Annotated in this window: 38 protein-coding genes (1 of these 38 running past the window's edge); 26 read left to right on the forward strand and 12 right to left on the reverse strand. The window is 67.3% G+C overall.

All coding sequences use genetic code 11. The annotated features are described in order from the left end of the window. The 4 genes from AO501_RS17245 to AO501_RS17260 all read right to left on the reverse strand — a co-directional run. Window positions 1–560 carry the 5' portion of an alpha/beta hydrolase gene (locus tag AO501_RS17245; protein ID WP_055578848.1) on the reverse strand. It extends 346 nt beyond the left edge of the window, so only the first 560 of its 906 coding nucleotides appear in the window; it begins with the start codon at window positions 558–560; the stop codon falls past the left edge of the window. Window positions 561–564: 4 nt separating this feature from the next. Beyond that, the gene (locus AO501_RS17250; RefSeq protein WP_055578849.1) at window positions 565–1920 is read right to left on the reverse strand and encodes an ABC1 kinase family protein; all 1356 of its coding nucleotides are present in this window, start codon (window positions 1918–1920) and stop codon (window positions 565–567) included. A gap of 96 nt (window positions 1921–2016) precedes the next feature. Further along, on the reverse strand, window positions 2017–2610 hold the full coding sequence (locus tag AO501_RS17255; RefSeq protein WP_055578850.1) for a DinB family protein: 594 nt from the start codon (window positions 2608–2610) through the stop codon (window positions 2017–2019). Window positions 2611–2612: 2 nt separating this feature from the next. Then, the gene (locus AO501_RS17260) at window positions 2613–3134 is read right to left on the reverse strand and encodes a DinB family protein (protein ID WP_055578851.1); all 522 of its coding nucleotides are present in this window, start codon (window positions 3132–3134) and stop codon (window positions 2613–2615) included. A 63-nt stretch (window positions 3135–3197) separates the two neighbouring features. Here AO501_RS17260 and AO501_RS17265 point away from each other — a divergent pair, with 63 nt between their 5' ends. The 6 genes from AO501_RS17265 to rplL all read left to right on the forward strand — a co-directional run bounded on the left by AO501_RS17265 (window position 3198) and on the right by rplL (window position 11194). Continuing rightward, the gene (locus tag AO501_RS17265; RefSeq protein ID WP_055578852.1) at window positions 3198–4157 is read left to right on the forward strand and encodes a helix-turn-helix transcriptional regulator; all 960 of its coding nucleotides are present in this window, start codon (window positions 3198–3200) and stop codon (window positions 4155–4157) included. A 9-nt stretch (window positions 4158–4166) separates the two neighbouring features. After that, on the forward strand, window positions 4167–8363 hold the full coding sequence (locus AO501_RS17270; protein ID WP_055578853.1) for an NEW3 domain-containing protein: 4197 nt from the start codon (window positions 4167–4169) through the stop codon (window positions 8361–8363). Further along, on the forward strand, window positions 8360–8977 hold the full coding sequence (locus tag AO501_RS17275) for a DUF7158 domain-containing protein (RefSeq protein ID WP_055578854.1): 618 nt from the start codon (window positions 8360–8362) through the stop codon (window positions 8975–8977). The genes AO501_RS17270 and AO501_RS17275 overlap by 4 nt, the downstream gene beginning before the upstream one ends. Beyond that, window positions 8977–9900, forward strand: coding sequence for an ROK family protein (locus AO501_RS17280; protein ID WP_055578855.1), 924 nt, complete (start codon window positions 8977–8979; stop codon window positions 9898–9900). Before AO501_RS17275 ends, AO501_RS17280 begins: the two co-directional genes overlap by 1 nt. A gap of 275 nt (window positions 9901–10175) precedes the next feature. Continuing rightward, on the forward strand, window positions 10176–10757 hold the full coding sequence (gene rplJ / locus AO501_RS17285) for a 50S ribosomal protein L10 (RefSeq protein ID WP_055578856.1): 582 nt from the start codon (window positions 10176–10178) through the stop codon (window positions 10755–10757). Window positions 10758–10801: 44 nt separating this feature from the next. After that, window positions 10802–11194: a 50S ribosomal protein L7/L12 gene (gene rplL, locus AO501_RS17290; protein ID WP_055578857.1), complete on the forward strand. Its 393-nt coding sequence runs from the start codon at window positions 10802–10804 to the stop codon at window positions 11192–11194. 57 nt (window positions 11195–11251) lie between these two features. Here the strand turns inward: rplL and AO501_RS17295 are convergent, their stop codons facing one another. After that, window positions 11252–11953 (reverse strand): TetR/AcrR family transcriptional regulator, encoded by a 702-nt coding sequence (locus AO501_RS17295; protein WP_055578908.1) that lies wholly within the window; start codon window positions 11951–11953, stop codon window positions 11252–11254. An 83-nt stretch (window positions 11954–12036) separates the two neighbouring features. Here AO501_RS17295 and AO501_RS17300 point away from each other — a divergent pair, with 83 nt between their 5' ends. From AO501_RS17300 to AO501_RS17315, 4 genes are all read left to right on the forward strand, one after another. After that, a complete protein-coding gene (locus tag AO501_RS17300) occupies window positions 12037–13554 on the forward strand; it encodes a carotenoid oxygenase family protein (RefSeq protein ID WP_055578858.1) in 1518 nt (505 codons plus the stop codon). A 130-nt stretch (window positions 13555–13684) separates the two neighbouring features. After that, a complete protein-coding gene (locus tag AO501_RS17305; RefSeq protein WP_055578859.1) occupies window positions 13685–14689 on the forward strand; it encodes an ABC transporter ATP-binding protein in 1005 nt (334 codons plus the stop codon). A gap of 571 nt (window positions 14690–15260) precedes the next feature. Further along, window positions 15261–18746 (forward strand): DNA-directed RNA polymerase subunit beta, encoded by a 3486-nt coding sequence (locus AO501_RS17310; protein WP_055578860.1) that lies wholly within the window; start codon window positions 15261–15263, stop codon window positions 18744–18746. Window positions 18747–18799: 53 nt separating this feature from the next. Beyond that, window positions 18800–22750 carry a DNA-directed RNA polymerase subunit beta' gene (locus tag AO501_RS17315; protein WP_055578861.1) on the forward strand — a complete coding sequence of 1317 codons (3951 nt, stop codon included), beginning with the start codon at window positions 18800–18802 and terminating at the stop codon, window positions 22748–22750. 71 nt (window positions 22751–22821) lie between these two features. Here AO501_RS17315 and AO501_RS17320 read toward each other — a convergent pair whose 3' ends face one another. Next, a complete protein-coding gene (locus AO501_RS17320; RefSeq protein WP_269435178.1) occupies window positions 22822–24780 on the reverse strand; it encodes a neutral ceramidase in 1959 nt (652 codons plus the stop codon). 53 nt (window positions 24781–24833) lie between these two features. Here AO501_RS17320 and AO501_RS17325 point away from each other — a divergent pair, with 53 nt between their 5' ends. From AO501_RS17325 to AO501_RS17345, 5 genes are read left to right on the forward strand one after another with little or no spacing between them, the layout of a single operon-like run. Next, window positions 24834–25589, forward strand: coding sequence for a deoxyribonuclease IV (locus AO501_RS17325; protein WP_055578862.1), 756 nt, complete (start codon window positions 24834–24836; stop codon window positions 25587–25589). 51 nt (window positions 25590–25640) lie between these two features. Continuing rightward, window positions 25641–27269 carry an acyl-CoA dehydrogenase family protein gene (locus AO501_RS17330; protein WP_055578863.1) on the forward strand — a complete coding sequence of 543 codons (1629 nt, stop codon included), beginning with the start codon at window positions 25641–25643 and terminating at the stop codon, window positions 27267–27269. Then, window positions 27266–28204, forward strand: a complete 939-nt coding sequence (locus tag AO501_RS17335) for a crotonase/enoyl-CoA hydratase family protein (protein WP_055578864.1) — start codon at window positions 27266–27268, stop codon at window positions 28202–28204. Before AO501_RS17330 ends, AO501_RS17335 begins: the two co-directional genes overlap by 4 nt. 15 nt (window positions 28205–28219) lie before the next feature. Continuing rightward, entirely contained in the window at window positions 28220–28942 is a 723-nt protein-coding gene (locus AO501_RS17340) for a PaaX family transcriptional regulator C-terminal domain-containing protein (protein ID WP_156452635.1), read from the forward strand. Further along, complete coding sequence (locus tag AO501_RS17345; RefSeq protein WP_055578866.1) at window positions 28939–29706, forward strand: crotonase/enoyl-CoA hydratase family protein; 768 nt, start codon at window positions 28939–28941, stop codon at window positions 29704–29706. Before AO501_RS17340 ends, AO501_RS17345 begins: the two co-directional genes overlap by 4 nt. Here AO501_RS17345 and AO501_RS17350 read toward each other — a convergent pair. Both AO501_RS17350 and AO501_RS17355 read right to left on the reverse strand, forming a co-directional pair. Further along, window positions 29703–30200, reverse strand: coding sequence for a DUF3060 domain-containing protein (locus tag AO501_RS17350; protein WP_055578867.1), 498 nt, complete (start codon window positions 30198–30200; stop codon window positions 29703–29705). The genes AO501_RS17345 and AO501_RS17350 overlap by 4 nt on opposite strands. A 46-nt stretch (window positions 30201–30246) precedes the next feature. After that, window positions 30247–30621: a DUF3060 domain-containing protein gene (locus AO501_RS17355; RefSeq protein ID WP_055578868.1), complete on the reverse strand. Its 375-nt coding sequence runs from the start codon at window positions 30619–30621 to the stop codon at window positions 30247–30249. Window positions 30622–30825: 204 nt separating this feature from the next. Between AO501_RS17355 and AO501_RS17360 the strand changes: the two genes are divergently transcribed. The 8 genes from AO501_RS17360 (at window position 30826) to AO501_RS17395 (ending at window position 39314) form a co-directional block, all read left to right on the forward strand. After that, on the forward strand, window positions 30826–31473 hold the full coding sequence (locus AO501_RS17360) for a TetR/AcrR family transcriptional regulator (RefSeq protein ID WP_055578869.1): 648 nt from the start codon (window positions 30826–30828) through the stop codon (window positions 31471–31473). A gap of 363 nt (window positions 31474–31836) precedes the next feature. Further along, a complete protein-coding gene (gene rpsL / locus AO501_RS17365) occupies window positions 31837–32211 on the forward strand; it encodes a 30S ribosomal protein S12 (RefSeq protein ID WP_055578870.1) in 375 nt (124 codons plus the stop codon). Beyond that, window positions 32211–32681 carry a 30S ribosomal protein S7 gene (gene rpsG, locus AO501_RS17370; protein WP_055578871.1) on the forward strand — a complete coding sequence of 157 codons (471 nt, stop codon included), beginning with the start codon at window positions 32211–32213 and terminating at the stop codon, window positions 32679–32681. The genes rpsL and rpsG overlap by 1 nt, the downstream gene beginning before the upstream one ends. A 99-nt stretch (window positions 32682–32780) precedes the next feature. Continuing rightward, window positions 32781–34886 carry an elongation factor G gene (gene fusA, locus AO501_RS17375; protein ID WP_055578872.1) on the forward strand — a complete coding sequence of 702 codons (2106 nt, stop codon included), beginning with the start codon at window positions 32781–32783 and terminating at the stop codon, window positions 34884–34886. A gap of 102 nt (window positions 34887–34988) precedes the next feature. Continuing rightward, on the forward strand, window positions 34989–36179 hold the full coding sequence (gene tuf, locus AO501_RS17380; protein ID WP_055578873.1) for an elongation factor Tu: 1191 nt from the start codon (window positions 34989–34991) through the stop codon (window positions 36177–36179). Window positions 36180–36336: 157 nt separating this feature from the next. Continuing rightward, window positions 36337–37137 carry an SHOCT domain-containing protein gene (locus AO501_RS17385; RefSeq protein ID WP_055578874.1) on the forward strand — a complete coding sequence of 267 codons (801 nt, stop codon included), beginning with the start codon at window positions 36337–36339 and terminating at the stop codon, window positions 37135–37137. A 157-nt stretch (window positions 37138–37294) separates the two neighbouring features. Then, window positions 37295–38113, forward strand: coding sequence for a mycofactocin-coupled SDR family oxidoreductase (locus tag AO501_RS17390; protein ID WP_082658688.1), 819 nt, complete (start codon window positions 37295–37297; stop codon window positions 38111–38113). A 25-nt stretch (window positions 38114–38138) separates the two neighbouring features. Beyond that, on the forward strand, window positions 38139–39314 hold the full coding sequence (locus AO501_RS17395; RefSeq protein ID WP_055578875.1) for an NAD(P)/FAD-dependent oxidoreductase: 1176 nt from the start codon (window positions 38139–38141) through the stop codon (window positions 39312–39314). Here AO501_RS17395 and AO501_RS17400 read toward each other — a convergent pair. From AO501_RS17400 to mftR, 4 genes are all read right to left on the reverse strand, one after another. Continuing rightward, window positions 39311–40567, reverse strand: coding sequence for a VOC family protein (locus tag AO501_RS17400; protein ID WP_055578876.1), 1257 nt, complete (start codon window positions 40565–40567; stop codon window positions 39311–39313). The two genes, AO501_RS17395 and AO501_RS17400, sit on opposite strands and share 4 nt — an antisense overlap. Beyond that, complete coding sequence (locus AO501_RS17405) at window positions 40564–41079, reverse strand: RNA polymerase sigma factor (RefSeq protein WP_055578877.1); 516 nt, start codon at window positions 41077–41079, stop codon at window positions 40564–40566. Before AO501_RS17405 ends, AO501_RS17400 begins: the two co-directional genes overlap by 4 nt. A 64-nt stretch (window positions 41080–41143) precedes the next feature. Further along, complete coding sequence (locus AO501_RS17410) at window positions 41144–42193, reverse strand: DUF2332 domain-containing protein (protein ID WP_055578878.1); 1050 nt, start codon at window positions 42191–42193, stop codon at window positions 41144–41146. Then, a complete protein-coding gene (gene mftR / locus AO501_RS17415; protein WP_156452624.1) occupies window positions 42190–42783 on the reverse strand; it encodes a mycofactocin system transcriptional regulator in 594 nt (197 codons plus the stop codon). The genes AO501_RS17410 and mftR overlap by 4 nt, the downstream gene beginning before the upstream one ends. Window positions 42784–42893: 110 nt before the next feature. Here mftR and mftA point away from each other — a divergent pair, with 110 nt between their 5' ends. The 3 genes from mftA to mftC all read left to right on the forward strand — a co-directional run. After that, entirely contained in the window at window positions 42894–42983 is a 90-nt protein-coding gene (mftA, locus tag AO501_RS17420; protein ID WP_036352637.1) for a mycofactocin precursor MftA, read from the forward strand. Further along, entirely contained in the window at window positions 42968–43291 is a 324-nt protein-coding gene (mftB, locus tag AO501_RS17425) for a mycofactocin biosynthesis chaperone MftB (protein ID WP_055578879.1), read from the forward strand. Before mftA ends, mftB begins: the two co-directional genes overlap by 16 nt. Beyond that, on the forward strand, window positions 43288–44042 hold a 755-nt coding region (gene mftC / locus AO501_RS17430), incomplete at its 3' end, for a mycofactocin radical SAM maturase (protein ID WP_063892881.1). The genes mftB and mftC, both read left to right, overlap by 4 nt.

The raw sequence follows: 44042 nt of genomic DNA on the forward strand, positions 1-44042 counted from the left end.
GAGACCCGGACGGAATTGTCGATGATCACCTCGCGCGGTGAACTCGGCGCCGGGCCCTTGATCAGTGACAGCAGCGCGCGCGGCGCCGGCGGCGGCAGGAAGCGGTGGTTATTGCTGGAGAAGATCACCGCCAGCGTCTGGGTGCGGTGCGCGTGCTGCGCGGCGAAGACCTGCGCGATCATGCCGCCCATCGATGCCCCGACGATGTGGGCCCCGTCGATGTCGAGGTGATCGAGCAGGGCCGCGGCGTCGTCGGCCATGTCTTCCAGCTTGTACGCCGAGCGGCTGGGCAAGCCGAGGAACGAGCGCGCCATCCGCGTCGCCAGGGGCTGAGGGTCCTGGTGCCGCTCAGTCTTGCTGGACAGCCCGACGTCCCGGTTGTCGTAGCGGATCACCCGCAGGCCCCGGCGCACGAGCTGCTCGCAGAACTCGGTCCGCCACAGCAGCATCTGGGCGCCCAGGCCCATGATGAGCAGCACCGGCGGATGATCGGGGTCACCCATGTCCTCGTAGTACAGCTTCAGATCACCCGATACCGCGGTGCCACTGCGAACTTCCACTTACCTACACCTCGTTGGTTTGCGGGTTGGATTGATGCTCGCGGCCGACCTCGACCATGAAATTGGCGAAGTACCCGGTGAGCTGCGGGTCCGACATCATCTGCCACTTGGGGGCCAGCAGTTTCATGTAGCGCTCGACGTAGAGGAACTGCTTGCCGATCAGCACCAGCTCCCGGGGCAGCTTGACGTCGTAGGCGTCGGCCAGCGCCGACAGCTGGCGGCCGATGTCGGCGTAGGACATGTCGCCGAGGGATTGCATGGTCAGCGGAGTCGCGAACTTCTCCAAGTCCTTGGCCGCCTCCGCCTCCGGCTTCATGGTGCCGACGGCGCCCATCAGCACCACGATCTTGCCTGCGGCGGCGTGGTCCTTCTTCACCAGTAGGGCGTACACCAGTTCGCGCAGCAGCCAACGGGTGCGCGGATCGATGCGGCCCATGATCCCGAAGTCGAAGAACACGATGCGGCCCTCGTCGTCGACATAGAGGTTGCCCGCGTGCAGGTCGCCGTGGAACAGCCCGTGTCGCAGCCCGCCTTCGAACACGCTGAACAGCAGCGCCTTGACGAGTTCGGTGCCGTCGAATCCCGCCTTGCGGATAGCGGCGACGTTGTCGATGCGGATGCCCTGGATCCGCTCCATCGTCAGGACCCGCTCACTGGTGAAGTTCCAGTGCACCTGCGGGACGCGGATGTTCTTGCCCAGCGGAGACGCATGCAGGTGGGAGACCCAGGCGTCCATCGACTGCGCTTCGAGCCGGAAGTCCAGCTCCTCGGCGAGGTTGTCGGAGAAGTCGGCGACCACGTCCTGCGCGGACAGCCGGCGGCCCAGCTTCGCCAGCTCGACGGCCTGAGCGAAGCGCTGCAGGATCTGCAGGTCGGCAGCCACCCGGCGGCGGATGCCCGGTCGCTGGATTTTGACGACGACGTCCTCGCCGGTCTTCAGCGTCGCGTAGTGCACCTGCGCGATCGATGCGGAGGCGAAGGGTGTCTCTTCGAACGTCGCGAACAGGTTGGCCGGCTCGTCGCCGAGTTCCTCGATGAAGAGTTTGTGCACCTCATCGGTGTCGGCGGCCGGCACCCGGTCCAGCAGGCCGCGGAATTCGCGGGACAGCGATTCGCCGAAGGCGCCGGGGCTGGACGCGATGATCTGTCCGAATTTCACGTACGTCGGGCCCAGGTCGGCGAAGGTCTGGGGAATTTCTTTGATGACCTTCTGCTGCCAGGGGCCCTTGCCGGGGAGGTTGGTGAGCACACGAGCGGCGGTGCGGGTGACCTGCCAACCGGTGACAGCTACCCGGGCCGCCTCGACCGGTAGCGGCACCCGGTCGAGCTTGGCCACATCGCGGTGTTTAGTGGAACTCATTTCTGCAGTGTGCCAAATCGGTGCAGTCGAATCACAATTTGCGTGAGCCGCCTCACCCGGCGCAAAAGCGCGGCGAACGGTGGATTGTGTGACGGCCTATCGGGGTTGCCAGGGCGTCAGCCAGGGTTCCGGCTGCCGATTCTCCTGGCCTGCGATCAATTCGTACATGGTGGCCCCGTCGATGCTTTCCCGCACGATGTCGGCATGCCCGGCATGACGGGCCAGTTTGTTGATCACGTGCAGGAAGACCCAGCGCACCGACCAGGCGTCGACGTCCTTGGGAAACCAGGGGGCATCGCGCGGAACCGGCACCGTGGCGTCGAGGTCGGCGCTCTCGGCCAGTCGTAGCGATTCGGCGTTCTGAGCGGCGAATGCGTCGAGGATCCCCGCAAGTGTTTCGTCGGGATGCATCACGAACTCGTCCGCGTGCTGCGCAGAGCGGTCCTCGAACGGTCGGGTGTCCTTCGGCGGAGCGTCCGGCGCGGCGGCCACCCTGGCCATCCATATCCGCTGCATACCGGTGACGTGCTTGATCAGGCCGCCGACCGACAGCGCACTGGCCGATGGAGCCGATCGGGCCTGTTCATCGGTGAGGCCGTAGGACACCGCGAGATAGGCGCTCTGGTGGTAGGCGAGAAATTCCCGCAGCGCATTGCGTTCGCCGGTGACCGGAGGGGCGAGGGCGGGAATGGTCAGTCCTTTCGGGTGTGCAGGTAAAGGTCACGCAGACAGGCGATTTCAGCGCCGTGATGGATCGCTTCCCGGTTGATGTGCAGGATCAGTTCGCTCAGCGCGTACTCAGCGTAGGGGCCTTCGGCCGGGCCGCACGGCCGGTTGAGGTCCGTGTCCGACAAGGCCCGCACCCCGGTGATCCACACCGAGTACTCCTCGTCGAGTTGCCGCAGCGCCGTCCCGGCGTCGGTGGCGTAGCGCCAACTCTGATAGTCGGCGGGCGCGCCGCCGAAGTGATGATGGTTGCGCATGGCGAACACTCCGACGATGACGTGAGCCAGCCGCCACGCGACGGTGGTGAACGGCGTCGGGCTGGGGCTGGGATACGCGAAGTCCACCGAACCGTCCGGATGCACGGTCCAGCAGTCGGGCACCGGCTGCCAGAAGTACTCATCGTCGGTCAACCCGTCCAGGCGGGGTCGCAGTTGTGCTTGCCAGTGCCAGTCGAGCTGGTCGGCCAATTGGGTCCGGAGATCTGCCACGTCTATGAGCCTGGCAGCAATACCGGACAGTTTCGGTCCTAAAAGTCGGGCAGACTTGCTGTCATGTCGGCGACGACGGGCCGGGTGCTGCAGCTGCTGGGTCTGCTGCAGTCGCGTCGGGTGTGGACTGGTGAAGAATTGGCCCGGCAGCTGTCGGTGACCGGCCGCAGTGTGCGGCGCGATGTCGAGCGTCTGCGGGACCTGGGTTATCCGGTGGAGGCGAGCAAGGGTTCCGGTGGAGGCTACCGGCTCGGCGCCGGCGCGGCGTTGCCGCCGTTGCTGCTCGATCCCGAGGAGGCGGTGGCCGTGGCGGTGTGTCTGCGGCTGGCGGCGGGGGGCAGTGTGGCCGGGGTCGGTGAATCTGCGTTGCGCGCGCTCAGCAAGCTGGATCAGGTGCTACCGGCCCGGCTGCGCTCGCAGGTGACCGCGCTGCACGAGGCGACCGTCACGTTGACGCCCGACGCGGTGGACTCCCCGGTAGAGCCGGACACGCTGATGACGCTGGCCAGGGCGTGCCGGGATCACGAGCATGTCACCACCGACTACACCGCTCGTGACGGCGCCCCCAGCCGGCGTCGCCTGGAGCCCTATCAACTGGTCACCACCGGCCGGCGGTGGTACCTGCTGGCCTACGACCGAGACCGGACCGACTGGCGCACGCTGCGCCTGGACCGGATGAGCGCGACGCGCGCGGCGGGCAGCACCTTCATCCCACGGCGCGCGCCGGATGCACGCGAATTCCTCCGCCACGCCATCAGCGCCGCGCCCTACCGCTACGTGGCCCGGGTGCGTTATCAGCTGCCGGCGTCCGTCGTCGCGCGCCACTTCCCGCCACAGTCGATGACCGTCGAAGCCGACGGAGACGAGGCCTGCGTCGTGACGGCGGGCGGCGACGATCCGCAGCGGATGGTGTTGCACTTCGCGATGGTGGGCGCCGAGTTCCAGGTCTTGGAGCCCCCTGAGGTGCAGGCGGCGGCAGGCGCGGTGGGCAATCGTCTTCGTCGCGCCGGAGCGGCACCGTAAGGTGCGGTCATGCAACTGGTTTCGGCGGCATCGACCGAGCTGTTCGTGGGCCCGCCGGACCAGCCGCAGCAGCTGGTTCGAGTGGGCGTCGCCGGGTGTGCTGAGCCGACCGCGCTGCGCATCGACGGTGACGGCCTGCGCGGCGAGGCCGTTGTCAGCGCCGGTCAAGAGATGGTCGAGGTCGCGGTCTCGGTGGACCGGCCGGCGATTGGGGAGCGGCTGCCCGCCCGGGTGAGCACCCCAGGAGGCGCCCTGACTTTCGACTTCGTGGTGGCCGAACCTGGCTGGACGATGTTCATGGTCAGCCACTTCCACTACGACCCCGTCTGGTGGAACACCCAGGCCGCTTACACCAGCGAATGGCATGAAGACCCGCCCGGGCGCGCCCGTCAGACCAATGGCTTCGAGTTGGTGCATGCCCATCTGGAGATGGCCCGGCGCGAACCTGAGTACAAATTCGTGCTCGCCGAAGTCGATTACCTCAAACCGTACTGGGACACCCGCCCCGAGGACCGCGCCGACCTGCGGCGGTTGCTGGCCCAGGGCCGGCTCGAAGTGATGGGTGGCACCTACAACGAGCCCAACACCAACCTCACCAGCCCTGAGACGACAATCCGCAACCTGTTGCACGGCATCGGTTTTCAGCGCGATGTGCTGGGCGCCGACCCGGCGACCGCCTGGCAGCTCGACGTCTTCGGGCACGACCCGCAATTTCCCGGGATGGCCGCCGACGCCGGCCTGACCTCAAGTTCCTGGGCCCGCGGGCCGCACCACCAGTGGGGCCCGGCTTCGGGTGGCTCCGAGGGTGGTGACGTGGACCGGATGCAGTTCTCCAGCGAGTTCGAGTGGATCTCGCCGTCCGGCCGGGGCCTGCTCACCCACTACATGCCCGCGCACTACTCGGCCGGCTGGTGGATGGACTCATCGACCACGCTCACCGAAGCCGAGGAAGCCACCTACACGCTGTTCGACCAGCTGAAAAAGGTGGCGTTGACCCGCAACGTGCTGCTGCCGGTCGGCACCGACTACACACCTCCGAACAAGTGGGTCACCGAGATCCACCGCGACTGGGCAGCGCGCTACACGTGGCCGCGGTTCGTGTGCGGGTTGCCGCGGGAGTTCTTCGCGGCGGTGCGGGCCGAACTGGCCGAACGCACGGCGGTCGCGTCGCCGCAAACCCGCGACATGAACCCGATCTATACCGGCAAGGACGTGTCGTACATCGACACCAAGCAGGCCAACCGCGCGGCCGAGAACGCGGTGCTGGACGCCGAGCGTTTCGCGGTTTTCGCCGGTGTCCTGACCGGGGCGCAGTACCCGCAGGCCGCCTTCGCCAAGGCGTGGGTGCAGCTGGCGTACGGGGCGCACCACGACGCCATCACCGGGTCGGAGTCCGACCAGGTGTATCTCGATCTGCTGACGGGCTGGCGGGACGCGTGGGAGTTGGGCGGCACCTGCCGCGATAATGCGCTGCGGCTGCTATCCGGTCTGGCGGCGGCCACGGACCACTCGGTGGTGGTGTGGAACCCCCTGACCTCGATGCGCGACGACGTGGTCACGGTCCGGCTGGACCCGCCGCTGGGCGCGGGCGTGCGGGTACTGGACTCCGACGGCGCGGAGGTGCCCGCCCATGTCGAACACGACGGAAGATCGGTGACCTGGCTGGCCCGCGACGTGCCCTCGCTGGGATGGCGGACCTATCGGCTGGTCCCATCCGACCACGCAACGGGCTGGCAACCGGTCGCCGGGACGCAGATCGCCAACGAGTTTTACCGGCTCACCGTCGACCCGCACCGCGGCGGCGCGGTGGCGTCGTTGATCCGTGCCGGCCGGGAGTTGATCGCCCCCGGCCGGGTGGGCAACGAGCTCGCGGTCTACGAGGAATACGCGTCGCACCCGACCCAGGGCGAGGGCCCCTGGCATCTGCTCCCGCACGGGCCGGTGGTGTGCAGCTCGGAATCTTCGGCAACCGTGCAGGCGTGCCGTGGACCACTCGGTGAGCGGCTGGTGGTTCGCGGCCGCATCGGCGACCTGCTGCGCTACACCCAGACCCTGACGTTGTGGCGCGGCACCGACCGCGTCGACTGCCGCACCACCATCGACGATTTCGTCGGGGAAGACCGGCTGGTGCGGCTGCGCTGGCCGTGCCCGGTACCTGGAGCCATGCCGGTCAGCGAGGTAGGCGACGCGGTCGTCGGGCGCGGTTTTGCCCTACTGCACTGTGCCACCGCGGCGGGCCTCCGCTCGGTGGACACCGGCGAGCACCTGTGGACATTGGACAACCCCGCTTACGGCTGGTTCGGGTTGTCCTCGGCGGCCCGGGTCCGCCTGGGCAGCGACACCCGGGCGATCTCGGTCGCCGAGGTCGTGGCGCCGTCGGAGTCGGCGGCCGGCCCGATGGCCCGCGACCTGATGGTCGCGCTGGTCCGCGCCGGGGTGACGGCCACCTGCAGCGGCGCCGACAAGCCGCGTTACGGCCACCTCGACGTCGACTCGAACCTGCCGGACGCCCGCATCGCGCTGGGCGGGCCCACCCGCAACGCGTTCACCAAAGCGGTGCTCGCCGGCGCCGACCCGGCCTACACCGCCGAACTCGAGCGGCAGTTGGCTCAGACGGGTCAGGCGCGGGTGTGGGTGCCGGCAGCGACGCAGCTGGCGGCCGTCTGGGTGCCCGACGCCGACCTGCGAGCCTGTGACGCGGTGCCGGTGCTGATCATCGACGGCAGGGGCGCCCGGAACCTCACCGCCGCGATCGCGACGCTCGCCACAGACCTCGGCGATGCGGAAGTCGTCGTCCAGCAGCAGGTTCCGTCGAACACGGACGATTTCGACGACTACACCGTCGCCCTGCTCAACCGCGGCGTGCCGAGCTTCGCCGTCGAGACGGACGGCACGCTGCATACGGCGCTGATGCGGTCGTGCACCGGATGGCCATCGGGAACCTGGATCGACGAGCCGCGCCGGACCGCACCGGACGGGTCCAACTTCCAGCTCCAGCACTGGACGCACGATTTCGACTATGCGCTCATCTGCGGCGAGGGTGACTGGCGGGAAAACAGACTCCCGGCCCGCAGCGCCCAGTTCTCCAATCCACTGCTCGCGGTCACCCCAGCAGAGCGGCACGGCCTGCTGCCGCCCGCCGGATCGCTGCTCAACGTCGAACCCGCCGACTCGGTGCAACTGGGCGCGTTGAAAGCCGCCGGCAACCCACTGGCGGCCGGGAGCGCGCAACCCGTCGCACCCGGTGACGTCGCGCTGCGACTCGTGGAATCCACCGGCGCGGCCGCGCGGGTCGTCGTCGGGTCGGACCTGGGCAGGCTGCGTGGGCTCGCGCAGGCGAACCTGCTGGAGGTACCCGAACGCCGCAAACGCCTCATCGATCTGCACGGGTATCAGGTGGCGACCGTGCTGGCGCGCCTCGACATCGCCGAACTCCGCAACGACCCGGCCCCGCTGGCCCCGGACGCCGAACCCGCGCAGCCCCTCTACGCACGGTATTGGCTGCACAACCGCGGTCCCGCGCCGCTGGGTGGGTTGCCGGTGGTGGCCCACCTGCATCCCCAGCAGGTCAGTGTCGATGCCGGCGCCGATCTGCGCGAGGTGACGTTGCGCCTGACTGTGGCCAGCGACTGCACCGACGCCGAACTCGATGGCGTGGTCGAGGTGGTGTACCCGGACGGCTGGTCGGTCGCCCCGGTTGAGTTGCCGTTCACGCTGGCCGCCGGAGCGCACCTGGAAACCGATGTCGTCCTGGGGATCCCGGGCCACGCCCCGGCCGGGCGATACCCGGTGCGCGCCCAGCTTCGGGTCACCGGCGCGGACGTGCCGGCTGCCTGGCGGCAGGTGGTCGAGGATGTCGCGTTCGTCGACATCGATGCACAGGCCGCCGATTTCGCCTACCTCGTCGAGGACCCCGCTGATGTCGTGGTGGGCGCCGGTGCCGTGGCCCGCCTGTCGGTGACGATCGGCAGCCGTGCGTATGCCGACCTGGCTCTCGAAGCACACCTGATCAGCCCCTGGGGAACGTGGGAGTGGATTGGCCCGGCAGCCCAGGGCGCCGAGCTGCCCGCCCAGGGCAGCGTCGAACTCGCCTTCGATGTCAGCCCGCCGGCCTGGCTGGACCCGGGGCAGTGGTGGGCGCTGATCCGGGTCGGCTGCGCGGGCCGACTCATCTATTCGCCGGCGGTGAAAGTGACGGTGACATGAATTCCGATTGCGCGGCGACCGTGGCCGGCGCCCCGGTGGCCGTCGCCGAGATCGACGCCCGCGAGGCGCGGTTGCGCGGCGGTCCGCAAGCGAACACCCTGCCGGCGCCGGACACCAGCGAGGGCCGCCAACTGCGACGCTGGCTGACGCAACTGATCGTCACCGAGCGCGTCGTTGCCGCTGAGGCGGCCGCCCGCGGCCTCGACGGCAGCGGCGCCCCGGCAGAGGACGACCTGCTGCCCGATGTGACCGCGAGGCTCGAGATCGGCAGCATCGCGGCGGCGGCCCTGGCCGACCCGCGGGCACGCGCACTGTTCGCCGACGTCACCGCCGCGGTCGAGATCAGCGCCGACGACGTCGCGGCCTACCACGCCCGCAACCCGCTGCGGTTCGCGCAATCGCCGGCAGGAAGCCATGGCTGGCGCGTACCGGCGGTCGCCCAACCGCCGCTGCACGAGGTTCGGTCGACCATTCGTCAGCATCTGCTGGCGGCGGCGCGCCGGCGTGCGTTCCGCGGGTGGCTGGACGCCCGCCGGGCCGCCCTGGTACAGCTGGCACCCGGCTACGAACACCCCGGCGACCCACGCCAGCCCGACAACACCCACCGACACTGATGCTCACCCTCTGCCTCGACATCGGCGGCACCAAGATCGCCGCCGGACTCGCCGACCCCGCGGCCCTCGCCGACCCCGGCCGCACGTTGGTCTACAACGCCACCTGCCCGACACCCGCCGGTGCCGGTGCCGAACAGGTCTGGGACGCGGTAGCCGCGATGGTCGCTGACGCGGTGCGTGCGGCCGGCGGAACGGTGGCGGCGGTGGGAATCGCTTCTGCCGGCCCCGTCGACCTCGCCACGGGCAGCGTGAGCCCGGTCAACATCAAGGCCTGGCGGCGGTTCCCGCTGCGCGACCGGGTGGCGGCCGCGGTGCCGGGCGTACCGGTCCGGTTGGGCGGCGACGGAGTCTGCATGGCGCTGGGTGAGCACTGGATCGGCGCCGGCCGCGGCGCCGGGTTTCTGCTCGGCATGGTCGTCTCGACCGGCGTCGGTGGCGGCCTGGTACTCGATGGGGTCCCCTACACCGGCCGCACCGGCAACGCCGGCCACGTCGGTCACGTGGTGGTCGAACCCGACGGGTTGCCGTGCGCGTGCGGGGGCCGCGGCTGCGTGGAGACGATCGCGTCGGGTCCCTCGATGACGCGCTGGGCGCGGGCCAACGGTTGGTCGGCGCCGCAGGGCGCCGGTGCACGGGAACTGTCCCAGGCGGCGGCGGGCGGAGATCCGGTGGCACTGCAGGCATTCGCGCGGGGCACCCGCGCGCTGGCCGCGATGATCGCCTCGGTGGGCGCCATCTGCGACCTGGATCTGGTGGTCATCGGCGGGGGAGTGGCCAAGTCCGGTGCTCTGCTGTTCGACCCCTTGCATGCCGCCCTGGCCGACTACGCCCGGCTGGATTTCCTGACCGGCCTCCGGGTGGTGCCGGCCGAACTCGGCGGCGACGCCGGTCTCGTCGGCGCGGCGCGCCTCGCCGGGCTGTAGGCGGCGATCGAAAGCCGTGCGGGTAGCAGCTTTCACTCCTGCCAAGGTGCCGTTTTGGCTGATCGCGCGGGCCCACGCTATTGTGGTGGCCGATCCACCAAAGACCGTCGGTCACCGAGCAATCGGTTGAAGGTCCGGGAACATCCCGGCGGCCCACGCAGGAGGACGAGGCAACCCAGCCGGCGCGAGCGCCGGCGCATTCCACGCCCCGGCCGCATCCTGCGCCGGGGCGTTCGTCGTTCCTCCGGTGGCCACCACACTTGTAGGAGGTATGCATGGCCAGGGCTGACAAGGCCACTGCCGTCGCAGACATCACCGAGCACTTCAAGGCATCGACGGCGACGGTCATCACCGAGTACCGCGGTCTGTCCGTGGCCAACCTGGCCGAGCTGCGCCGTTCGTTGGGGGAGTCGACCACCTATGCGGTGGCCAAGAACACCCTGATCAAGCGGGCGGCGTCCGAGGCCGGCATCGAGGGCCTCGACGAACTGTTCGCCGGCCCGACCGCGATCGCGTTCGTAACCGGTGAGCCGGTCGACGCGGCCAAGGCTCTGAAGACCTTCGCCAAAGAGCACAAGGCGCTGGTCATCAAGGGCGGCTACATGGACGGCCACGCGCTGACCGTTGCTGAAGTCGAGCGCATCGCAGACCTGGAGTCGCGCGAGGTGCTGCTGGCCAAGCTGGCTGGCGCAATGAAGGGCAACCTCGCCAAGGCTGCCGGGCTGTTCAACGCACCCGCGTCGCAGATGGCGCGCCTGCTGGCCGCCCTCCAGGAAAAGAAGGGCACCGAAGCCCCTGCCGCTTCACCGGAGCCCGCCGCCGAGGCCGCGGAGGCCACCCCCGAAGCCGCCGAATAACCCCACAAACCCGAGAAATTCAAGAAACTCAGGAGGAAAACACCATGGCAAAGATCTCCAGCGACGACCTGCTCGACGCTTTCAAGGAAATGACCCTGTTGGAGCTGTCGGACTTCGTCAAGAAGTTCGAGGAGACCTTCGAGGTCACCGCGGCCGCTCCGGTCGCCGTCGCCGCGGCCGGCGGTGGCGGTGGCGGCGCTCCGGCGGAGGCCGCCGAGGAGCAGTCGGAATTCGACGTGATCCTCGAGGGCGCCGGTGAGAAGAAGATCGGCGTCATCAAGGTGGTGCGCGAGATCGTCTCCGGCCTGGGCCTCAAGGAGGCCAAGGACCTGGTCGACAGCGCCCCCAAGCCGCTGCTCGAGAAGGTCTCCAAGGAGGCCGCCGACGAGGCCAAGGGCAAGCTCGAGGCCGCCGGCGCCAGCGTCACCGTCAAGTAGTTCTGCCGAGCAGTCCCCCGCAAGCGGGAGGTACCCCCAGCGAAAGCCCCCTTTTCCTCACGGTTCAGGGGGCTTTTGCGTCTGCTCAGCCTGTAGGGCCAGCTGCGACCGCTTGATCAGATCGGGTGAATCGCCCAGTGCGACAAGCAGGTTCGTCGTCATTCCGGCGAGCACCGGCAATACAGCCGAGCCGTCTTCGCCGTAGAACCCGGCCAGCTCCAGCATCACGAAACCGTGGATCAACGCCCAGAACTGGGCGGCCGTCGCCACCACCGCTGTGTCGTCCTCTGCGGTAGCTGCCGTGATCCGGCCGGCCAGCATCGACCGGTGTACGGCATGCACGACATGCGCAAAGCTGGAATCCTGCTGCTCGATCTCGTCAAGGGTGAGGGTCAGGACGTTGCCGGCCGGGGCGTTGATGCCGTGCGCGCTGGTGCTGCCGAACATCAACCGGTACATGTGCGGCCGTTCGATCGCATAACGCCGATAAGCGGCGCCGACGGCCATCAGGTCGGCCACCGGGTCGTCGGACTCCGGCACCGTCAGCGCCGCGCCGAACTGCCGCAGACCTTCCTCCGCGACCGCGGCGATGAGTTCACGCATGCCGCCGAAGTGGGTGTAGACGGCCATCGTCGACGTTCCCGCGGCGCCGGCCACTTTGCGGGTTTGCAGCGCATCGGGGCCGTGGTCGTTGAGCAGTTCCACGGCGGCGTGCAGCAAGTCGTCGCGGACGCTGCGCGGGGTCGGGTCGGGTGTCATCTCGCCAAACAATATTGCCATCTCCCGGTCCGAAGCGTACGGTCGCAATAACGCTGAAATAACAATGTTATAGGAGCTCAGACATGACGGTGACGCAGACGACCGAGATCCGGAACCCCTACCTCGAGGACTTCCTGGCACCGGTCAAATCCGAAGTCACCGCCACCGATCTGCGGGTCACCGGGCAGATCCCCGAGCACCTGGACGGCCGCTACCTGCGCAACGGGCCCAACCCCGCGGCGGAGGTGAACCCGGCCACCTATCACTGGTTCAGTGGCGACGGCATGGTCCACGGGGTGTCGCTGCAGGACGGGCATGCGCGCTGGTACCGCAACCGCTGGGTGCGCAGCGCATCGGTCGCGGCCAAGCTCGGCGAGCCCGCCCCGTCGCGGCTGGACCCGCGCGCTGGGCTGCTGGCCCTGGGCGCCAACACCAGCGTGCTGGCCCACGCCGGCCGCACCCTGGCGCTGGTGGAGGGCGGCGTGGCCAACTACGAGCTCACCGAGGAGCTCGACACCGTCGGGACGTGCGATTTCGACGGGACGCTGTACGGCGGCTACACCGCCCACCCGCACCGCGACCCGGACACCGGCGAACTGCACGCCGTCTCCTACTCCTTCGCCCGCGGGCGAACAGTTCAGTACTCGGTGATCGACGCCCAGGGCCGGGCCCGCCGCACCGTCGACATCCGGGTCGGTGGATCGCCGATGATGCATGACTTCTCCCTCACCGACAAATACGTGGTCATCTACGACCTGCCGGTCACGTTCGACCCGGGTCAGGTGCTGCCGGTCAAGATTCCGCGCTGGCTGGGTCTGCCGGCCCAACTGGTGATGCAGTCGCTGGTGGGGCGGGTGCGGGTGCCGAGTCCGATCGCGGCCCGGCTGAACAGCAACCCGAAGCCCACCGACCGCATGCCGTATGCGTGGAACCCGTCGTATCCCGCGCGCATCGGCGTGATGCCCCGGGAAGGCTCCGACCGCGACGTGCGGTGGTTCGACATCGAACCCTGCTACGTCTACCACCCGCTCAACGCCTACTCCGAAATCCGGAACGGCACCGAATTCCTGGTCCTCGACGTGGTGAGTTACGCGCGCATGTTCGATCGCGACCGCCGCGGTCCCGGGGACACCCAGCCCATGCTGGAGCGCTGGACCATCAACCTGGCCACCGGCTCGGTGTCCACCGACCGTCGTGACGACCGGCCCCAGGAGTTCCCCCGCATCAACGAGACGCTGACGGGCGCCCGGCACCGGTTCGGCTACGCCGTCGGTGTCGACGACGGCTATCTCGCCCAGGAGCAGGGCACGCCGATGGTGACCGCCCTCTACAAGCACGACTACGCCACCGGATCCAGTGAGGTGGCCCGGCTGGACCCCGAACTTGTGATCGGCGAGATGTCATTCGTGCCCAACCCCGCAAGCAACGGGAAAGACCCCGCAGAAGACCAAGGCGTCCTGATGGGGTACGGCTATCACCGCGGCCGCGACGAGGGCCAACTGCTGCTGGTGGATGCCCAGACCTTGGAGTCGGTGGCCACCGTCCACCTGCCCCAGCGGGTACCGATGGGGTTCCACGGCAATTGGGCTCCGGCCGGCTGACGCAGCTGGTCAGGGCGCCCGGCAGATTGTTATCTTTGCAACCCTGATATCCCGCACCAGGCGTGCGCTACAGTGACTCAAGCCACACGGGGCCTGGTGGCGAATTTGCGCGTTGACGGAAGGATTTCCCATGGGCGTCAGCATCGAGGTCAACGGACTCACGAAGTCCTTCGGATCCTCGAGGATCTGGGAAGACGTCACGCTCGAGATTCCTTCCGGGGAGGTCAGCGTTCTCCTGGGCCCGTCGGGTACCGGCAAGTCCGTGTTCCTGAAGTCCCTGATCGGTCTGCTGCGGCCGGAGCGGGGCTCGATCATCATCGACGGCACCGACATCATCGAGTGCTCGGCCAAAGAGCTGTACGAGATCCGCACCCTGTTCGGCGTGCTATTCCAGGACGGCGCGCTGTTCGGTTCGATGAACCTGTACGACAACACCGCGTTCCCCCTGCGCGAGCACACGAAGAAGAAGGAAAAAGAGATCCGCGACATCGTCATGGAGAAGCTGACGATGGTCGGTCTCGGTGGCGACGAGAAGAAGTTCCCCGGTGAGATCTCCGGTGGTATGCGCAAGCGTGCCGGCCTGGCCCGCGCCCTGGTGCTGGACCCGCAGATCATCCTCTGCGACGAGCCGGACTCCGGTCTGGACCCGGTCCGTACCGCATACCTCAGCCAGCTGATCATGGACATCAACGCCCAGATCGACGCGACGATCCTCATCGTGACGCACAACATCAACATCGCCCGTACCGTGCCGGACAACATGGGCATGCTCTTCCGCAAGCACCTGGTCATGTTCGGCCCCCGCGAAGTGTTGCTGACCAGCGACGAACCGGTGGTGCGGCAGTTCCTCAACGGCCGCCGCATCGGCCCGATCGGCATGTCCGAGGAGAAGGACGAGGCCACCATGGCCGAGGAGCAGGCCGCCCTGGACGCCGGTCAGCACGCCGGCGGTGTGGAGGAGATCGAGGGCGTGCCACCGCAGATCGTGGCCTCGCCCGGCATGCCCGAGCGCAAAGCCGTCGCCCGTCGCCAGGCCCGCGTGCGCGCGATGCTGCACACGCTGCCCAAGGACGCGCAGGCGGCCATCCTCGACGACCTCGAGGGCACCCACAAGTACCAGTCGCACGAGTACTGATCCCAGGGCTCCAAGCGCTCGGGGACCGGCTGCCCTGACTGATTGCCCTCGCCGCGATTTTTGTCGCCGTCCGGCGGTTCGGAAAGTTGCCGCACGCTGCTGCCTCCTGCTGTTCACCTGGTGGGCGGCCGCCGCGGAATTAACCACAACTTCCCACAACTTGCCGCGCGCAGCCCTTGACGACGAGGCCCAAACGGGTCAATCTGTTGGGCAGCATGTGTCGTATCTGTCCACGGGCAACTCGAGGTCGCCAGCCAGCGCCATCGGTCGTCACAAGTCCAAGGACGGCGTATGACTGCTAGTTGTTGTGGGTATTTGAGGAATGCGCGCGTCTGCGCTATTGTTGGACGTTGCGCTGGCTACTTCCTGCCCACCTCACAATCGCCTCTTGGCCGCTAAAGACACTGTGGTCTTAGCCTGAGCCCCAACCCGCGGCTCAGCTTCAGCTGCGTGCGTGAGATCCGGACAGTTCGTCCGCCAGCCGAACCGACACAATTATCTGCGGCGAACAGGCTTTGGTGGGCACCGGGTCGTACCGGCTTTCACTTCGAGTTCTCGTTAGTCGCACGAGGTGCTGGAAGGATGCATCTTGGCTGATTTCCGCCAGAGCTCAAACAACTCCGTACCTGGGGCGCCCAACCGCGTTTCTTTCGCCAAGCTCCGTGAACCTCTCGAGGTTCCGGGGCTGCTTGACGTTCAGACCGACTCTTTCGAGTGGCTGATCGGCTCGCAGGGTTGGCGGGAGCGCGCGCTGGAGCGCGGCGAGGTCAGCCCCAAGGGCGGCCTCGAAGAGGTGCTCGACGAGCTCTCACCGATCGAGGACTTCTCCGGCTCGATGTCGCTGTCGTTCTCCGACCCGCGCTTCGACGAGGTCAAGGCTCCCGTCGACGAGTGCAAAGACAAGGACATGACGTACGCGGCTCCGCTGTTCGTCACGGCCGAGTTCATCAACAACAACACCGGCGAGATCAAGAGCCAGACGGTGTTCATGGGTGACTTCCCGATGATGACCGAGAAGGGCACGTTCATCATCAACGGCACCGAGCGTGTCGTGGTCAGCCAGCTGGTCCGTTCGCCCGGTGTGTACTTCGACGAGACCATCGACAAGTCCACCGAGAAGCTGCTGCACAGCGTCAAGGTGATCCCCAGCCGTGGCGCCTGGCTGGAGTTCGACGTCGACAAGCGCGACACCGTCGGTGTGCGTATCGACCGCAAGCGCCGCCAGCCCGTTACCGTGCTGCTCAAGGCCCTCGGCTGGACCAACGAGCAGATCCACGAGCGGTTCGGCTTCTCCGAGATCATGATGGGGACGCTGGAGAAGGACAACACCGCGGGCACCGACGAGGCGCTGCTGGACATCTACCGCAAGCTGCGGCCGGGCGAACCGCCCACCAAGGAGTCCGCGCAGACCCTGTTGGAGAATCTGTTCTTCAAGGAGAAGCGCTACGACCTGGCACGTGTCGGCCGCTACAAGGTCAACAAGAAGCTCGGCCTGCACGTCGGCGATCCGATCACCAGCTCCACGCTGACCGAAGAAGACGTCGTCGCCACCATCGAGTACCTGGTCCGTCTGCACGAGGGTCAGCACACGATGACCGTTCCGGGCGGCACCGAGGTTCCGGTGGAGACCGACGACATCGACCACTTCGGCAACCGCCGGCTGCGCACCGTCGGCGAGCTGATCCAGAACCAGATCCGGGTCGGCATGTCCCGCATGGAGCGCGTCGTCCGCGAGCGGATGACCACTCAGGACGTCGAGGCGATCACGCCGCAGACCCTGATCAACATCCGGCCGGTCGTCGCCGCGATCAAGGAGTTCTTCGGCACCAGCCAGCTCTCGCAGTTCATGGACCAGAACAACCCGCTGTCGGGTCTGACCCACAAGCGTCGTCTCTCGGCGCTGGGGCCGGGTGGTCTGTCCCGTGAGCGCGCCGGTCTGGAGGTCCGTGACGTCCACCCGTCGCACTACGGCCGCATGTGCCCGATCGAGACCCCGGAAGGTCCGAACATCGGCCTGATCGGCTCGCTGTCGGTGTACGCGCGGGTCAACCCGTTCGGCTTCATCGAGACGCCGTACCGGGAGGTTGTGGACGGGGTCGTCACAGACGAGATCCACTACCTGACCGCCGACGAGGAGGACCGCCACGTGGTGGCGCAGGCCAACTCGCCGATCGACGAGAACGGCCGGTTTGTCGAGCCGCGCGTTCTGGTCCGCCGCAAGGCGGGCGAGGTGGAGTACGTGCCCTCGTCCGAGGTGGACTACATGGACGTCTCGCCGCGCCAGATGGTGTCGGTGGCCACCGCGATGATCCCGTTCCTCGAGCACGACGACGCCAACCGTGCCCTGATGGGCGCCAACATGCAGCGCCAGGCGGTTCCGCTGGTGCGTAGCGAGGCGCCGCTGGTGGGCACCGGCATGGAGCTGCGTGCGGCGATCGACGCCGGCGACGTCGTCGTGGCCGAAGAGGCCGGCGTCATCGAGGAGGTGTCGGCGGACTACATCACCGTCATGCACGACGTGGGCACCCGGCGCACCTACCGGATGCGCAAGTTCGCCCGTTCCAACCACGGCACCTGCGCCAACCAGTCGCCGATCGTGGACGCCGGCGACCGGGTGGAAGCCGGCCAGGTGATCGCCGACGGGCCCTGCACCGAGAACGGTGAGATGGCCCTGGGCAAGAACCTGCTGGTGGCGGTCATGCCGTGGGAGGGTCACAACTACGAGGACGCCATCATCCTGTCCAACCGCCTCGTCGAAGAGGACGTGCTGACCTCGATCCACATCGAGGAGCACGAAATCGACGCCCGCGACACCAAGCTGGGCGCCGAGGAGATCACCCGGGACATCCCGAACGTCTCCGACGAGGTGCTGGCGGACCTGGACGAGCGCGGCATCGTGCGCATCGGCGCCGAGGTCCGCGACGGCGACATCCTGGTCGGCAAGGTCACTCCCAAGGGTGAGACCGAGCTGACCCCGGAGGAGCGGCTGCTGCGCGCCATCTTCGGTGAGAAGGCCCGCGAGGTCCGCGACACCTCACTGAAGGTGCCGCACGGTGAGTCCGGCAAGGTCATCGGCATCCGGGTGTTCTCCCGCGAGGACGACGACGAACTGCCTGCCGGCGTCAATGAGCTGGTCCGGGTCTACGTCGCCCAGAAGCGCAAGATCTCCGACGGCGACAAGCTGGCCGGACGGCACGGCAACAAGGGCGTCATCGGCAAGATCCTGCCGGTGGAGGACATGCCGTTCATGCCGGACGGCACCCCGGTGGACATCATCCTGAACACCCACGGTGTGCCGCGACGGATGAACATCGGCCAGATCCTGGAGACCCACCTCGGGTGGGTGGCCAAGGCCGGCTGGAATATCGAAGGCGCCCCGGACTGGGCCGCGAACCTGCCGGAGGACCTCCGGCATGCACAGCCGAACCAGATCGTGTCGACCCCGGTGTTCGACGGCGCCAAGGAAGAGGAGCTGCAGGGCCTGCTGTCCTGCACGCTGCCCAACCGCGACGGCGACGTGATGGTCAACGGCGACGGCAAGGCCGTGCTGTTCGACGGTCGCAGCGGCGAACCGTTCCCGTACCCGGTGACGGTTGGCTACATGTACATCATGAAGCTGCACCACCTGGTGGACGACAAGATCCACGCCCGTTCCACGGGTCCGTACTCGATGATCACCCAGCAGCCGCTGGGCGGTAAGGCGCAGTTCGGTGGCCAGCGGTTCGGTGAGATGGAGTGCTGGGCGATGCAGGCCTACGGCGCGGCATACACGCTGCAGGAGCTGCTGACCATCAAGTCCGACGACACCGTCGGCCGGGTCAAGGTCTACGAGGCCATCGTCAAGGGCGAGAACATCCCCGAGCCGGGCATTCCGGAGTCGTTCAAGGTGCTGCTCAAGGAGCTGCAGTCGCTGTGCCTCAACGTTGAGGTGCTGTCGTCCGACGGTGCGGCGATCGAGCTGCGCGAGGGCGAGGACGAAGACCTCGAGCGGGCGGCGGCCAACCTGGGAATCAACTTGTCGCGCAACGAATCCGCGTCTGTCGAGGATCTTGCCTGATCTTCTTGAATCAGCTTTTCAGTCACTAAACCCGCAAGGGGAAAGGGAGTTACGTGTTAGACGTCAACTTCTTCGATGAACTCCGAATCGGCCTGGCGACGGCGGAGGACATCCGTCAGTGGTCCTACGGCGAGGTCAAGAAGCCGGAGACCATCAACTACCGCACGCTCAAGCCCGAGAAGGACGGCCTGTTCTGCGAGAAGATCTTCGGACCGACTCGCGACTGGGAGTGCTACTGCGGCAAGTACAAGCGCGTGCGCTTCAAGGGCATCATCTGTGAGCGCTGTGGCGTCGAGGTGACTCGCGCGAAGGTGCGCCGTGAGCGGATGGGCCACATCGAGCTGGCCGCCCCGGTCACGCACATCTGGTACTTCAAGGGCGTTCCGTCGCGTCTGGGGTACCTGCTGGACCTGGCTCCCAAGGACCTGGAAAAGATCATCTACTTCGCCGCCTACGTGATCACCGCGGTCGACGACGAGATGCGGCACAACGAGCTCTCCACGCTCGAGGCCGAAATGGTGGTGGAGCGCAAGGCCGTTGAGGATCAGCGCGATGCCGACCTGGAAGCCCGTGCCCAGAAGCTCGAGGCCGACCTGGCCGAGCTGGAGGCCGAAGGCGCCAAGGCCGACGCCAAGCGCAAGGTGCGCGACGGTGGTGAGCGCGAGATGCGTCAGTTGCGCGACCGCGCGCAGCGCGAGCTGGACCGGCTGGAGGACATCTGGAGCACCTTCACCAAGCTGGCTCCCAAGCAGCTGATTGTGGACGAGAACCTCTACCGCGAGCTGCAGGACCGCTACGGCGAGTACTTCACCGGCGCCATGGGCGCGGAGTCGATTCAGAAGTTGATCGAGAACTTCGACATCGACGCCGAGGCGGAGAACCTGCGTGAGGTCATCCGAAGTGGCAAGGGGCAGAAGAAGCTTCGTGCTCTCAAGCGACTCAAGGTGGTCGCCGCGTTCCAGCAGTCGGGCAACTCGCCGATGGGCATGGTGCTGGACGCCGTCCCGGTGATCCCGCCGGAACTGCGCCCGATGGTCCAGCTCGACGGTGGCCGCTTCGCCACCTCCGACCTGAACGACCTGTACCGCCGCGTGATCAACCGCAACAACCGGTTGAAGCGACTGATCGACCTCGGTGCGCCCGAGATCATCGTCAACAACGAGAAGCGCATGCTGCAGGAGTCGGTGGACGCGCTGTTCGACAACGGCCGCCGCGGCCGCCCGGTCACTGGACCGGGTAACCGCCCGCTGAAGTCGCTGTCCGACCTGCTCAAGGGTAAGCAGGGCCGGTTCCGTCAGAACCTGCTCGGCAAGCGCGTCGACTACTCGGGCCGTTCGGTCATCGTGGTCGGCCCGCAGCTCAAGCTGCACCAGTGCGGTCTGCCCAAGCTGATGGCACTCGAGCTGTTCAAGCCGTTCGTGATGAAGCGCCTGGTGGACCTCAACCACGCGCAGAACATCAAGAGCGCCAAGCGCATGGTGGAGCGTCAGCGTCCGCAGGTGTGGGACGTGCTCGAAGAGGTCATCGCCGAGCACCCGGTGCTGCTGAACCGGGCGCCGACCCTGCACCGGCTGGGCATTCAGGCCTTCGAGCCGATGCTGGTGGAAGGCAAGGCCATTCAGCTGCACCCGTTGGTGTGTGAGGCGTTCAACGCCGACTTCGACGGTGACCAGATGGCCGTGCACCTGCCGCTGAGCGCGGAGGCGCAGGCCGAGGCGCGCATCCTGATGCTGTCGTCGAACAACATCCTGTCGCCGGCCTCCGGCCGTCCGCTGGCCATGCCGCGTCTGGACATGGTGACCGGGCTTTTCTACCTGACCACCGAGGTCGCCGGCGACAAGGGCGAGTTCCAGGCTGCCGCGACCGACCAGTCGGAGACCGGCGTGTACTCCTCGCCGGCCGAGGCGATCATGGCCGCCGACCGCGGCGTGCTCTCGGTGCGGGCCAAGATCAAGGTGCGGCTGACGCAGTTGCGTCCGCCGGCCGAGCTCGAGGCCGAGCTGTTCGGCGCCAACGGCTGGCAGCCGGGCGATGCCTGGGTTGCCGAGACCACGCTGGGCCGTGTGCTGTTCAACGAGCTGCTGCCGCTGGGCTACCCGTTCGTGAACAAGCAGATGCACAAGAAGGTGCAGGCTGCGATCATCAACGACCTGGCCGAGCGCTACCCGATGATCGTGGTTGCGCAGACCGTGGACAAGCTGAAGGACGCCGGCTTCTACTGGGCAACCCGCAGCGGCGTCACGGTCTCGATGGCCGACGTGCTGGTTCCGCCGCGCAAGAAGGAGATTCTGGACGCCTACGAAGAGCGCGCGGAGAAGGTCGAGAAGCAGTTCCAGCGTGGTGCCCTGAACCACGACGAACGCAACGAGGCCCTGGTCGAGATCTGGAAGGAAGCCACCGACGAGGTCGGTCAGGCGCTGCGGGAGCACTACCCGAGCGACAACCCGATCATCACGATCGTGGAGTCGGGCGCCACCGGTAACTTCACCCAGACCCGAACGCTGGCCGGCATGAAGGGCTTGGTGACCAACCCGAAGGGTGAGTTCATCCCGCGTCCGATCAAGTCGTCGTTCCGCGAGGGCCTGACCGTGCTGGAGTACTTCATCAACACCCACGGGGCCCGAAAGGGTCTGGCGGACACCGCATTGCGTACCGCCGACTCGGGCTACCTGACCCGTCGTCTGGTGGACGTCAGCCAGGACGTGATCGTTCGCGAGCACGACTGCCAGACCGAGCGCGGCATCGTCGTCGAACTGGCCGAGCGTCAGCCCGACGGCAGCCTCATCCGTGACCCGTACATCGAAACCTCGGCGTACGCACGGACTTTGGGCGCCGACGCGGTCGATGAGGCAGGCAATGTCGTCGTCGCGCGCGGCGAGGACCTCGGCGACCCGTCGATCGAGGCCCTGCTGGCGGCCGGCATCACCCAGATCAAGGTGCGTTCGGTGCTGACCTGCACCACCGGCACCGGCGTCTGCGCCACCTGCTACGGACGGTCGATGGCTACCGGCAAGCTGGTCGACATCGGTGAGGCGGTCGGCATCGTGGCCGCCCAGTCCATCGGTGAGCCCGGCACGCAGTTGACCATGCGTACCTTCCACCAGGGTGGTGTGGGTGAGGACATCACCGGCGGTCTGCCGCGTGTCCAGGAGCTGTTCGAGGCCCGGATCCCGCGTGGCAAGGCGCCCATCGCCGATGTCACCGGCCGGGTGCGGCTGGAGGACGGCGAGCGCTTCTACAAGATCACCGTCGTTCCCGACGACGGTGGCGAGGAAGTGGTCTACGACAAGCTGTCCAAGCGTCAGCGCCTGCGGGTGTTCAAGCACGAGGACGGCTCCGAGCGGGTGCTCGCCGACGGCGACCACGTCGAGGTGGGCCAGCAGCTGATGGAAGGCTCCGCCGACCCGCACGAGGTGCTGCGTGTGCAGGGCCCGCGTGAGGTGCAGATCCACCTGGTCCGTGAGGTCCAGGAGGTCTACCGGGCGCAGGGTGTGTCGATCCACGACAAGCACATCGAGGTGATCGTCCGTCAGATGCTGCGCCGGGTCACCATCATCGACTCGGGCTCGACGGAGTTCCTGCCCGGTTCGCTGATCGACCGCGCGGAGTTCGAGGCGGAGAACCGCCGCGTCGTGGCCGAGGGTGGTGAGCCCGCCGCCGGACGTCCGGTGCTGATGGGTATCACGAAGGCATCGCTGGCCACCGACTCGTGGCTGAGTGCGGCGTCGTTCCAGGAGACCACGCGAGTGCTGACCGATGCGGCGATCAACTGCCGCAGCGACAAGCTCAACGGTCTGAAGGAGAACGTGATCATCGGAAAGCTGATCCCGGCGGGTACCGGTATCAACCGGTACCGGAACATCCAGGTGCAGCCGACCGAGGAGGCCCGGGCCGCCGCGTACACGATCCCGTCCTACGAGGACCAGTACTACAGCCCGGACTTCGGTCAGGCGACCGGTGCCGCGGTTCCGCTGGACGACTACGGATACAGCGACTACCGGTAGGTCAGCGCGAGCAGACGCAAAAGCCCCCGCACGCCCGGCGTGTCGGGGGCTTTTGCGTCTGCTCGCCAGAACTAGCGCACCGCGAACTCGTGCGTCGTCGCCTGGAACGGCTCCAGCCTGCCGTAGCTGTCGCGGGCCATCCCGTGATGGACGAGGCGGTAGTGCCCGGGCGCCGCATCGACCGGGATGTCCCACCGGATCCGCACGTGCGAGCCGCTGCGCCCGTCGCGCTGCCAGCGGAACGTCGTCGACCAGTCGCCGTCGTCGGCCACCCGCACCCAGCCGTCTCCGGCGAGGTGGACCACTTCGAGAAAGGTCCGGTTTCGGTGGACGTCGTTGTTGGGGTATGCGCTGACGAATACCGCTTCCACCGATTCGCCCGGGCGGTACGTCGTGCCCGGCTCGGCGACAAGTGAGCCGAAGGAACCGGTGTCGGCAGGTGCGGCGCGCAACCAGCTGCGAGGTCTGTGGGGCCGCGGTCGCTGCGTGGGGGTCACCGGGCGGCCGTCGCGCATGGCCTCGGCGAGTCCGGCGACGGTCTGCATGAGCGCCGGCAACTCCCATCGGCCGAACAGCGTGCTGCCGCCTTCGTAGCGCTGTTCCAGATACTCCTCGGGCGTGGTCACGTAATGGATGTAGGCGTTGCTGTACCCCACGCAGAGCACATCATCGAGGTCGGCGCCGACGATCGAAGCCACCGTCCGGCGTAGCCGCAGACCCGAGACGATCGTCGGCTCGCCTGGAATGCCGATCAGATAAAGTCGCCCGATCCGCAACAGCTGGACCGGAACGACCTCTTGAATGAAGGGCTGCAGCCGGTTCAGCAAGTGGGCCGGAAGCACCATCCCTTTCGGCTGCTGCGCCGCCCGCAACTTCCCGGCTAGCCGATAGATGCCGCGGGAAATGTTGTCCCAAAATGGATTTCGTCCCTGCCCCTGCTGGAAGCCCGGAAATCCCTCACCCTCGTCGGTGCCGGCGAACATCGCCGCGGCGATCATCGGCCGCCCGGTGCGGTGCGGCTGACCGTCCGGGGTGAACTGCCCGCGCACCTCGACGGCGCTGAGGTCGACGTAGGTGAGCCTGGAGTCGACGCCGGTGCCGATCGGCGTCCCCTTGTCGAGTTGCCCTACGGCATCCTCGAATTGGGACATGCCGATCTGTCGCGTGTTCGCCAGTTCGTCTTCTTCCCTCGAAGGGCCGTACTCGACGGGCCCGTCGACGTGCGGGCTGATGTCACCCGGGTTGGTCTGGGCGAACGCGGCGACGAAGTCCGGTTGGCCGGCAAGGTAGTCGGCGCCGCAATGGGTGCGCTCCCAGTGATATGCGGCGAAGCCCTTGTTGTCTCCGGAGATCAGCAGATTGCGGTTGGTCATGCTGGTGCCGTGGGTGGCGAAGAAATGGATTGCGCCCACGGTCTTTTCGCCGCGATCGATCTGCACCAGCGAGGTGTGCGGGTCGATGCGGTCGGGGAAGAACTCGCGGTCGGACACCGGGTTGCGGTCGAAGGCGGCGGGGGACCGATTGATGCTCGCGCCACGCAACTCACCGTGTGACAGTGCGACCTTCGCCGGCGCCAGATCGTCGTGGGCGAAGCGCACCGCTTCGACGATGCCGTCCACGATGGCGGTGAAGGTCGCCGGCCGGAACCCGCTCGTCGACAGGTTGTACAGCAGGTGTCCGCAGTAGCCGCCGGGCCCGGAGTGGGTGTGCGTCGTGGTGATCAAGGTGTTCTGCGCGGTGTAGGTGTCGCCGTATGACGCCGCCAACCGGCGCAACACCTCGTCGGTCACGTTCTGCATCGGCAACGGCAGGTCGGCCACCACCAGCAGCACCCGCGCGCCGTCGGCCGCCGCGTCGGCGAAGATGAACGCCCGCGACCGCAGTCGGAGGTGGATGCCCGCCGTGCGCTGTTCGGTCTTGCCGTAGCCGAGCATGCCGCATTCGGCGGCCTCGCCGGTGATGTCGGAGATGCCCCTCCCCACCGAAAGCCCCGCCGAAAGTCCCGCCGCAAGCGTTGCCTCGTCCGTCACGCTCAACACCTTATGCTCCGGGCCGCGTCCGACGGCCTCACTAGACTGGACAAGTGCTCATCGGTTCACATGTCCACCAGGACGATCCCCTTGCCGCCGCCGACGCAGACGGTGCCGACGTCGTGCAGTTCTTCCTCGGCAATCCGCAGAGCTGGAAGAAACCGAAACCACGCGATGACGCCGAGACGCTGAAAGCGGCCGCCATGCCGCTGTACGTGCACGCGCCGTATCTGATCAATGTCGCCTCCGCCAACAACCGGATCCGGATCCCGTCGCGCAAGATCCTGCAGGACACCTGCGACGCCGCCTCAGCGATCAACGCCACAGCCGTGATCGTGCACGGCGGCCATGCGGACGACGACGACATGGAGGCCGGCTTCCAACGCTGGGTCAAGGCGCTGGATTACCTCGAAACCGACATGCAGATCTATCTGGAGAACACCGCCGGCGGCGACCATGCGATGGCCCGTCACTTCGACACCATCGGCAGGCTGTGGGATCACATCGGCGACAAGGGAATCGGCTTCTGCCTGGACACCTGCCACGCCTGGGCGGCCGGTGAGGCGCTGATCGACGCCGTCGATCGCATCAGGGCACTGACCGGCCGCATCGACCTGGTGCACTGCAATGACTCCCGGGATGCGGCAGGCTCCGGCGCCGACCGGCACGCCAACTTCGGCACCGGGCAGATCGATCCCGATTTGCTGCTGGCCGTCGTCAAAGCCGCCGACGCGCCGGTGATCTGCGAGACCGCCGACGAGGGCCGCAAAAACGACATCGCTTTCCTGCGTGACAACATGGGTGCGTAACAGTCCGTTACACCTCTTGTGCAGTTGTAGGAGAAATGTAACATTGGCGGCATGCCAGATACGCACGTCGTCACCAACCAGGTTCCTCCCCTGGAGAATCACAGCCCGGCCACTTCTCCCGTGCTCATCGAGGCGCTGATCCGCGAGGGCGGCCAGTGGGGTCTGGACGAGGTGAACGAGCTGGGGGCCATCTCGGGTAGCCGCGAAGCGCAACGCTGGGGCGAGCTGGCCGACCGCAACCGGCCGGTGCTGCACACCCATGACCGGGTGGGGCACCGCGTCGACGAGGTGGAGTACGACCCGGCCTATCACGAGCTGATGCGCACCGCGGTCGCGCACGGCCTGCACGGCGCCCCGTGGGCGGACGACCGGCCGGGCGCGCACGTGGTGCGGGCCGCCAAGACATCGGTCTGGACGGTCGAAGCGGGCCATATCTGCCCGATCTCGATGACCTACGCGGTGGTGCCGGCGCTGCGCTTCAACCCCGAACTGGCCGCGGTGTACGAGCCGCTGCTCACCAGCCGCGAGTACGACCCGGAACTCAAGCTCGCCGCCACCAAAGCCGGTATCACCGCCGGCATGTCGATGACCGAGAAGCAGGGTGGCTCCGATGTGCGGGCGGGCACCACCCAGGCAACCCCCAACGGGGACGGCACCTACAGCCTGCGGGGCCACAAGTGGTTCACCTCGGCGCCCATGTGCGACATCTTCCTGGTGCTCGCCCAGGCACCGGGCGGATTGTCGTGCTTCATGCTGCCGCGCATCCTGCCGGACGGAACCCGCAACCGGATGTTCCTGCAACGGCTCAAGGACAAGCTCGGCAACCACGCCAACGCGTCCAGCGAAGTCGAGTATGACGACGCCACCGCTTGGCTGGTCGGCGAGGAGGGCCGTGGTGTCCCGACCATCATCGAGATGGTCAACCTCACGCGCCTGGACTGCACGCTCGGCAGCGCCACCAGCATGCGTACCGCGCTGACCCGCGCGACCTACCACGCGCAGCACCGAAAGGCGTTTGGCGCCTACCTGATCGACCAACCGTTGATGCGCAACGTGCTGGCCGACCTGGCTGTGGAGGCCGAGGCGGCCACCATGGTCGCCATGCGGATGGCGGGAGCCACCGACAAGGCCGTCCGGGGTGACGAGCGCGAGGCGCTGTTGCGCCGCATCGGCCTGGCGGCCAGCAAGTACTGGGTGTGCAAGCGCTCGACCCCGCATGCGGCCGAAGCGCTGGAGTGCCTGGGCGGCAACGGTTATGTCGAGGACTCCGGCATGCCGCGGCTCTACCGGGAAGCCCCGCTGATGGGCATCTGGGAGGGCTCAGGCAACGTCAGCGCACTGGACACGTTGCGCGCCATGGCAACTCGGCCCGAGTCCGTCGAGGTCCTGTTCGACGAGTTGGCCCAGACCGCGGGCCAGGACGCCCGGCAGGACGCCCACGTCGAGCGGTTGCGCGAGCAGCTGGCCGATCTCGACACCATCCAATACCGGGCCCGCAAGGTGGCCGAGGACATCTGCCTGGCGCTGCAGGGTTCGCTGCTGGTGCGCCACGGCCATCCCGCGGTCGCCGAAGCCTTCCTGGCCACCCGGCTGGGCGGGCAATGGGGTGGCGCGTTCGGCACCATGCCCAGCGGCCTTGACCTGGCGCCGATCATCGAGCGCGCGCTGGTCAAGGGATGACGCACTCGATCAGGCCGGTCGACTTCAACAACCTCAAGACGATGACCTACGAGGTCACCGACCGGGTTGCGCGCATCACCTTCAACCGGCCGGAGAAGGGCAACGCGATCGTCGCCGACACCCCGCTGGAACTCTCGGCGCTGGTGGAACGCGCGGACCTCGACCCGAACGTCCACGTCATCCTGGTCTCCGGTCGCGGCGAAGGGTTCTGTGCCGGTTTCGATCTCTCGGCCTACGCCGACCGGACGGGTTCCTCGGGACAGGAAGGCGGATACCGGGACACGGTGCTGGACGGGAAGACGCAGGCGGTCAACCACCTGCCCAACCAGCCGTGGGACCCGATGATCGACTACCAGATGATGAGCCGGTTCGTGCGCGGCTTCGCCAGCCTGATGCACGCCGACAAGCCGACGGTGGTGAAGATCCACGGCTACTGCGTGGCCGGCGGCACCGACATCGCACTGCACGCCGATCAGGTGATCGCGGCCGCCGACGCGAAGATCGGCTACCCGCCAACCCGGGTCTGGGGTGTGCCCGCCGCGGGCCTTTGGGCGCACCGCCTGGGCGACCAGCGCGCCAAGCGCCTGCTGTTCACCGGTGACTGCATCACGGGCGCGCAGGCCGCGGAGTGGGGCCTGGCGGTGGAGGCGCCCGATCCGGCCGATCTCGACGAACGCACGGAGCGGTTGGTGGCCAGGATCGCCGCGCTACCGGTCAACCAGTTGATCATGATCAAACTCGCGCTCAATGCCCCGTTGCTGCAGCAGGGTGTCGCGACCAGTCGCATGGTCAGCACGGTGTTCGACGGGGTGGCACGCCACACCCCGGAAGGGCACGCGTTCGTCGCCGACGCGGTCGAGCACGGCTTCCGGGATGCGGTCAAGCACCGCGACGAACCGTTCGGCGATTACGGCCGCAGAGCGTCGCAGGTCTGAGGCATGCCTAAATCGCTGGCCCGGATGACCGCCCGGTCGGTGGTGCTCAGCGTGTTGCTGGGCGCGCACCCCGCGTGCGCCACCGCCAGCGAATTAGTGCGTTTGACAACAGATTTCGGTATCAAAGAAGCGACGATACGGGTGGCGCTGACCCGCATGGTCAGTGCCGGCGATTTGATCCGGTCCGCCGACGGTTATCGGCTCTCCGACCGCCTGCTGGCCCGCCAGCGACGACAGGACGAGGCGATGCGGCCGCGCACCCGGGCCTGGCGCGGGCACTGGCACGTCGTCGTCGTCACCAGCGTCGGCACCGATCCCCGAACCCGCGCGGCGCTACGGAACACCATGCACGACAAGCGGTTCAGCGAGTTGCGTGAAGGGGTCTGGATGCGTCCGGACAACCTCGACCTCGACCTGACGCCCGACGTCGCGTCCCGGGTGCGGGTGCTGCGGGCGCGCGACGACCAGCCGGCCGCACTGGCCGGACAACTGTGGAACCTGACGGAGTGGGCCGAAGTGGGCCGCGAGTTGCTGCGGGAGATCGCCCGGTCGACCGACATGCCGGGGCGCTTCGTGGTGGCCGCGGCCATCGTGCGCCACCTCGGTAGCGACCCGATCCTGCCCGACGAACTGCTGCCCGCCCACTGGCCCGGAGCCGAACTGCGGGCGGCCTACCACGACTTCGCCACCGAACTGGCGGAACTTCGTGACACGACCCAACTTCAGGAGGCGACATGAGTGACTTGGTGCGGGTGGAACGCGACGGCCCGGTGACCACGGTCTGCATCAACCGGCCCGAGGCGCGCAACGCGGTCAACGGGCCGACGGCGGCCGCGCTGTACACCGCGTTCGAACGGTTCGACCGCGACGACACCGCATCGGTGGCGGTGCTGTGCGGCGAGGGCGGAACCTTCTGTGCGGGAGCCGATTTGAAGGCGTTCGGCACACCGCAGGCAAACTCCGTACATCGCACCGGACCCGGCCCGATGGGGCCGTCGCGCATGATGCTCTCCAAACCGGTGATCGCCGCGGTCGACGGTTATGCGGTGGCCGGCGGCCTGGAGCTCGCCTTGTGGTGCGATTTGCGGGTCGCCGAGGAAGACGCCGTCTTCGGGGTGTTCTGCCGGCGCTGGGGAGTGCCGCTGATCGACGGCGGGACGGTGCGGCTGCCGCGGTTGATCGGGCACAGCCGGGCGATGGACATGATCCTCACCGGTCGGGGTGTCAAGGCCGACGAGGCGCTGGCGATCGGGCTGGCCAACCGGGTGGTGCCGAAAGGCCAAGGGCGCCAGGCCGCCCAGGAGTTGGCGGCCGAGCTTGCCGCACTGCCGCAGCAATGTCTGCGCTCGGACCGGCTGTCGGCGCTGCACCAGTGGGGCCTGCCCGAGTCGGCGGCGATGGACCTCGAGTTCGCGAGTATCTCCCGGGTGGCCGCTGAGGCGCTGGAGGGCGCGGGCCGGTTCGCCGGCGGAGCCGGCCGGCACGGTGCCCCGGCCAGTTAGCCCTTGGTGACCGTGTTGTTGGGGCCGATCTTGTTGATCTCCGGGTCGCCGTCTTTATAGGTGATGGTGTTGTCCATCCCCAGCACAGTGATGCGCTTGTTGACCTTGTCCAGGGTGATCTTGTTCTTGGTGCCGCCGACGCTCACCGTCTCGCAGTTGCCGTTGACGGTCAGCGTGTTGTCGGACCCGGTCACATTCAGTGACTTGCCCTCTTCGCAGGCGATGGTGGCGGTCTGTCCCATCGACGCGTAGACCACGGTGTCGCCCACCTGGACCGAAGTGCTCCCGGTCGGGAGGGCGCCGGTGCTGCTGGTCGTCTCCGTGGACCCGCCGCCGGTGGTCGTGGTCGACGACTTCGTCGACGAGGAGCTGCTGGCTGCCGGCGGCCCGGCGGTCGAGCTGCAGCCCACCAGTCCGACGGCGGCGGCGACGGCCGCGGCTGCCAGGCCCACTCCGGCCAGTCTGAATGTTTCGGCAGTTCCGTTGGCGCGCATGGTTTCTCGATTCCTCCCGGTGATCAGAACTGTCACACTTGCCGGTTCAGGGCCCGACTCGCTGGATCCGGTTGACCATCCCCAGTTCGCGGCCGCGGTCCCAGATGACGGGATCGCCGTTCTTGTAGAACACCGTCCCGTCGTAGCCGTAGACGGTGATGTCGTTGACGACGGTGTCGGCGATGACCGTGTTGCCCGTCCCCATCATGGTGACCGCCCAGCAGCTTCCCAGGGCGGTGACGATGTTGTTAGTCCCGTTGACGATGAGAGTGGCGTCGCCGCAGTCGATCGTCGTCTCGACGCCCTGCCCGGTGACATGGGTGTCGCCGTTCTTGGCGTGCGCCGCCGGAGCCGGCGCGACCGGTATGGCAACGACGGACGCGGCACAGACAGCCAGCGTTCCCACGGTGGTCCATTTCACTGCGGGCCCCCTTCGTTGGGCGGGTCGTCTGCTCGACGAGACCTCGATTGAGATTACGTGCATTTAACTGCGTGACGACAGCCCCGTGTGCATTTATCCGGAAAGCCGCGCGCCGCCGGCACCAGGGAGCGCCGCACCCGGCGGTCGCGGTGCGGTCAACTAGAGTCATTAGTTAGCTCTCACGTCGCGCGAAGGGTGAACGCCATGGCAGCTCAGCCGGAGCCACCGTCGGGTGGCGGCCGTGCGCGTGGCGCAAAGTCGGGAGCCCGCCAGGCGAAGCTCAGCCGCGAGGGCATCGTCGACGGTGCCTTGACGTTCCTGGACCGGGAGGGCTGGGACTCCCTGACCATCAATGCCCTGGCAACCCAGTTGGGGACCAAGGGGCCGTCGCTCTACAACCACGTCGACAGCCTCGAGGACCTGCGCCGCGCGGTGCGCATCCGGGTCATCGACGACATCATCACCATGCTCAACCGGGTGGGGGAAGGTCGTTCGCGCGACGACGCCGTCCTGGTCATGGCGGGCGCCTACCGCAGCTACGCACACCATCACCCCGGGCGGTACTCGGCGTTCACCCGGATGCCGCTGGGTGGCGACGACCCTGAATACACGGCGGTGACCCGCGGGGCGGCCGCGCCCGTCATCGCGGTGTTGTCGTCGTACGGCCTGCAGGGCGAGGAGGCCTTCTATGCGGCGCTCGAGTTCTGGTCGGCGATGCACGGGTTCGTGCTGCTGGAAATGACCGGTGTGATGGATGAGATCGACACCGACGCGGTGTTCACCGACATGGTGCTGCGACTGGCGGCCGGCATGGATCGGCGCACGGTGCAGGCCCTGGACAGCAGCAATTGACGCCTTCGCACGCGGCCCGAACGTGAAGCTGGCCGCACGTGCGGGCCCGATCGTGCAGCCAGCATCACGCTCGCGCGGCGCCGAAGACCGCTCGGGGTGACCGCATGGCAGGCGCTTTTGACCTGCCAGACTCCGGGCGGGTATTGTGGGACCTCGTGCCTGGCGGCTAACGGCGCCTGAAGTAGCGGGCGTAAATGCCGGGCCAATTCGCGTGTCCACAATGCGACGGATGAAGTATTCCGGGCAAGCGCATGCGACACGCCCGGCCGCGGGGTGATGAAGTTATTCCGCGGCGGGGCCATAACTGCAGTACCAGAGACTTTTGAACACCGCACGAAGAACAGCAACACAGAAAGCCGGTAGATGCCAACCATTAATCAGCTGGTCCGCAAGGGTCGCCGAGACAAGGTCGCCAAGGTCAAGACCGCGGCTCTGAAGGGCAGCCCGCAGCGCCGTGGCGTGTGCACCCGCGTGTACACCACCACTCCGAAGAAGCCGAACTCGGCGCTTCGGAAGGTCGCTCGTGTGAAGCTGACGAGTCAGGTTGAGGTCACGGCCTACATTCCGGGCGAGGGCCACAATCTGCAGGAGCACTCGATGGTGCTGGTGCGTGGCGGCCGGGTGAAGGACCTCCCCGGTGTGCGCTACAAGATCATTCGTGGTTCGCTCGACACCCAGGGTGTGAAGAACCGCAAGCAGGCTCGCAGTCGCTACGGCGCCAAGAAGGAGAAGAGCTGATGCCGCGCAAGGGACCCGCGCCCAAGCGTCCACTGGTCAACGACCCGGTCTACGGGTCGCAGCTGGTGACCCAGTTGGTGAACAAAGTTCTGCTGCAGGGGAAGAAATCGCTGGCGGAACGCATTGTTTATGGTGCGCTCGAGCAGGCCCGGGACAAGACCGGCATCGATCCGGTCATCACCCTCAAGCGCGCGCTCGACAACGTCAAGCCCGCGCTGGAGGTGCGTAGCCGCCGCGTCGGCGGTGCCACCTACCAGGTGCCCGTCGAGGTGCGCCCGGACCGGTCGACCACGCTGGCGCTGCGCTGGCTGGTCAGCTTCTCGAGGCAGCGTCGCGAGAAGACCATGGTCGAGCGTCTGGCCAACGAGATCATGGATGCCAGCAATGGCCTCGGGGCCGCCGTCAAGCGGCGTGAAGACACCCACAAGATGGCCGAGGCCAACCGCGCCTTCGCGCACTATCGCTGGTAGAGCAGTGTGCCGGCGCCGGAGCCGCCAGGGCGGCGACACCAGGGTGAGCGCTGGCGCATCCGATAGTTAACTGAGCAACGAAAGAGTGGGAAGACTTCTGTGGCACAGAAGGACGTGCTGACCGACCTCACGAAGGTCCGCAACATCGGCATCATGGCGCACATCGACGCCGGCAAGACCACGACGACCGAGCGCATCCTGTACTACACCGGCATCAGCTACAAGATCGGTGAGGTTCACGACGGCGCGGCCACGATGGACTGGATGGAGCAGGAGCAGGAGCGCGGGATCACCATCACCTCCGCGGCGACCACCTGCTTCTGGAACGACAACCAGATCAACATCATCGACACCCCCGGCCACGTCGACTTCACCGTCGAGGTGGAGCGCTCGCTGCGCGTCCTGGACGGTGCGGTCGCGGTGTTCGACGGCAAGGAGGGCGTCGAGCCCCAGTCCGAGCAGGTCTGGCGCCAGGCCGACAAGTACGACGTACCGCGCATCTGCTTCGTCAACAAGATGGACAAGATCGGCGCGGACTTCTACTTCTCCGTGCGCACCATGGAGGAGCGCCTCGGCGCCAACGTCATTCCGATCCAGCTGCCGGTCGGCTCCGAAGGGGACTTCGAGGGCGTCGTCGACCTGGTCGAGATGAAGGCCAAGGTGTGGCGGGGCGAAACCAAGCTGGGCGAGACCTACGACACCATTGACATCCCGGCAGACCTGGCCGACAAGGCACAGGAGTACCGCACCAAGCTGCTCGAGGCCGTCGCCGAAACCGACGAGGAGCTGCTGGAGAAGTACCTCGGTGGAGAAGAGCTCACGGTCGCCGAGATCAAGGGCGCGATCCGCAAGCTCACCACCACCTCCGAGGCGTACCCGGTGCTGTGCGGCAGCGCGTTCAAGAACAAGGGCGTGCAGCCGATGCTGGATGCCGTCATCGACTACCTCCCCTCGCCGCTGGACGTGCCCCCGGCCATCGGGCACCCGCCAGGCAAAGAGGACGAGGAGATCGTGCGCAAGCCGTCGACCGACGAGCCGTTCTCCGCGCTGGCGTTCAAGGTGGCGACGCACCCGTTCTTCGGCAAGCTCACCTACGTCCGGGTGTACTCGGGCAAGGTCGACTCGGGCAGCCAGGTCATCAACGCCACCAAGGGCAAGAAGGAGCGTCTGGGCAAGCTGTTCCAGATGCACTCCAACAAGGAGAACCCGGTGGAGACCGCGTCAGCGGGTCACATCTACGCGGTGATCGGCCTGAAAGACACCACCACCGGCGACACGCTGTCCGACCCGAACAACCAGATCGTGCTCGAGTCGATGACGTTCCCGGACCCGGTCATCGAGGTGGCCATCGAGCCGAAGACCAAGAGCGACCAGGAGAAGCTGAGCCTGTCGATCCAGAAGCTCGCCGAGGAAGACCCGACGTTCAAGGTTCACCAAGACGCCGAAACCGGTCAGACCGTGATCGGTGGCATGGGCGAGTTGCACCTGGACATCCTGGTGGACCGCATGCGCCGCGAGTTCAAGGTGGAAGCCAACGTCGGCAAGCCGCAGGTCGCCTACAAGGAGACCATCAAGCGGACGGTCGACAAGGTCGAGTTCACCCACAAGAAGCAGACCGGTGGATCGGGCCAGTTCGCGAAGGTGCTGATCAGCATCGAACCGTTCACCAGCGAAGACGGTGCGACCTACGAGTTCGAGAGCAAGGTCACCGGTGGGCGCATCCCCCGGGAGTACATCCCGTCGGTCGACGCCGGCGCCCAGGACGCCATGCAGTACGGCGTGCTGGCCGGCTACCCGCTGGTGAACCTGAAAGTCACGCTGCTCGACGGCGCCTTCCACGAGGTGGACTCGTCGGAGATGGCGTTCAAGATCGCCGGTTCCCAGGTGCTGAAAAAGGCTGCGGCGCAAGCACAGCCGGTGATCCTGGAACCGATCATGGCCGTCGAGGTCACCACACCCGAGGACTACATGGGTGATGTGATCGGCGACCTGAACTCCCGCCGTGGCCAGATCCAGGCCATGGAGGAGCGGGCAGGGGCGCGTGTCGTCAAGGCGCACGTGCCGTTGTCGGAGATGTTCGGCTACGTCGGCGACCTACGGTCCAAGACGCAAGGCCGGGCGAACTACTCCATGGTGTTCGACTCCTACGCCGAAGTTCCGGCGAACGTGTCGAAGGAAATCATCGCCAAGGCAACCGGCGAATAAGCGGAAACCCCGACTAGTAAGCTGACGCGGTTAGCACCGCGGCAAAACCCAGAAAAATCAACACTGCTTTTTTAAGCACCAACAGTCCAGGAGGACACCAAAGTGGCGAAGGCGAAGTTCCAGCGGACCAAGCCCCACGTCAACATCGGGACCATCGGTCACGTTGACCACGGCAAGACCACCCTGACCGCGGCTATCACCAAGGTCCTGCACGACAAGTACCCGGACCTGAACGAGTCCAAGGCGTTCGACCAGATCGACAACGCGCCTGAGGAGCGTCAGCGCGGTATCACGATCAACATCGCGCACGTCGAGTACCAGACCGAGAAGCGTCACTACGCGCACGTCGACGCCCCCGGCCACGCCGACTACATCAAGAACATGATCACCGGTGCCGCCCAGATGGACGGCGCGATCCTGGTGGTCGCCGCGACGGACGGCCCGATGCCGCAGACGCGTGAGCACGTGCTGCTCGCCCGTCAGGTGGGCGTGCCCTACATCCTCGTGGCGCTGAACAAGTCCGACGCGGTCGACGACGAGGAGCTGCTCGAGCTCGTCGAGCTGGAGGTCCGCGAGCTGCTGGCCGCCCAGGACTTCGACGAGGAAGCCCCCGTCGTACGGGTCTCGGCGCTGAAGGCGCTCGAGGGCGACGCGACCTGGGTCAAGTCGGTCGAGGACCTGATGGACGCGGTCGACGAGTCGATCCCGGACCCGGTGCGCGACACCGACAAGCCGTTCCTGATGCCCGTTGAGGACGTCTTCACCATCACCGGTCGTGGCACCGTCGTCACCGGTCGTGTGGAGCGCGGCGTGGTCAACGTGAACGAGGAAGTCGAGATCGTCGGCATCAAGCCGACCAGCACCAAGACCACGGTCACCGGTGTGGAGATGTTCCGCAAGCTGCTCGACCAGGGTCAGGCCGGTGACAACGTCGGTCTGCTGCTGCGTGGTGTCAAGCGTGAGGACGTCGAGCGCGGCCAGGTCGTGATCAAGCCCGGCACCACCACCCCGCACACCGAGTTCGAGGGCCAGGTCTACATCCTGTCCAAGGACGAGGGCGGTCGGCACACGCCGTTCTTCAACAACTACCGTCCGCAGTTCTACTTCCGCACCACGGACGTGACCGGTGTGGTGACGTTGCCGGAGGGCACCGAAATGGTGATGCCCGGTGACAACACCAACATCTCGGTGAAGCTGATCCAGCCCGTCGCCATGGACGACGGTCTGCGGTTCGCGATACGTGAGGGTGGCCGCACCGTCGGCGCCGGCCGGGTCACCAAGATCATCAAGTAGCGTTCACCGCGCGACCAGACGTAAAAGCCCCCGAAAACCTCGGTTTTCGGGGGCTTTTGCGTCTGCTGGGTGGGCAAACTTGTGATCGGTAAAGGCCGTGCGAGCGCTAATCTGACATCCTCGGGCACCCGACCCGAGCAGAGTGAGGAGAAAGCACATGCTCGCGCGGTACATCAAGATGCAGCTGCTGGTGCTGTTGTGCGGCGGCCTGGTCGGACCGATCTTCCTGGTCGTCTACTTCACCCTCGGCTTCGGTCAGCTGCTGTCGTGGATGTTCTACGTCGGTCTGCTCATCACCGTCGCCGACGTGCTGATCGCGATCGGGCTGACGTACTGGAGCGTCAACACGGCCGCCAAGAACGAGGCGCTCGAGCAGACCGGAGTGCTGGCGCTGGCGCAGATCACCGGTCTGAGCGAGACGGGTACCCGGATCAACGAGCAGCCGGTGGTCAAGGTGCATCTGTACGTATCCGGACCTGGGATCGCGCCCTTCGACAGTGAGGACCGGGTGATCGCGAGCGTGACGCGGCTGGGCAACCTGACGGCCCGCAAGCTCGTCGTCCTGGTCGACCCCACCACGAACGAGTACCGGATCGATTGGGAGCGAAGCGCTTTGGTGAACGGCCTGGTGCCCGCGCAGTTCACCGTCGAGGAGGACAACCGGACCTACGACCTCAGTGGCCAGGCCGGGCCGCTGATGGAGATCCTGCAGCTGCTCAAGGCCAACAACATCCCGCTCAACCGCATCGTCGATGTGCGTTCCAATCCGGCTCTCCGTCAGCAGCTGCACGCGGTGGTGCGCCGTGCCGGCCAGCAGCAGGCGGGTCAGACCGCCCAGCCCCAAGCCCAGGGCTCGATCGCCGACCGGCTGCAGGAGCTGGAATCGCTGAAGGCCAGCGGCGTGGTCAACGACCAGGAGTACGCGAGCCGGCGGGCTCAGATCATCTCCGAGATCTGAGCACGCCTCGGTTGTCCACGAACGGAACCTGGCTGCGAAGTCTGGCGCGAAATCTCGCGGTGCGGTTCCATTCGCGGCACCCTGGCGCCGATCGGGCCACCTAACTAGAACACGTTTCAGTTTCGCTGCTAGCCTGGCAAGCGGCGAAAGGGGACCAGTGGCTGATTCACTTCAAGGACGGGTGGCTTTCATCACCGGAGCCGCGCGGGCCCAGGGACGTTCCCATGCGATCCGGCTCGCCCGCGAGGGCGCCGACATCATCGCGTCCGACATCTGCGGGCCGGTCTCGGACACCCTGACCTACCCGCCGGCCACGCCGGAGGATCTGGCCGAGACCGTCCGCGCGGTGGAGGCCGAGGGACGCAAGGTGCTGGCCCGCGAGGTCGACGTGCGCGACGACGCCGCGGTGCGGCAGTTGGTGTCTGACGGGGTCGAGCAGTTCGGCCGGCTCGACATCGTGGTCGCCAACGCGGGCGTTTTGGGCTGGGGCCGGGTCTGGGAACTCACCGATGAGCAGTGGGACACCGTCATCGGGGTGAACCTGACCGGCACCTGGCGCACCCTGCGGGCCACCATCCCGGCCATGATCGAGGCCGGCAACGGCGGCTCCATCGTCGTGGTCAGCTCCGCGGCCGGCCTGAAGGCGACGCCCGGCAACGGCCACTACGCGGCCAGCAAGTTCGGCCTGACCGCGCTGACCAACACCCTGGCGCTGGAGCTGGGCGAATACGGCATCCGGGTCAACTCGATCCACCCCTACTCCGTCGACACCCCGATGATCGAGCCGGAAGCGATGATGCAGGTGTTCGCCAAACACCCGAGGTTTGTGCACGCCTTCCCGCCAATGCCCATGCAGTACAAGGGATTCATGTCACCCGACGAGGTGTCCGACGTCGTCGTCTGGCTGGCCGGTGACGGCTCCGGCACCCAATCCGGCACCCAGATCCCGGTCGACAAGGGCGCGTTGAAGTACTGATTGTCTACCGTGCTATGAACTCCACGTGAGCACACACGGAATCGTGATCGTCGGCGGCGGGCTGGCGGCCGCCCGGACCGCCGAGCAACTGCGTCGTGCGGAGTACGCCGGCCCCATCACCATCGTCAGCGACGAGGTGCACCTGCCCTACGACCGGCCGCCGCTGTCCAAGGAGGTGCTGCGCAGCGAGATCGACGACACCGCTCTCAAACCGCGCGACTGGTACGACGAGAAGGACATCACCCTTCGCCTGGGGCAGGCGGCGACCGGCATCGACACCGCGGCGCAGACGGTGACGCTGGCAGACGGCACCTCGCTGGGCTACGACGAACTCGTCATCGCCACCGGGCTGGTGCCGCGCCGGATCCCGAGCCTGCCCGACCTGGACGGCATCCGGGTGTTGCGGTCGTTCGACGAATGCATGGCGCTGCGCACCCACGCGTCCTCGGCCAAGAAGGCGGTGGTGGTCGGCGCGGGATTCATCGGCTGTGAGGTCGCGGCCAGCCTGCGTGGTCTCGGCGTCGACGTGGTCCTGGTGGAACCGCAGCCGACGCCGTTGGCATCGGTGCTGGGCGAGCAGATCGGCGCGCTGGTCACCCGGCTGCACCGCGACGAAGGTGTCGACGTGCGCACCGGCACCGGGGTGGCCGAGGTCCGCGGGCAGGGGCATGTCGACACGGTGGTGCTCACCGACGGCACGGAGGTTCCCGCCGACCTCGTTGTGGTCGGAATCGGCTCGCATCCGGCCACTGACTGGCTCGACGGCAGCGGCATCGAGGTCGATAACGGTGTCGTCTGCGACGAGTCCGGCCGCACCAGCGCCCCGCACGTCTGGGCGCTCGGTGATGTCGCTTCCTGGCGCGATGCCGCGGGACACCAAGTGCGCGTGGAGCATTGGAGCAACGTGGCCGACCAGACCCGGGTGGTGGTGCCCGCGATGCTGGGCCGCGAGGTGCCGTCGACGGTCGTCGTCCCGTATTTCTGGAGCGATCAGTACGACGTCAAGATCCAGTGCCTGGGCGAACCCGAGGCCACCGACACCGTGCACATCGTCGAGGACGACGGGCGCAAGTTCCTGGCGTACTACGAACGCGACGGCGCCCTGGTCGGTGTGGTCGGCGGCGGGTTGCCCGGCAAGGTCATGAAGGTGCGCGCCAAAGTCGCAGCAGCCGTTCCGATTTCGGAGATGCTGGACGGCTAGAACTGCCCCAGGTAGAAGCGCGAGCCCTGGTCGTCGGTGCACTCGGCGGACAGTCCGTACGGCTGGCGGGACGGCTCGTCCAGCACGGTGCCGCCGGCTTCGCGGACCCGGGCCACCGCGGCGTCGATGTCGTCGACGGTCCACATCGGCACCGTGCTGCGGCGCGAGCTCCCGCCGGCGGCGCCCGACATCGGGTGAGCGTCGCGCACCTGCCACCCGTCGGCGACGCGGCCAGGTTCGAACGTCCACCCCAGCACCCGCCCGTAGAAGTCCCGGAAGCCCGCGGACTCCGTCACGTCGTAGGTCACGTAGGCCAGCTCGCCGGGCCCGGATCCGTTGAGCTGCGGACGTTCCCGGCCTGCTGCCGGTTCGAACACCGCGAACGGCGCACCTTGCGGATCGGTGGCTTCCAGCGTGATGCCGTGCTCGTTGCGCCGAGTCTCACCGACCGACCCGCCGGCCGCGGTGATCGCCGCGCGCGCCTCGGCCAGGTCGGCGACGGCGTAACCGCAGAACATGCCCGGCTCACCGGCCCGGATGTCGGTGGGCAGGTCGGTGCTGGTCACCCGATGCGACGCCGCGTCGACGGTCCACCCCAGCACGTGTGCGTAAAAGTCAGCGGCGCGTTCGACGTCAGGAACCTGCAGCGAGATGTAACCCAGGTCGCCCTGCCTGATTCCGGCGATCGGGGTCGCCACCGGGCCGCTGAGCATCCAGCGGTGACCGAACGGGTCGACGATGGTCGCGTTGCGCGCGCCGTGCCCCTCATAGATTTCGCGCTGCACCGTCGCACCGTGCTCACGAGCCCGCCGCAACGCGGCATCGGTATCGGCGACATGCAGCATCAGGCTGACCGACACGGCGCCCGGTTGCGGACCCCGTAAGCCCAACTCGGGGTACTCGTCGGCCAGATACAGCACTCCGGTTCCGATCTCGAGCTCGGCATGCCCAATTCGGCCGTCGTCCATCACGATTGGCTCACCGACCACCACAGCGTCGAACGCCCCGGCGTACCAGTCGATCGCGGCACGCGCGTCCCGCACGGACAGATAGGGGAGTGCGGCCGGGCGGGGGGCGGCCGCAGGCTGTTCGGACAGTTCGGAGATGGTTGCGCTGAGACCACTCATGACAACTCCTTCGGGTAGTGACAATGCGGACTCCAGTCGTGCCCGCAACCGCGCGGCGAAGCTCGGATCTGGTTGCACCGGAGGGTCTTCGGTGTGCAGCACGTTGAGCGGATCGCGCAGACTCATGCCGTGCCCCCTTCCGGATACTCCTTGCGGAACGCTTTCTTGGCGCGAACCAGCAGCGCCTCGGTGGCGTGCACGGTCCGGCCGAGCAGTGCGGCGCACTCACCGACGCTGCAGTCGTCCATGTAGCGCAGCACCAGCACCGCGCGGTGTGAGTCGCTCAGTCTTTCCAGCACGCTCTCGGCGACCAACCGGTCCAGCTCGGCATCCCAGTCGTCGGGTGGGTCGACCGGCTCCGGCGGATCGGCCACCGGCACCGGGTCACGCCGGCGCCGGTAGTGGTCGGCCAGTTTGTGCCGCGCCACTCCCATCAGCCAGGGCATGGCGATCGGTGGCGGATCGGTGCGGCGCACCGCATCCATCCCGGCCAGAAACGTCTCCGACGTCAGATCCTCCGCCGTCCCCCGGTCGCCACAGCGGCGCACGAAGTAGCCGTAGACCACCGGCAGCGCTTCGTCGTACAGCTCCAGCAGCGCGCTCGCGGCGTCGCGCTGGCGGTGCGGTTGGGCGCTCACATCCTTGACGTCGTTGTGGCGGCCCGAATTCCGACGGGGTAATCGGAAAAACTTTCCGCCGGTGTCACTGCCAGTGCACCGGCGCGCCGTGGGCGTGGCATTCGGCCAGCACGCGATCCTCCCCGCCGGGCCAGGCCGTGGCCCGCACCAGGAACTTCAATGCGCCGTCCGGTCCCTCGCGTGCCGGCTCGAGAGTCAGGTGCGCGAACGGTTTCCGCGCGTCCGCCTGCGCGGCCAGGCTGTCGATCCCGGCCCGCACCGTCGCGCGTTCGTCGGCGGAGAGGTATTGCCAGGTGATCGAATGCCACAGGACGGTCAGCGCTCCTTCGGTCAGGGTGAGCCCGGCGACCGCATCCGCGGCCGACCGGCGCTCCAACTGCGCCGGTACCTCGCGGGCCACCGCGATGGCGCCGCGCACCCGGGTCAATCTGGCCTGCTGGTCCGGCCACACATAGCTGAGCACGGTGAGCTCCCCGTCGGGTTCGGTCACGTCGATGGGTGCGATGTCGTATCCGTACCGTTCGGTGATGCGCAGCCGGCCACCCGGGGGGAGTTGACCGTGCCAGGCGTCGTCGATCACCACCGGCGAATCGGGCGGTCCCCACTGATTGCCGGCGTAGCGGTAGTGGTACCGGTCGGCACGCAGGTTCAGCCCGGCGCTGCTGCCGATCTCGAAAAGCCGTATAGGCAGCTGGAATTCGCTGTCAAGGTGCAGTAGGCCACCGATCAGTGCCGCCGACCGGCCGACCTCATTGGTCTGCGGCGGCGAGCGCAGCGCCGCCCGCAGCGCGTCGGGCTGCTCGTCGGCGACGCGCAGGATCTCGGGCCAGGCGCGCTGCGCGTCCCAGCTGCCACCCGCGCTGGGATACCAGCGGCGCAGGTGGGCCGCCCGCCCGTCGAGCACCATCCGGTGCAGTCCGCCGAGTAACCGCAGCGGCACCGCCTGACCCGAGGACGCCTCCGCCTGGCCGGCCAGGATGGCCGCGAAGACTCCGCCGCTTTCCACATCGCCGGCCACCAGTTCGAAGAGCTCGCCATACATCGCCGATCCGGATCGCGCGCAGAACCGGCCCTGTGACCGCAGGGTGTGCAACAAATGGTCGATATCGCTCACTCGAGTGAGTCCAGGGCGGCCCCGACGACGTCGAACGCATTACCGAGCGCTTCGGGCAGCGAGACCGACTCGTCGCCGAGCCAGTACTCGTAGGCGCTCAGCGCGACCCCGAGCATGGTCCATGCGACGGTCTGCGGCATCAGGTCGGTCGTCTTGCCGCCCGACCTGCGGGCCACGAAGCCCGCGATCACCTCCCGCCAACCCGCGTACATCGTCATCGAATATGCTTGCAGCTCAGCAGTTTCCAGGATTACGCGCATGCGCTGGCGATGCCGGACCGACTCGCATTCGTCGAAGGTGTTGAACGCGAGCAGCGCCCCGCGCAGCGCCTCCCGCAACGGCACCCGTGGATCGACGCGGTCCAGCAGTTCCTGCAACTGCTCGAGGTGGGCGTCGAAGTCGCCCCACGGGATGGCGTTCTTGGAGGAGTAGTAGCGGAACAGGGTCCGGCGCGCGATGCCGGCGGCATGGGCGACGTCGTCGACGCTGACCTCGGCGAACCCGCGCGCGGCGAACAGGTCGATCGCGACGTCGGTGATGTGCAGTGGCGTCGTCGAGCGGCGCCTGCCCACCCGCGACTCCGGCAGCATCAGACCCGCCCTTCCGTTTCGGCACTCGATGCCATATTCTGGCCACGATCGTGTGATTGTGACCAGCACCACCCATCATTGTCGAGTCCCTTCAATGAAAGGCAACCGCCATGGACAACGAAAACCAGACTGAGACCGAGCTCGTCACCGAGACCCTGGTGGAAGAGGTTTCCATCGACGGCATGTGCGGGGTCTACTGACGGTGGCCGCGCCCGCGCCGGCCTCGGAGACCGCGCAGTTCGACCCGGACAGCGCCTGGCGCCTGCATCCGCAGGTGGCGATCCGGCCGGAACCCTTTGGGGCGCTGCTGTATCACTTCGGCACCCGCAAACTCTCGTTCCTGAAGAACCGCACCATTCTGACGGTGGTGAAGTCACTGGGCGAGCACCCTGACGTCCGGTCCGCTTGCCGGGCCGCCGGCGTCGACGACCCCGACCAGGGCCCCTATCTGCACGCACTGGGTGTGCTGGCCCGCTCCACGATGCTGGTCCCCCGGGAGGAACGATGAGCACCGCAGCCAGAGTCCCCGCACTGATCGAGCAGTTCGAGCACGGGCTCGACGCGCCGATCTGCCTGACCTGGGAGCTGACCTACGCCTGCAACCTGGCGTGTGTGCACTGCCTGTCGTCGTCGGGCAAACGTGATCCGGGTGAGCTGTCCACCCGCCAGTGCAAGGACATCATCGACGAGCTGGAACGCATGCAGGTGTTCTACGTGAACATCGGCGGCGGCGAACCCACTGTGCGGCCGGACTTCTGGGAATTGGTGGACTACGCGACCGAACATCATGTCGGGGTGAAGTTCTCCACCAACGGCGTGCGCATCACGCCGGAGGTGGCGGCCCGGCTGGCGGCCAGCGACTACGTGGACGTCCAGATATCGCTGGACGGCGCCACCGCCGAAGTCAACGACGCCGTTCGTGGGCCCGGGTCGTTCGCCATGGCGGTGCGGGCGCTGGAGAACCTGGCTGCCGCGGGTTTCCGCGACGCCAAGATCTCGGTCGTGGTGACCCGGCACAATGTGGATCAGCTCGACGAATTCGCGGCGCTGGCAAGCCGTTACGGAGCCACGTTGCGCATCACCAGGCTGCGCCCGTCAGGGCGCGGCGCTGATGTCTGGGAGGACCTGCACCCCACCGCCGCCCAGCAGGTGCAGTTGTACGACTGGCTGGTGGCCAAGGGTGAGGGCGTGCTGACCGGAGACTCCTTCTTCCACCTGGCGCCGCTGGGGTCGCCGGGCGCGCTGGCCGGGCTGAACAT

The sequence above is a fragment of the Mycobacterium gordonae genome (assembly GCF_001417955.2).
GTDB lineage: Bacteria > Actinomycetota > Actinomycetes > Mycobacteriales > Mycobacteriaceae > Mycobacterium > Mycobacterium gordonae_B.

Excerpts from the sequence above, each read along its gene's own strand:
- AO501_RS17250 (WP_055578849.1), bottom strand. The coding sequence starts at position 1,920 with ATGAGTTCCACTAAACACCGCGATGTGGCCAAGCTCGACCGGGTGCCG.
- AO501_RS17265 (WP_055578852.1), top strand. The coding sequence starts at position 3,198 with ATGTCGGCGACGACGGGCCGGGTGCTGCAGCTGCTGGGTCTGCTGCAG.
- AO501_RS17270 (WP_055578853.1), top strand. The coding sequence starts at position 4,167 with ATGCAACTGGTTTCGGCGGCATCGACCGAGCTGTTCGTGGGCCCGCCG.
- AO501_RS17275 (WP_055578854.1), top strand. The coding sequence starts at position 8,360 with ATGAATTCCGATTGCGCGGCGACCGTGGCCGGCGCCCCGGTGGCCGTC.
- AO501_RS17280 (WP_055578855.1), top strand. The coding sequence starts at position 8,977 with ATGCTCACCCTCTGCCTCGACATCGGCGGCACCAAGATCGCCGCCGGA.
- rplJ (WP_055578856.1), top strand. The coding sequence starts at position 10,176 with ATGGCCAGGGCTGACAAGGCCACTGCCGTCGCAGACATCACCGAGCAC.
- rplL (WP_055578857.1), top strand. The coding sequence starts at position 10,802 with ATGGCAAAGATCTCCAGCGACGACCTGCTCGACGCTTTCAAGGAAATG.
- AO501_RS17295 (WP_055578908.1), bottom strand. The coding sequence starts at position 11,953 with ATGACACCCGACCCGACCCCGCGCAGCGTCCGCGACGACTTGCTGCAC.
- AO501_RS17300 (WP_055578858.1), top strand. The coding sequence starts at position 12,037 with ATGACGGTGACGCAGACGACCGAGATCCGGAACCCCTACCTCGAGGAC.
- AO501_RS17305 (WP_055578859.1), top strand. The coding sequence starts at position 13,685 with ATGGGCGTCAGCATCGAGGTCAACGGACTCACGAAGTCCTTCGGATCC.
- AO501_RS17330 (WP_055578863.1), top strand. The coding sequence starts at position 25,641 with ATGCCAGATACGCACGTCGTCACCAACCAGGTTCCTCCCCTGGAGAAT.
- AO501_RS17335 (WP_055578864.1), top strand. The coding sequence starts at position 27,266 with ATGACGCACTCGATCAGGCCGGTCGACTTCAACAACCTCAAGACGATG.
- AO501_RS17345 (WP_055578866.1), top strand. The coding sequence starts at position 28,939 with ATGAGTGACTTGGTGCGGGTGGAACGCGACGGCCCGGTGACCACGGTC.
- AO501_RS17350 (WP_055578867.1), bottom strand. The coding sequence starts at position 30,200 with ATGCGCGCCAACGGAACTGCCGAAACATTCAGACTGGCCGGAGTGGGC.
- AO501_RS17360 (WP_055578869.1), top strand. The coding sequence starts at position 30,826 with ATGGCAGCTCAGCCGGAGCCACCGTCGGGTGGCGGCCGTGCGCGTGGC.
- rpsL (WP_055578870.1), top strand. The coding sequence starts at position 31,837 with ATGCCAACCATTAATCAGCTGGTCCGCAAGGGTCGCCGAGACAAGGTC.
- rpsG (WP_055578871.1), top strand. The coding sequence starts at position 32,211 with ATGCCGCGCAAGGGACCCGCGCCCAAGCGTCCACTGGTCAACGACCCG.
- AO501_RS17385 (WP_055578874.1), top strand. The coding sequence starts at position 36,337 with ATGCTCGCGCGGTACATCAAGATGCAGCTGCTGGTGCTGTTGTGCGGC.
- AO501_RS17400 (WP_055578876.1), bottom strand. The coding sequence starts at position 40,567 with ATGAGTCTGCGCGATCCGCTCAACGTGCTGCACACCGAAGACCCTCCG.
- mftR (WP_156452624.1), bottom strand. The coding sequence starts at position 42,783 with ATGCTGCCGGAGTCGCGGGTGGGCAGGCGCCGCTCGACGACGCCACTG.
- mftA (WP_036352637.1), top strand. The coding sequence starts at position 42,894 with ATGGACAACGAAAACCAGACTGAGACCGAGCTCGTCACCGAGACCCTG.